Raw genomic sequence first — 56,424 nt, forward strand, 5'->3', positions numbered from 1 at the left:
TGGTTCTGCCGAGTCCATATTTACGCTTAAGCTGGCTGACCCGGGATTGGCTAATTCCAAGCATTTTGGCAATCGTTTTTTTGAAGTAGTAACATTCTCCATTCCCCTGCAGAACGTGCATTCTGTAGAGGTGTATTTTCGCAGCACACCATTTAATGGAGGGATACCCCATTAACACGAAACAAATATCAAGTTTATTGGGGTTTTCTATTCCTGATGATTTCGTTCTTGATCTGGAAGGAGAAGAGACCCTTTCCTTCAAGCAAAGAATCCAAGAGGAATCTGTAAAACCCTTTCCTATCGAGTCGATGAAATCCTTGCTCCGGGAGCTATCCAACAAGAAAAAGCGCACGATGGCAGCGTATATGAAATGGCCGATCCGGTTTAACCCAAAGAAACCATTTCCGGATGTGGTTTTTAATAAATATCTTGGCGCTGAATTGCAGCAAAAAGAAGGCAAGCAAAAGCTGTTGATCGCCATTTTGTCCGCCGTCTTGGACTTGTATGACGAGGAAGAAGAATCAGCCGAGGCGTTTCTGGCCGCACAGAATGAAAAAATAAAAGAATATGGCTACTGGCATTACTATTGGGCCCTGCGGTTTTATCCGGACTATACGGAAGAAGTGCAGAAGCGTCTACTAGAGCTTGCAGCGGGAAATGGTCAAAGTGATGATCATCGCCTTGCTGAGCCCCTCAATCCTGCTGTTGTTGCAAACAAGAAACATGGCGTCGATATGAAAAAACATATTGCGGCGTTAAAACGCAAGCTGGACCGGGAATCGGACCTCCGGCAGAAAGCGGAAAAAGAAATGAAACGCCTTCGTAACGAGTCCCGGCGTCAGGACAAGCTTGCGGAGTATCTATCTGCGGAGAAAAGCAGGCACGAAGAAGACCTTGCTTCTGCGGTTGATCGTGTGTCACGGATGCAGGCTGCACTTGATGGTTGCCGAGGACATGGATTTGAGGGAGGCAGCCAGAATTGCTTGCTGTTCTGAATACCATTTTTCAAGAATGTTCTCGTTCCTTGCAGGCATCACGTTATCGGAATATATCCGCCGAAGACGCCTAACGCTTGCGGCATTTGAGCTTCAGAATGATAATGTGAGAATTCTTGATGTAGCGGTGAAATACGGCTATGGCTCTGCTGACGCTTTTTCAAGAGCCTTTCAAGGCTTACACGGGTTCCCGCCCTCTTCGGTAAAATCCCAAACGGGGTCTATTAAAGCTTACCCACGAATGACCTTTCAATTAACCGTTCAGGGAGGAAGCTGTATGAACTATCGCATTGAAAAGAAGAGATCTTTCCGAATCGTGGGTATCATGAGAAGGGTGCCCATCCAGTTTCATGGTGTGAATTCGGAAATTGAGTCCATGGCGTGAAGCTTAACACCAGAGGACATTGCGCAGTTGAAGGCACTTTCGGATATGGTTCCACGGGGAATGGTTCAAGCCTCATTTAATTTCTCGGAGGAGCGTATGGAGGAGAAGGGATCTGTGGATCACTATATCGGGGTAGCCACGACAACTAAAGAGTGTCCCGAGAAGTTTGTGACATTAGAGGTTTCAGAAGCGACATGGGCTATATTTGAGGCGGTGGGGCCTTTCCCGGAAACGTTGCAGAACGTCTGGGGACGTATTTATTCAGAGTGGTTTCCTTCCGCGAGTTACGAGCTGGCCAGAGGGCCGGAGATGATATGGAATGAGAGCAAGGATTCATCTTCGCCTACTTTCCGAAGCGAAATTTGGATACCTGTAATTCAGAAATGAGTCTGGCTAATCCGTTAAGATCATGAATCGGGAACAGGAGAGAACCCCTTATTCAGAGGTTCTCTCTATTTGCATTCATGCAACTTGCCGTTACAGACAGCGAGGTGAACCGTATCATAAATAAGGGCAAGTTTTTTTTGCGGAATTCCTTGCGGGGCATGGATTTGTATATATGTGTGTAGGTTCCGGGCTATGGTAACGCTGAAAAGGTACATAGGGCTATCGTATTTTGAGTGGAACATCCTCGTCACATCCCACGGAAGGAAGAGGGCTCAGTGAGCGGAGGAGGCTCCTCGAGGCTGAGAAAGAAAAGTGTCAGAAGTGGGAGGGGCTTGGCTCTAGGTCACGAATATGATATATGCACCAAAATTTTCTGAAAAAGGTTTTGAGCTAACAGGCAGGTTAGTGAAACCACACAGTTTTTTCTAACGTATAATCATTATTCAAATTTTTCCAATATGGCTCATGTATGGCTCATGAGGAGGTGAACTTGACTGGAGCATTTTTATGACTTGGTTCAATTGGCATTCACGATCGCTCTCATCTCTTCCATAGTATTACTTCCATACACCTATATTTCTGTACAAGAGATACAATGGGATCATCAAATTGCTGCAGCCGGTTCAACTTGGTTTGTGGCTGTCAGACTGTCGCAACCCAACAGCATTCAGCGGTGGATAGTTCGTACCGCCAGACGAAGAGAAGCACCTGATGAAGACGACAATGGTCCTTCCCTACATTGATATTCCATACTTTCAATTAGGGAGGACAACGATGAAAAAGATTTTATTGCTCCAAAAATGGGCGAAGCCCATTCTCGTCATGTTGATTGGGGTTATTCCGATCATTGTGCTCGGGGGGTGTTCGACAGCATCCCAATTAAACTCGATTAATGCCGATTCACCAGGGATATTTAACCACTATTTTATTTATCCATTTTCGATCTTGATCAAATTTTTCGCGAATGCATTTCACGGAGATTACGGATTATCAATCGTGATGATGACTTTCATCATCAGACTTGCGATCATGCCGCTCATGATGATTCAAACCAAGAAACAAATGGACATGAAAGAAAAGATGGCCGTCCTCCAGCCGGAGTTAACTGCACTTAAGGAGAAGTATAAGAACGGCGTCAGTGCGGATGCAAAAAAACAACAGCAAATCGAGATGATGCAGCTCTACCAGAAGCATCAATTTAATCCCTTAAACATGGGGTGTTTACCGATGCTTCTCCAATGGCCGATCACCCTCGCATTTTACTACGCCATTCGTCGTACCCCAGAGATTGCAGCTCACGATTTTCTGTGGTTTAGCTTGGGGAAAACAGATATGATTTTGCCGCTTATTGCCGCTGCGGTGTATTACGTTCAATTCCGCGTGTCTCAATCCGTTTCAGCGCAGTATCAGCAAAATCAAAATAACCAAATGGCTTTCATCGGATTGTTGTCACCGATCATGATGGGTGTGTTTTCTTTTGTGATGCCCGCCGCGTTACCATTATATTGGGCGGTTGGCGGTATATTCATTATCGTGCAAACGATCATACTCAATAAAATGTACACGAAGCCAAATGTAGTGAGTAAAAACCTATCCACTGGTGTAGAAGATTTATAAAATGGAACCAGTCATGTTGGCGGCTCGTTAACGGGGGACATAGTTCAACATAATGAGAAAAATGAAAGGGCCATCCAACAAAAGGATGGTCCTAAAACTTGCCGTTACAGACAGCGCGGAGAATCGTATCACAAATAGTGGTAAAGCAGAAAATCAAACTGAACGTTGATACTGCAATGCTGTGCACTCATTACGGTGCTTAGAGCATAGATATTTCTTCGTCTTGAATATTTATGCCCAAACCTGTTAAAGGCCGCCAAAGTCTCCTGCACTTTCTCTCTTATGATGTTTCGAGCTTATTTTACGGAAGCCGGTGGCTTTCCCGTTTTGGCTGATACAGAAAAATAACTCATCTCAACAGGTGAGACGGGCTTTGATTTCGGTTCCCCCCTCAGTTTCTCCGACATGCCGTCCTGGCTTTCATCTGAGCAGTCCCGGCGGTATCTTCCCTCCTCCAGCTTCATGTCGATAAAATCGACGACCTGCTGCAGCGAGGCGATTTGGCTGACGATATTTTCCCGGTGTCTCCTTATGTGCTCTACCAGCTCAGGATATTCTCCGGGATCTGCGTCGGCGGAGACCGCCAAAAACGGCCGCATTTCCTCCAGCGGCATCCCCGTTTTTTTCAGGCAGGATATCAGCCGGATCGTATTGATGTCTTCCTGCCGGTAGATGCGGTGCCCGTTGTCCTTCCGGTCCGCCCGAGGTAGCAGCGCGATCTTTTCGTAATAACGGATCGTATCCTCGGAGATTCCGGTTTGCTCGGCGGTTTGCTTTATTGTAAAGGTTTGCTCTGCCATCATCCTGTTTCCTCCCGGAGATTGCTTTTTTTGTGCATTATACATCTTGGTGCTAGCTCCAAGTCAAGTCTCTTATCCTTAGGACAAAAACTTTGCTTACGTGCCTTGACTTGGAGTCGACTCCAAGTTATAGAATATGCGCTATCAGGGGGGAAATATCCCGCCATCAGGAGGAGACGTACAATGAACACGAACCAACGTGAAAATATCGCACTGATTACTGGCGCAAGCAACGGGATCGGGTTGGAATTAACACGGAAGTTGCTGTCGGAGGGCTGGCAGGTGGTTGCTTTGAACCGTTCCGACTTTCCTGCGGATGATATGAGAATCCAAAAAGCTATCAATAGTGGATGGCTTCGCATTTATAAAATAGCGGATCTCGCCGATTATGCCAGCTTGAGACGTACTTTGGAAGAGATCAAAGGAAAGGAGCGGCCGATCGACATCTTGTTCAACAATGCCGGCGGAAGCTTTCACGAACTGAGCTATTCGAAACAAGGGCGCGAGAAACATTATGAACTGATGACGGTCGTTCCATATATCATTCTGATGGAATTGAAGGAACTCTTAAAAAACGGCGGCTTAAAAACGGTGGTCAATACCTCATCTTCAGCACTAAACTATGTGAAAGAGTTTAATATCGAAACCCTGGAACGCCCCAAAACCTTCCGCAAACTGCTCGGTCCTTATGCCACTTCAAAGCTGGCGCTTTCGCTGTGGACTCAGGCTATCGCATCGCAGCTTGCCAAGGAAGGCATTAAGATCCGCAGCGTTGACCCGGGTGGCAATAATACGCTAAAAAAAGGAAAAAAATCCGGACTGCCCATAGTGGTTAAATTGCTAATGAAGCTGTTTTTCTCTCCACCTACCCACGGCGCGAACCAGTTGTATGAAGGGGCCCTCGGGGAACACTGTAATGAGACTGGTGTGTTTTTGCTGAAAGGTCAGGTTGCAGATTTAAAATTTAAAGATCAAGCGCGGAACGTTTTGGATAGGATTAATGCGATTTACAGACACGAATTTCTTGGTGAGCGCGCCTAAAGCCGCGCTCCTTCTTTCAGCCGCGAATCTCGAAATATCTACGGAAGACGATTCCTTTACGGAATTTGCTTTATAAGTGAATGAAGTAAGTTGAACCGTACCATAAGTGACGGCGAAAAATTGGGTTATATGGAACATTCTCTAGACGGTTTTTAAGAGTTTCATGACCACCGTTTTTTAGGCCTATGGAAAGATAAAAGAGAAGGATAAAAGTAATGATGTATCTAGGAAGGCTGATATATATGAGTAGCAGGCAAGTGCATGACGGTGACGGATGAGAAATGACGGTATCAAATTAAACGAAAGTTGCGTGCAAAAACAGCCCTAGCCTACGTTTCATGAGGGCTCGGGCATGCTACTTGGCCTGCAATGTCCGAGTATTAGATTAGCCCATCGGCAATCCCCAATACCCATTCTATTAAGTATGGAAATTTACTTTGTACAGCTTTCATCAAATTCTTCCAAGACCTTGGATCTGTCGCCATAAACCTTTTCCAGGTGATCCTCTCCCCAATAGCATAAAAGGTCTAGCGCGGGCTTTAATCCCCAGCCGTAGGGAGTTAACTTATACTCCACTTTAGGTGGGATCTCTTTATAAACCTTTCGTGCAACAATATCATCCTCTTCCAGGCCCCTTAGTTGAGTGGTTAGCATTTTTTGCGTAATGCCGGGGATTAACCGGCGAAGCTCAGAAGTCCGTTTCGGTCCTGTCATCAAATGATAGATGATTAAAGGCTTCCATTTCCCCCCCATTACTTCTAATGCTGCCTCCACTCCAACTTTATACTTCTTTCGAACGCTATTTTCCCTCTTTTCAGTCATCTTTTATTCCTCCATTACAAGGACGTGTTTTTGCTAAGGACATAACTTCTAGGGCATCTAATCTAGGGTACTTCCATGTTCCTATGGCACTTGTATCATCCTATAGAACTTGAAAGTGCGTACTTCCAGATCATTCGGGTACTGTTTATAATAGCATCAGCCATGGATCATGGCTACAAGTTAGCTCTTGAGAAAGGTAGTGATGATACAAGCATGAGAGTGTTATGCGTTGTTACGCACCCGAGAAAAGATTCCCTTACCTTTAAGGTTGCCGATCGTTTCGTACAAGGTCTTGCCGAGGCTGGCCACGACTATGAGATACTGGATTTACACGGGATTGACTTTGACCCTGTTTTAAAGGGGGTAGATGAACCTGATTGGTCAGCTTCGGAACAGCCCTTTTCCCCTGAGGTGGAAATGGAAATAAGTCGAATGAAGGAGCATGATGCCCTTGCATTTATTTTTCCGATTTGGTGGTGGCATTTGCCAGCCATGCTAAAAGGTTATATTGACCGTGTATGGAACAATGGGTTTGCGTACGGTTCGAACCAGCTTCATCATCAGCATGTCTTGTGGATTGGTTTGGCGGGCGTTTCCAAAGAACAGATGAAAAAGCGTAACTATGATGAAATGATGACTCATCTGCTCAATGTGGGAATTGCAGATTATTGCGGTGTTTCCAATTCTAAGGTTGAATTTTTGTATGAGACTTTGGATTCCAATTCCAGGCATTATGAGCTGCTGCTTAACCAAGCTCATCAATTAGGGTTGAATTATGCTAAGGAATAGTAGCCTTAAGTTAAGTCTGAACTCTATGGAGTCGGAAATGCGATAACCCAATAATGTGATTTCACCTTATGTGAGCAGAGAATTTTCAAACCATTTTTTCGAAGTCAGACACCGTATTCACTTGTGCTCTCCCTAACTGAAGATGCCGTATAAACTGATCAACGCCAATGGTGACGGCATTCTTAATTGATTCTTTGAAAGTCGTTCCGCTATCACTATGGCTCAGCCGTTTCTGTATTCGCTTTACCATCGAACTCACATAAATCTGTTCCATGTGATCGTCATCCCCCCTTGCTAAGATCGTATTGCTCCATTGGGTGGCTCAATCAATTCATGACCTCCATCTGCCGGTATGCCTCGCCAAGACCCAACGATTCGTAGTAAGCGCGAGTAGCTTCTTCCATTTCAACTAAAACTTCATTATGCTTTTCGGGCGGGATGTGGTTTAACATGATTTCTACGATGGCGTTCTCCCGCGCAGCCTCACGCAGCTTGATTTCCTCCAGCCCATAATCCGTATAGTCGCCAGCGCTGCCATTGGTGAGCTTGTGCTTCATCTCAATAGCTTTGATGGCAATAACAGGGCTGATCACTTCTATCATGTTCAACGTCTTGAAGCCCTTCTGAATCACTTCATCTAACAACTCCAGGTCATGCCGGATACGCTTCGGACTGTCTTGGTCTGCAAGATCCTGATTAATCTTCACTTTAGTTTGAGCACGCTTCTCCTTGCGCTGCTGGTGTGCTTTGGAGTACGCCTTCTTCATCCCGTCCATCTTTCTCTCCATGCTCTCCTCATGAAGCTTGGGCTGGGGCAGTTCCATCGTGATTCCGTTCGCAATGGCTTCGGAACGCCGTTTCATGTAAGAATACATGGTGGGAAGGCTGATCGGGAATCCATTGTCATTACACCACGCCACCAGCTCCTTCGCAGGAGTTTCATTGTCGATCATCTTGTCCAAGAAAGGACGTTTCTTCCATTCCATTGATTTCGGTGAATGATTCGAGAGGGATTATGGAGAACTTGCCTCGCTGCTTCCGCTCTCGTTGTTTTTGGCAGTAGTTCGGTAGGCTCTACGTTGCAGAGCTTAGCTGCGAAAACGCAAGTTGCTTTTGAAGCCCGGAACGCCGCCGCGATTCACACTTAGGCGAATTTTTCGCCGATGGACCGTTAAGCTGAACCGTACCATAAATAGTGTCAAGTTTTTTGTGGAAAAACTCGCAGGAGCCTTCAAAAGCACGGGATGAGTTTGGTATGAGCCATGCTCGGTGTAAAAGTTTTCGCAAACGGACTTCTTCGCCGTTTTTTTAGTCACAGAATGATGCGGTACCTGGAGGAGGACTTTTGCTTGCGGAAATCAAAAGCCCCCTCCGCCGTTTTGGCGGAAGGGGCCGACTCAAAAATATGCTTTTAGACGGTCGGTTCAAGCTCAATTTTGATGCCCTCGACATTGCGCTCGTCATTGACGTGGATCTGCTTGACCACGGTCTGGAGGAGCGTCCAACAGCGCTCGCGAGCGCGAAGGTTCGCCCGTTGATAAACGGGCAGCTTAGTAGAGCTAATTCACACGATTGACAATAAGCGGGAAAAGATATACTTTAATAATGAGTGAGTTACTCATTCATTAAATTCACCTTCTGAAGGAGTTGCAAATGATGAGTAAAAAGAACATCCTGCCGGATTTATTACTGCGTAAACGTAATCGGCGTAAAAACGCAAGGCTGCTTCAGGTTCATACGCCGAATCGTATCGTTGAAAGCCGTTATGTTAAAATCGGCGGTATCGACCAATGGGTAACCATACGGGGAGAGGATTATCATAATCCCGTTCTATTGTTCATCCATGGCGGACCAGCTTCCCCGTACTCCATTTTCAGCCCGTTATTGCGTTCGTGGGAGAAACATTTCATAATCGTTCAATGGGATCAGCGAGGCGCCGGCAAAACGTTCACTAGGAACGGAAAAGACGTAAGTGGTACGATCACCTTCGACCGCCTTGCTCAGGACGGCATCGAGTTGGCGGAATATCTGTGCAACAAACTCCGGCATCGGAAAGTGATTCTCATCGGCAGTTCAGTAGGCAGTCTGATTGGAATTATGATGGCTAAACAGCGTCCTGACCTATTTTATGCTTATGTCGGTACAGATCAAAATGCTCCGGATCCTCAGCATCAAACGTACAATTTGACGCTCGACGCTCTCCGTAATGCAGGTAACTCGAAGGGGGTTCATTTGGTTGAGAAAATGGGACCGGATCCAACGCGATGGAGCCGTAAAAATTTCGAACTGAGGAATCAATATATCGTTAAAGTGATCAACGATGTGCCAAATATGATTATGGACCTCATACTGCCATCTATGCTCTCTTCCCCTGAACACAAGTTCAGTGATCTGATTCATATTTTCAAAGGGATGAATTACACCCTTGGCCACCTGTTTGACGAGTTAGTGGCTTTTGACTTCGACAAGGCTGGACTGTGCTTTGAATTGCCTTTCTTTATTATGCATGGCGATCAAGATATCATAACGCCCACTGCAACGGCAAAAGCATACTTCGATAAGATTGAAGCTCCTTTCAAAGAATATGTTCAGATTCGGAATGCCGGCCATCTTGCTTGTTTTTCCCGGCCGGAGCAATTCTTAGAGGAACTTATGCAGCGGGTACGTCCTCTAGCGGAAGGAACAGAGAACGAATTGCAGATGAGATAAATGTAGAGATTTCGTGGTACTATGAGGATAATTCCTTAATAAGATTGGAGATTGAGGTCATTGTCCCCATTAAATAAACACCAGCTGAATCTGATCCGCGACGAGCGCAGAGAACAGATTAAGCAAGCGGCGCTTAAACTATTTGCCCGGCGCGGATACCCGGGAACGAAGACGAGTATGATCGCTGTGGAAGCCGGTATCAGCGAAGGCCTTATTTTCCGGTATTTCAAATCCAAAGAAGAGCTGTTCACCACGCTCGTTCAGGAGTTAATGGAGGAAGCGAAGAAGGAAACCGAGAACCTTCAATATTTGTCCGGCTCTCCCTTTGAACAAATCAAGACTTTAACCCAAGGCATGCTGGACGAGAGCAGTAAATATGCATTTATGTTCATTCTAAGGGCACGCAAGACGGATGAAATTCCGGAGGCGGCGGCACGGATTCTAGAACAACATTCAGTGGATGTTGTACTCGACAGGCTGATTCCAATCTTTGTTCAAGGGCAGCAAGCTGGAGAATTCTCCTCGGGAGATCCACAGAAGCTGTTGGCCTGGTACTTTTACATCATCAATTGTCTTATTTTGGAGGAGGTTGAGAAGGAAGAGTACGGGTTACCGGATGTGGACTTCTTAATGCGATTATTGACAAACGGGAAACGCTAGTTCAATCATTTCAAATGATAGAGCTATCTACAAAGGATGGCCCCAAAACTTGCCGTTAAAGACAGCACGGTGAACCGTATCATAAACGGCAGCAAGTTTTCTTGTTGAAATCTATGCAAAAGGCGCGGATAAAGTTTTGGACGGTACACCTACATAAAATCAAAAAAATAACGGATCACGTGGAAAAAGACCGGCGAGGTGTAGGTCAGGCTGTCGACCCGGCTTAAGTAGCTTTTTTTCAACGCATCGAACTTATCGTCATCGCCGATTAACAAATCCCGCTTCAGTACGGAAACGGTTAAGCTGCCGAAGAAACCGCTCAAGCTGATCAGTATGCCGGAAAAGATACCGAAAGTCAGGTCAAGCGGCGTCAGGTAGGGGTAGATCAGATAAGATGCCGCTGTCGTTACGAGAAATGCGCATGCAAAGCCTTCCCAAGTCAAATTCGGGTTAGCGGTCGGGACGACCTTCCGTTTGCCGAAATAGATCGATGCCAGATAGTGTACAGCATCACCAAGCTGCGTCAGCACCACCAGAAAAAGCACCAGACCCGCTCCGTACTGCGGCGTGGCAATTTGGAAATAGGCCAGGTGGCTAAGTCCGAAAACCATTAGCATGAGTCCCCATTGGGCCTGGCTGACGCTGCGCAGAAAACCGACCGTTCCTTTGTTGATCAACCTCGGGAGCGGGAGGAACAAGAATACATAGATAGGAATGAAGACAATAAACATCCCGTACCACCCGATATAAATCCAATAGAACTGCACGGGAATCGACAAATACGCCCATAGAAACAGTCTGCGGTCGGCTTTTTTTGACTTAATCATGGAAAAATATTCCTTCAGCGCGAAGAAGGTGAGCACCATTAGGGAAAGGAGCGAAACGGCCGGGTTAAAAAGGGTAGCCAAGCAAAAAATGAGAAACATGCCCCACCAGGTCTTGATGCGAAATCCAAGTCCCGTATAGTCTTTGTCCGGCTGTATTCTGCCCATCACATAATACAGGAGATGGATGACGGATAAGCCTGCAAAAATAAGAACCATCGTTAATAGCGAACTGTTCACTGCCAATCACCAACTTGCCCAAGGGTAAGATTCCATGAAAGGGATCTTATGTTATTATGAAGGAAACGTTCGAACTTGATAAGGGGAAAATTTGTAAATGGAAGCTGATCAATCGGTCTATATCCTGCTTACGAATACCGGAACACTTTTTACGAAAATTATTCAAGGCTACACGAAAGCGCCTTACAATCACGCCTCGATTTCCTTCAACCGGGAACTTTCGGAGCTGTACAGCTTCGGGAGAAAGCATCCGAGCAACCCCCTGAATGGCGGATTTGTGAAGGAGGATCTCAAGACAGGCACATTCAGCAAGTATTCGAATACGACATGCGTCATCTACGAGCTTCGAGTAACAAGCCGTGAAGTTGAGAAAATGAAGCGGGTTCTGCAAATCTCTATCCGAAGCCGCCAAAAGTACCTCTATAACATTCTGGGCTTGATCGGCGTCGCGCTAAAAGAACCGGTCGAATTCAGCAACTCCTACTTTTGTTCGCAATTCGTCGCGGAAATTCTAGAACGGTCCGGTATAAAGCTGTGGAATAAGCTGCCCGCGCTTGTTACACCGGATGATTTTCGGCAAAACGACCGTCTGCATCTGATCTACGAAGGGAAATTAAGCGAGTATGAGCCGGAGCTCTAAGAGGAGTGCGGCGGATTCCTTAACCTTCGAGTATCCAGTTGAAAGGAGGAGAGAAAATGGTTCATGCGAAGGATGTCCTTAGCAATCAATTATTAGCCAACGCTAATGACCCGAGCTGGCATATCCCGTTCATGCATGCGGTCCGGGACATCACGGAGGAAGAAGCTTTTTGGAAGCCTGACCCGAACAGCAACAGTATCGCTGAGCTTACCCAGCATCTGCTGTATTGGAATGAAACGTGGCAAATCAGGTACCGGCAGCGCCGGATGGACGCTGTACCCACTGTTGGAGATAACAACAACAGCTTTGTCACACCGGAGAACACCACATATCGTGACCTGAGTGCAAAGCTTCTAGAGGTGCTTCTAGAGTGGCAGGAACTGCTGACCGAAGAAAGCCTCGAAGCCGGGGTGACAGTGTTTCCAGAGCCGGCTAAATGGTGGGAGATCATCAGCAACGCGGTGACCCACAATGCCTATCATATCGGCCAAATAGTCTATATCCGCAAGCTGTGGAAGGCGAATATGAGGGAATAGGGCGCCGGGGCAGTGATCCCAGACCGTGTAACCTGGTTGTCCGAATCGGGAGACGGAACAAAGAAAACGCAGATCCAGCTTCGTTGGAGCTTTTTAGGCCGGATCTGCGTTTTTACCTATTCCTGAGAATGTGCTGCTTCGTCCTTTACTTCTTCCCGAAAGCCTTTAATGCTTTCTTCACGGCGCTCATTCTTGTCTTCGATTTGCTTGCGTTCCCCGCTGCTGATTTCCGAGGCAAATTCATCTAAATAGTCTTCAGCTTCATGAAGGTTTCTTTGTGTATTCTGAATACTTTGCTGTAAATGCTCAACATTATCTGCCCGATTATCCGGTTTTGCCATTCGTTATCGCCTCCTGAAGTTTAAAGTGTTTATTGGAGCACTAACAGGTAGCTTGATCGCTATTGGGTGATTTTATGCGGGAGGTTAATGAAATGATCATTGGTTCTTTACAAATGAACGTAGCAAAAAAGGATAAGATAAAAAACTTAAACACGATTGAGAAGCTAATCAATCATTCGGCAGATTCGGCAGATTCGGCAGATTCGGTTGATTTGGTGGTTATGCCTGAGCTATTCTCAACAGGTTATTTTTTTGACTCAGCGAGCGAATTGATGGAAATCGCAGAAGAAATTCCCAACGGGTATACAACAAACAGGCTCATTGAAATTGCTAAAAATGCAAACTGCCATTTCGTTGGAGCCATTGCAGAAAAAGAAAACGGTCATCTTTATGTTACTGCAATCGTAGTAGGGCCATCAGGATATATTGGAAAGCAAAGGAAACGGCATCTTACAGATCATGAATTGAAATTTTTTTCTTGTGGAACGAGCTCAGAAGTCTTTGATATCAATGGGTGTAAGGTGGGAATTGTTATATGTTTTGAAGGGTGGTTCCCGGAAAGCTCAAGAGAATTAATGCTAAAAGGGGCGCAAATCATTTGCCATACTGCATTAACCTGTCAGGAAAGAACCCTGGATATCATGAGAATCAGGGCGATTGAAAACAAAGTGTATTTGATTTTAGCCAATAGTATAAGCACGGAGTATCATAATAATGAGTCCATAACCTTTAGAGGAGATAGCAGGGTAATTGATTATGATGGAAATATTTTAGTCAATGCCGGACAAGAAGAAAAACTAATCACAGTAGAAGTAAATGAAGAACATACGATTCGTAAAGATTTAGATGATTGCAAGGATTTGATTGCGGAGGTTAAAAAGCATACATACTTTTAGGGGAGGACTTATTTCCAACATATCCATCACTTACACTTCCAGAATAATGGTAATTTAGCGGATTATTTTTTATATGCTATGGTATTATAATTTTGTAGTTTTCTTCATAACCTTTTTTCTTTTCCTCCAGATTTGGGTAGTCTGGGGGCTTTTTTTGTTTTAAACCTTCTAAACGAGTTTTCTGGAGGATAGTAGGGCAGAATAAAATCGATTTACCATGGATTATAGAGGAGGTTGATTTTATGCCTAATCACAGGTATCGTTCGGCTACGACTGCCTATCCTGGATCATCTTTAGCGACTGAACGCCAGACGGAAAACCAGATCGATACGTTCTACGTGGATAATCAAGGCCGCGTAAATGTCATGTGGGTGGTCGGAACAGGGCCGTGGCAAGGGCCGGTCGCCCTGACGGGGCCGAACTTCGCTCCACCTGGCGCAGCTTTGGCAACCGAACGCCAGTCGATTGACCAGATCGACCTGTTCGTTGTGGATAATCAGGGCCGCGTAAATGTCATGTGGGCGGTCGGAACAGGGGCTTGGCAAGGGCCGGTTGCGCTGACGGGTCCGAACTTCGCTCCCGCTGGCGCGGCTTTAGCGACCGAACGTCAGGTGGATGAGAACATTGACCAGATCGACTTGTTCGTTGTGGATAATCAGGGCCGCGTAAATGTCATGTGGACCGGACCCCAGCATTGGGAAGGGCCGGTCGGCCTGACGGGTCCGAACTTTGCTCCACCTGGTGCACATTTAGCAACCGAACGCCAGAAGCCCAAACAGATAAATCTGTTCGTCGTGGATAATTTTGGACGTGTAAATGTCATGTGGACCGGACCTCAGCATTGGGAAGGGCCAGTCGCTTTGACCGGTTCGGTTGCCTCTAGTGGCGGAGCTTTAGCAACCGAACGCCAGACGATGAACCAGATTGATTTGTTCTTCGTGGATAATCTGGGCCACGTCAATGTCATGTGGACCGGACCCCAGCATTGGGAAGGGCCGGTCGCCTTGACCGGTCAGGACTTCGCCGTCCCTGGGGCGGCTTTAGCAGCCGAACACCAGACGTACAACCAGATCGACCTGTTCGTCGTGGACAATCAGGGCTATGTAAATGTTATGTGGACCGGACCTCAGCATTGGGAAGGGCCGATTGATCTATAGAACGGGTTACGAACAAGGCGCGCTCCTCCATGGATCGCTTAGAGGAAATCTAGGGCGGGAAAAATCCGTTCATTGTACACTCTTAGCGAAACAATCGGAGGAGCTGGCGGCCTTTTTGGCGAGATACAGAAGCTTATCCTCGAGATACAAATTTTCTAATGTTTTTTACTTTCAGCACTTTAGCATTTCTTGTTAAGAGAGATGTCCAAGCAATCAGAACAAAATTTTACGCATTCCCCCCGATTTCGATTCGGGAAATGAACTTTGCTGAACACGTGCCGGTTTACGAGCAGGGTCGCTCCTTGAATAAGGGGAACCTGCTTATTAGTCATATTATAGTAACGAAGCAGAAGCAGTTTTTTACCATTCAAATACATATAGTGGGCTCGTTTTCCTGCAATATCAGTTAAAATACGAAGAGCCAGTCTGCATAGGACTGACTCTTCAACCTGAAGGTTTAGTTTTGCTTGCTCAGAGCGATAATTTCAGCCTCAGACAGCCCGGATGCTTTGGATATAATCGCTTTGTCGACTCCAAGCTTAAGAAGCTCCAAAGTCATCTGAACGGCTTTCTTTTTTTCGCCGCGAGCTTCGCCGCGAGCTTCGCCGCGAGCTTCGCCACGAGCTTCGCCCTCAGCTAACGCTCCTTCAATCATGGAAGCTTCATCATGCAGATACTTCTGTCTGTCTTCATATAATCGGCGGGCCTCAGCATCCTGACTAAGAAATTCCAATGTGTCCATTGCTTTTTTTAACACAGGCTCGTTCATCGTCAGCACCTCCCAATTGGATTTATCGATACCTTTCAAGAAGAGTAACCAGTTCACTAATCCACCACTCTCAACAGGAACGGCGTGATCGCCAAGCTTGGGCAATTCGAGAAAATGCAGTTCCATGTCATCTATAAGTGGAATGCCGCTCCGGTCTTCACGCAGATGGAACACGTTATGATATTGATTGTTGGGCAAAAAAGAGAAATTCAGAATGTTGATGGTCACACACTTCTTCAACATTTTATAAGACTGGCCCTCTTGAAGTTGTCCGCTGTATAGCTTACTCCAATAGAACATCGTCCGCTTCTCGGTATCGTATTTGTTGAATAGTTGCATTTCAACGTTGATAAGTTCGCCGTCTGCTGTTTTGCCGCGAATATCAAGAATCGACTGTTTGTCGCGGGGAGCATCCTTTTCGGTGTAGGGATTTAGCAGGATGATCTCCGTCAAAGGCGGTCTGTTAGCTTCTATAAAGGTCTTGTTCAAGAATACAAGCAGGACATCCCGGTTCTCTTCACTGCCAAAGATACGCTTGAACAAGAAATCATTTCGGGGATCAAGCAGTTCGTTCATCTGCAATCAACTCCATTCATTATTAGTATATCATGCCCACAGGTTCTTAGACACACGAAGCAGACATGCAAAATGCGGATTCGCGTGACTAGTGTATGTTAATGTAACGGAGTGTCCGATTCATCCGAGTTTACCCTAAAAACTGATGCGGTGAACCGTATCATAAGTAGGAGCAAGTTTTTTTGAAAAAACGCGTAGCAGGCTTGGAAAGGCGCTTTACCTGACATGGGTTTGGGTGAGCATGATTTTAACTTGTTGATACTAACATCTCGCCAGATCTAGATCCAAGCACTATTTTTATTAATGAATGCGGGGGAGGACCTGCAGTTAGTCGGAGATCTTAACGATCAGCTGCAATAATGTTTTATTCATAACAATTTTGTTATGACTCATATTATATATATTCATTTTACTTATGTTAAACCCTATTGTATCATCGGATTATAGCAAGCGACAGGTCAATCAAGCAAAGCCACTCAAACTTGAATAAAGGGGGAAATATTGTGAAATATAAGGCTTGGATTTTACTATTATTAGCCAATCTATTTTGGTCTGGTAATATGATTTTCGGAAAACTCAGCTCAACTGAATTTCCTGCAGTATGGACAGCTTTTCTAAGATGGGTGGTTGCATTGATTCTCCTTATTCCCATTGCCCAAATTGTGGAGAAACCTTCGTGGTTACAAATATGGAAAAAAAACCGGGGGATTATCGCTGTGTTAGCTGTTTTAGCCATTGTTATCTATAGCTATCTCATGTATGCTTCACTACAGTTCACATCTGCAGCGAACGGCGCACTAATTAACACGCTCACTCCAGCCTTGATTATGCTCTTTTCGTTGATATTCCTAAGAGAAAAAGTAAGTACCTTTCAATTCATTGGATTAATCACTTCACTTATTGGTGTTCTGATTGTTTTGACTAAAGGAAACCTGCTTCAATTGTTTTTCACCCATTATAACAAGGGCGATGCGCTCATGTTTTTAGCCGTGTTATGCTGGACTGCCTATTCATTGGTTGTAAAAAAAGCAAAGGGCATTCCACCCATTACATTGGTAGCGATGATAGCGATTGTTGGCACTATTCTGCTGATTCCTTTTTTATTCATGCAACCACTTCAGTATAAGGAAGTAACTTCTTTCGGTATTATGGGGATTATTTATTTGGGGGTGTTCCCGGCAGTCGGCTCGTTTATCTTTTGGAATCAAGGCATTAAGATGTTAGGAGCGGGTAAAGCTGGCATAACCATGAATTTGTTGCCTGTCTTTACAGCTATAATTGCGGTTATCTTGGGTCAGGGTCTGGTGATCTCACAAATTGTCGGGGGACTCCTTACGATTGCCGGAATGATATTAACTTCGATAAAACTGAAACAAGTTTCTCCCGAAAAGAGTATGGCACCTCAGTTGAATTATGAATAATTCCCGTAAGGCTGATACTAATCAACAAAACGACCGAACAAGCATCTACTTGTCCGGTCATTTTTATGTGTGAATGGACTAGCTTAGAAATTCTCCAAAACAATCTTCCCTATCGACCTTCCGGTCTCCATTTTTTCATGTGCTAGACGCAGGTTTGCCGCATTGATTGGTTCCAGTCGTTCGGCCAGAGTCGTCTTCAACTTGCCATTATCGATCAGTTCAGCCAGTTGATTCAGGATATCGTGCTGCTTGCTCATATCTTTGGTCTGGAACATGGCTCGGGTGAACATGAGCTCCCATACAAACGTGACACTTTTATAAAAAAGCAGGTCCATATCCAAGCTTCCCGCCTGGGCAGCCTTCGCTACAGGAACGATTGAGCAAATCTTGCCCTGGGGGGCGATGACTTCAGCCATATTTGCAAAATGCTGCACCGTATCATTTAAGCAAAATATATAATCCACGCTCTCAAACCCAATTTCCTTAAGCTGCGGTGCAAAAGGGCTGTTGTGGTCGATTGTATAATCCGCACCGTGATCTTTGGCCCACTGCACTGACTCTGGACGTGAAGCGGTACCAATTACAGTTAGTCCCGCTAATTTGGCCAGCTGCGTAGCTATCGATCCTACTCCTCCTGCCGCACCGATAATGAGTATGCTTTCGTTTTCCTCTGAGTTATGACTGATTCCCAAACGATCAAATAAACCTTCCCAAGCGGTAAGCGAGGTCAGCGGCAGAGCGGCAGCTTGCGCAAAATCCAAGCTCTTCGGCTTGTTTCCCGCAATTCGTTCATCAACCAGGTGAAATTCACTGTTAGCGCCAGGACGGGTGACACTGCCTGCATAAAATATCTCGTCTCCTGGCTTGAACAATTGGCATTCAGGTCCAACCTGCTCCACGATCCCGGATACATCCCAACCCAAAATTTTCGGCGATTCTGCTTCATAGTTATTTTTCTCGCGGATATCCAAGTCGGCAGGGTTGACAGAGATGGCTTTGACTTTGACAAGCAGATCGCGGCCTGTAGGCACCGGCTTTTCTATATGCAGATCAACAAGGCTTTCCGGATCGGATAAAGGGAGATACCGATAAGAGCCGACTGCTTTCATTTTTAGGGGATTACTCATTTCTTTCGTCCTTTCCAATTGGTTTGTCGTACATACGAATTATATATTGTATACTTACATTAAATAAGTACGCATATTTTTATAATATAGTATTAAAAATCATACCATTGGAGGAGACGCTTAATGGGAGACCGGAGAAACAAGTACGGGGCTAAACCAAACATTGAAAGCTGTCCTGTGGAAACCACTCTAGATGTCATCGGTGGAAAATGGAAAGGGATTATTCTCTATCAGCTCATTGGCGGAACGAAAAGATTTAATGAATTTCGTCGTCTCAACCCGGGGATTACGCAGTTTATGCTCACCTTGCAGCTCCGGGAGCTTGAGCGGGACGGCGTCGTTCACAGAGAAGTGTATAAAGAGGTCCCGCCAAGAGTGGAATACTCGCTCACCGATTTTGGCAGGACGCTTGAGCCGATTATCGTATCTATGAAAAAATGGGGGGAGACTTATAAAATCAGACTTAAAGATATAAGAACAGAGCAAGAGGAAGATGCTTGAGCACTCAGACGGGAGACCTGTCAAAATCAACGTCCTCAATAAACTCGATCACTTCACCATTGGGACTGTAAATCAAGGCGTTTTTCACCACAAGCGGCGGTTCGCCAAGAGACATCTGACTCGGCTCTACGCAGGCCTTTGCTCCATGAGCAATGGCTTTTTGATATATATCGTCTACATCACTCACATAGAAAGCAAAATGTAACAACGCACCGTAAGCTACCTCCTCCTCAGATGAGGCTTTTTTGCCTTGGGCTGGAATGACGGCTTCATTATCAAAAACTTCAATGCAGGTTCTTCGATCAGGTGAGACCAGCATAGAAGCTTCTTTTATATGAAAGGAAGGCAGACTCCAATGGTGACCTATCTTAAATCCTAAAACTTCAGTATAAAAGGCAATAGTCCCTTTATAATCTTTGGCCTGGATTGCCACATGTGAAAGACCTTTTACGCTCATTCAATATCGCTCCTTATCTGTAAGTTGTTAATATATAAGCTGAACTAAAGATTTTCCCATCAGATACCAGTCGCAACTACGAGGAACGTTTGGACTTCCGGCCGCTGTTGTCTCCAGATTTCTTGATTTAATCCACTCTTCGCAGTTGAAATCCGGAGACAAAGGCGATCGCTATCGCTCCTACAGTTCCAAACTTCCCCTTCGTTACTCCTTACCCTGATGTCATTTTTCAAGTTCAGCTTATATAGTATAGAAATTTTAATGTGTTAAATACATAGGATAAATAAGAGTATATTGATAAAATAGTTATGAAATATAAGTTAATTCGATGGACATGGCTTATTTTTTTACATAACTGAATCAAGGGGGCTTACGGATATGGATCATCCAATTGATGATATTGATAGGAAGATTTTGCAGCTGCTTCAGCACAATGCGCGAATGTCCATTTCACAAATCAGCAAAGAAATCAGCATGTCCCAACCTTCGGTTAAAGAAAGGATTTTGAAGCTGGAGGATAGAAAGATCATTTCCGGGTATTCCACAGTATTTAATTTAAGCAATCTGAATCGGGGGACGACTACTTTTATCCTGTTAAAAACTGAACGCTGCCAGGAGCTCGTTGATTTTTGCAGCAAGGCCAAAGAAGTTACCGATTTATATCGAATCAGCGGGGAATATAATTATCTGATTAAAATACAAACCGCATCGATCGAAGAGCTTGCCGAATTCCAAGACTCTCTTACTAAACTCGGACCTTCCAAGTCTCATATAAGTATGAAAAATATTTTGGAAAACAGGGTTCTGCTCTAAGATACGATCAATTCCGACAAAACAGATCAAAATTATATTGACGAACATTATATGAACATGTAATACTCAATTGTGCTGAAAAAAAGATGTTCAATAGATTCAGAAAAAAAGAGAAGAGAGGGTACATTGTAATGAAAAAATTCAGCCTCATACTTATACTGGTACTGACCGTCATTTTGGTCGCGGCCTGTGGAACAAATGCTAACAACGGCAGTTCGCCTGCGGCTTCACCGTCGCAGAGCGCGGAAACCGGAAGCGGGGAACAATCCAGCCTGGACACAATCAAAGCAAGCGGTGTATTGCGGATCGGCACGGAAGGAACCTACGCCCCCTTCACTTATCATGATGCCAGCGGCAAGCTGACCGGATTCGACGTGGAGATTGCAGAGGAAGTGGCCAAACGCCTGGGGGTAAAGGCCGAGTTCGTCGAAACTCAATGGGACGGTATTTTCGCCGGAATGGATGCCAAGCGGTTCGACGCTATTTTTAATGAAGTGTCCATTACGGACGAACGCAAAGTGAAATACGACTTCTCCGATCCTTACATCGTCTCTAAGGCTGTGCTGATCGTCAAGAGCGACAATAACACGATCCAGTCATTCGCAGACCTTAAAGGCAAAAAGGCCGCTCAGTCCCTGACGAGCAACCTGGCGGATATCGCAAGGGAGAATGGAGCTGAAATCGTCTCCACCGAAGGTTTTAACCAAGCGATCGATTTGCTGGCTTCCGGACGTGTGGATGCCACGGTCAACGACGGATTGTCTTATTTGGACCTCAAAAAGCAGAAGCCGGACGCTCCGATCAAAAAGGTTGACGAACAGGCGAACGGTTCACAAAGCGCCGCCGTTTTCCTTAAAGGCAATGACGAACTGGTCAAAGCGGTCAATGACGCGCTGGCTTCAATGAAGAGCGATGGAACCTACCTGAAAATCTCCGAGAAATATTTCGGTGAGGATGTTTCCAAATAACACATGAACCAAGGCTCTATTATGGCCCAAAGTTCAAGAAGGATGTCTGATTTATGGATGATCGTAAAATCCAAATCGTGATCGATTCTTTGCTGCCCCTGCTCAAAGCCGGGGTGGCTTTTACCATTCCGTTGACGCTGGTTTCATTTGCTCTCGGTTTGCTGTTGGCGGTTGCCACGGCGCTGGTCCGGCTGTCGTCATGGAAAATTCCGGTTCAGATCGCCCGCTTCTACGTCTGGATCATCCGCGGTACGCCGCTGCTGGTCCAGTTGTTCATTATTTTTTACGGACTGCCGAGCGTCGGAATAACGCTGGAGCCGTTTACGGCGGCGGTGATCGGGTTTACGCTCAGTGTAGGGGCGTACGGCTCGGAAATCGTGCGTGCGGCCATCCTGTCTATCCATAAAGGGCAGTGGGAGGCGGCTTATTCGGTCGGCATGACGCGCATCCAGGCGCTGCGGCGAATTATTCTGCCCCAGGCCGCGCGCGTGTCCGTACCTCCGCTGACGAACTCGTTCATCAGCTTGGTGAAGGATACGTCGCTGGCGGCAACGATCACCTATGTGGAAATGTTCCGCACAGCGCAGCAAATCGCGGCCGTTACCTATGAACCGCTGCTCGTATACAGTGAAGCGGCGGTCTTTTATCTGGTATTTTGTACTGTCCTGACGGTGCTGCAAGATTACCTGGAAAAACGTTTGTCCCGCTACTCCGCGGGCTAAAGGAGAAATAATATATGATACGATTGTCTGGCCTGCATAAATCGTTCGGCCCGCTTCAAGTGCTTAAAGGCGTGGATGTGACGCTCGAGGAAGGCAAGGTGCTTGCCATTATCGGCCCGTCCGGCTCCGGCAAGACGACGCTGCTGCGCTGCTTCAATCTGCTGGAGGTACCGGACAAGGGAAACATTTCGCTAGGCGGAATAACGCTAAGCTTTGACGGAAAGAAGCTCCCGCAGAAGGATGTCCTGGCTCTGCGGCAAAAAACGGGAATGGTCTTTCAGTCCTATAATCTGTTTCCGCATATGACGGCGCTCAGTAATGTCATGGAAGGACAGGTCACTGTCCAAAAGCTATCCAAGGAGGAAGCGCGCAGGCGGGCCTTGGAGCTGCTGGTCAAAGTGGGGCTTGCGGATAAGGCGGACTCCTATCCCCATCAGCTCTCCGGGGGCCAGCAGCAGCGGGTGGCCATTGCCCGGGCGATGGCGACGGAGCCGGAGCTCCTGTTGTTCGACGAGCCGACGTCGGCGCTCGATCCCGAGCTTGTCGGGGAAGTGCTGAAAGTCATCAAGGAACTGGCATCCGAGGGCATGACCATGGTAATCGTAACCCATGAAATGAAGTTTGCCGCCGATGTCGCGGACACGCTGATTATGATGGACGGGGGAGTTATTACGGAACAAGGCACGCCGGACCAAGTACTCCACCATTCATCCAATCCCCGGACTTTACAGTTTCTGAACCGGTTTGTGGGCGATGAGCGTTCGACAGTCTAAGCGGCGTGTTTACGTCTGCATATCCCATAAAAGACCGAACGAAAAAAATGATGCCCAAGCCGGGCATCATTTTTGTTATCCGGCGGAGGCCTGGCAGCCTTCATACCTGTTTGCATCCCAAATACCCTAAATCAGCCAATAGATTTCCTTTAGGTCAAAAATGTTCTAGGGCCTGTACGCAAACCTATTTGAGCCATAAACGAATGGAAAGCAACGTCAAAAAAGCGATGAACATATTCGCTGTTTTTTCATAGCGGGTCGCCAGTCTTCGATAGTTTTTCACTTTGTTGAAAAAGCATTCGATTAAGTGTCGCTCTTTATACGCTTCAGAATCTAACGGACGCTTTACCCGCCGATTGCGTTTGCTTGGGATCACCGGAGTGATCGCTCGGCTTTGCAAAAGCTCCAGAATGGCGTTCGTATCGTAGGCGCGATCAGCCAACACTTCGCCCGGGCAGAAGTCCAATTCATGAAGAAGTCGATAGCCGGTGACCGAATCGTGGTCTTGTCCTGGCGTCAATTCGAAACGCAGCGGATAGCCGAGCGCGTCCACCATCGCATGAATTTTAGTGGTTAATCCTCCGCTCGAACGCCCGATGGCCTGCCGGTCCTGCCCCCTTTTGCGCCCGCTCCATGTTGATGGACGCGGACGATGGTGGCATCGACCATCACTTGCTCCCAATCCGGTTCGATGGCGACATGCTTCAATATTTCATCCCAAAGGTTTGCTTTCTGCAATCGCCAGAAAAAACTGTAGGCGGAAGACCAAGGGCCATAATAACCCGGTAAATCTCGCCATGGCGCTCCCGTTCGAGCTACCCAGAGCACCGCATTGAGCATCTGGCGCCGATCCTTAGGCGGACGTCCTCCTTGTTTTTTTCGGGCCGGGGGCAACAGGGGTTCAAGTATATTCCATTCTTCATCCGTTAACTCGTATCTTCGTCTCATGTTCCTTATTTTACTAGATTTCTACGAGTTGTACAGTTTGCGTACAGGCCCTAATACAATTTTACCGATTGTTTTTCCAGATTCGATTTTAGCATGGGCAAGTTTCAAGTTCGCAGCATTAATCGGCGATATTTTCTCTGTAACAGTGGTGCGAATTTTCCCTTCATCAACAAGTTCTGCTAACCGATTCAGCAAACGATGCTGTTCTTCGATATCCTCTGTATTAAAAGTTGACCGTGTGAACATCGTCTCCCAAACAACAGTAACGCTCTTACTCTTCAATAAGCCCAGTGCAATTGGCGCTTCATTTTCCACAATGAGACAAATCTTTCCCTGAGGAGCGATAACCTCTGTCATGTTGTTCCAGTGTTGATCCGTATTGTTCAGGCAAAAGATGTAATCCACCTGGTCGAAGCCGATCTTGTGCAACTGTGGAAGCAATGCCTCGTAATGATTGATCACAAAATTTACTCCTAGCTCATTAACCCACTGAATCGATTCGGGTCTGGATGCCGTTCCGATTACAGTAAGTCCTGCCAGATTGGCGATCTGCACGGCGATTGATCCAACGCCCCCTGCGGCGCCTATAATCAGAATCGACTTGTTCCTGTTCGCTTCAAGATCCTGAGAAATGCCAAACCTGTCAAAAAGACCTTCCCAAGCAGTAATCGTTGTTAGCGGCAATGATGCGGCATTTGCAAAATCTAGTGATGCCGGCTTTCTCCCTACAATCCGTTCGTCCACTAAATGAAATTCGCTGTTGCATCCTGATCGAATGAGGCTTCCTGCATAAAATACCTCATCTCCCGGCTGAAAAAGTGTGCATTCCGGTCCGACTTGCTCGACAACGCCAGCTACATCCCAGCCGAGTAAATAAGGAGGCTCTCCAACTTTATTATCGTAGGCGCGTACAATTGGATCGGCTGGGTTGACAGAGATGGCTTTTACTTCAACCAAAATATCACGCCCTTTTGGGAAAGGCTTTGGTACTTCTATATCTAACAGACTTTCCGGGTGTTCGATCGGCAGATACTTATAGAAACCGACTGCTCTCATCATTCTTGGCTTTTCACTCAAATCAATCATCCCTTCTCATATGGATTGCTCTCAGCCATTTCATTATATTTTAATGAGTAATATACTAAAAGTACGCAAATAAATAATATTAAGTATCAAAAACAATACCTAGAAGGGATGTTTCTAAAATGTTAGATCCTCGAAGAAAAAAGTGTTCGGTTGAAACAACCTTGGATGTTATTGGCGGGAAATGGAAGGGAGTCATTATTTATCACCTATTGAGCGGGACAAAACGGTTCAATGAGCTTCGAAGGATTTACCCCCAAGTCACTCATCATACCCTTACACTACAATTGAGAGACCTTGAACGAGAAGGTATCATTAAACGAAAGTCGTATAATCAAGTACCCCCTAAGGTAGAATATTCGTTAACAGAGTTTGGAAAAACACTGGAACCCATTATTTTATTAATGAAAGAGTGGGGAGATCAATACGATGAAAGAGTAAATCAAAGTCATCAAATGGAGTTTAATGTGGATGAGCAATTGGATTCATGAGGTAATCAGGTGATTTTGCAGAGCTTGAAGCGGCGGAGAATTCTTAAAAAGGCAAAAAAACAACGTCCCTTCGGCGAAAAAGCCGGGGACGTTTTTGTGATCCATGTTTTTTTGGTTCCTGAAATGAGCTTGGTCCTGGGTCCTGGGCTGTTGCCGTTTAGGCCTTTAGCACATCATGATCCACATATCTCGCGCCGTTCAGCTCGCTGATGACGTTAATGGCCACCTTCGCGCCGTCGCCCGCCGTAATAACGGCATGCACGCTGACTCCGGCAACGGTGCCTGCGGCCCAGATGCCTTCAACGTTGGTCTTGCCGGAAGCGTCCACGGCGACAACGGTCTTTATTCTCGGCTCCGTGCCGTCCTTCGTTTCGACGCCCGCTTGGGCGGCCAGATCCGTCAGCACGCCGGTAGCCAGAATGACATGCTTGGCCTCATAGGTAGCGCCGCTATCGGTTTCAATAGCAAAGCCGTCTCCGCTTTTGCTGATAGAAATCGCCTGTCCCGCGATCAGCTCCGCTCCGAACTTCACCGCCTGCTTGTGCCCGGTCTCCACGAGGTCGGGTCCGCCAATCTCGGAAATGCCGTAATAATTCTCGTACCAGCCTCTGCGGGTCATCCCTTTGTCATTGTCGATAAGCAGCGTTTTCTTGCCGGCCTTGGCGGCGAACAGCGCAGCGCTTGCGCCGGCAGGACCGGCTCCGATTACAGCGATATCGTACATATGATAACCTCCTAAAAGTTTTGCGGAGCATAAGCTCCTTGAAGTGGCAACGCAGCAAAACTCGCTTCGAAAGCATAGGCTAAGTTTTGCGGAGCATAAGCTCCTTGAAATGACGGAGCAGCAAAACCAGCTTCGTTACTATTGTCGCTATCTATTATATCGTTAGCTACTGGTTCTTTGCCAGTGCCTGCAAGCAGGGCAGGATCACCCGGAAGACCGTACCTTTGCCCGGCGCGCTGGTAACGCCGATTTCTCCGCCATGCGCCTCAATGATCGATTTCGATATGGACAGTCCGAGCCCCGAACCGCCGTACCTCCGGGCGCGGGAAGGGTCGCTGCGGTAAAATCGGTCGAACACATGGGAGATATGCTCCGCAGGGATGCCGATTCCGTTATCCTGCACGGTCAGCTCCGCGCGGGAGCCGATAGGCTGCAGGGAGACGGTCACTTTGCCTGTCTTGGGGTCGGTATACTGCACCGCGTTCTGGAACAGATTCAGCACCACCTGCTTAATCTTGTCAGGATCGTAAAACCCGCTTATGCCGCAGGAGATATCGAAGACGAACTCGCGGTCTCCGGCAAGCATCTCAAGCTGTGGACGCATCTCGCCGATCACTTCGTCCAATCGAAGCTCTTTGGCATGAAGCTGCGGGGCGCCGTCCATCCGGGACAGCAGCAGCAGATCCTCCACCAGCTTGTTGATTCGCTTCGATTCGCCGTGCATGCTGCGCAGCGCATGGTACAGCTGCTCCTTGTTCTCCGCGGCTCCCCGCAGCAGCACCTCCAGAAAACCGTGAATGGAGGTCAGCGGCGTCCTAAGCTCATGAGAAGCGTCAGCCGCAAATCTGCGCATCTGCTCCTTGGCCTCCCGCTCGCTCTGAAACGAAGTCTCAAGCCGCTCCAGCATCGCATTGAAGGAATGGGACAGCTGGTCGATTTCGGTCTGGCCCTGCGAGGCCAGGAACCGGACATCGAGATTTCCGGCGTCGATCACCTGGGCGGTCCTGCCCATATTGGACAGCGGCACAAGAGTTCTGCGGAGCGCGGGCAGATACAGCAGAGAGCCCCCCAGCAGAGCCGCCGCGGACAGAGCGGCATAGATCAACAGCTGACTCATAATAACGCTGTGCAGCGAAGCCGTATCCGTTGTCATTTGCAGGATGCCCGTCGGATGATAAGGACGGCCGAGAATCATGAACACGGCCAGATGCTCGGTCCCGTCTTCGGCGGTCAGGAGCTTGTAATCGCGAGTCACTCTATACACGGGATGCGCAAGCAGCTCATTATATTCTTCGTCGGTCATACGGGGAGCGGACGCTTCGTCCGCCGTTTCCGCCTGCAGATCGGTGAAGGTGCCGTCGGTCCTATACAGGGCGATCATCGTATGGGCATCCAGCAGGAGGGGGCGCCGTCCTTCGCCCCATATGACGCCCGGACCGCCTCCGCCGTCGGCTTGACCAGATGCTTCGCTGCCGTTGTCGGAGACGGCGCCGACCGGATTTCCGCCTCCGGCATCTGCGCCGCTGCTGCCAGGAACCGGGCCGTCCTGCGGGCCTGCCGCAGCGGCTCCCGGGAACGGCGGGGCAATGCTGCCTTCGCGGCCTTCCGCAAGCCCGGAATAGAACTCGCGCGGCACCGACCTGATCTGCGCATGCATGGCTTCCGCTCTGCTGGTATAGAGGAAGTTCCGCATTAATATATATTGAAGGACGCCAATGAGCAGGAGCAGCCCTGACAAAATCAGCAGCGAGACGGCGAGCAGCCGCCCCCGGAGCGAGCGCGGAGGATGCAGCCGCCGCCGGAGGAAGGACACGCCAATCATGTCAGATCCAACCGGTAGCCCGCGCCGCGCAGCGTGCGTATGATGCGGTGCTCTTTATCGCCCAGCTTCTCCCGCAGAGAACGGATGTATACTTCCACGATGTTCTCTTCTCCCCCGAAGTCGTATCCCCAGACTTTATCAAGGATCATAGGCTTGCTCAGCACAAGCCCGTGATTGATGACCAAGTGCTGCAGCAGCTCGTATTCGGTTGGAGACAGCTCAAGGACCGTCTCCTTGAAGCGGATCTCCTTTCTCCGGCTGTCGATAACGAAGGGGCCGCAGCGCACCTCGCCGAGCAGCCCCGGGAACTGGTTGCGCAGACGCGCCTGAATCCGCGCCAGCAGCTCGTCGAAGCTGAAGGGCTTAACCATATAATCGTCGGCCCCGATGGACAGGCCCTTGACGCGGTCGTCGATCTCATCCTTGGCTGTCAGCATAATTACGGCGACTTCCGTCTCCTCGTTCCTGAAATGCCGGCACACTTCAAAGCCATTCATGCCGGGCATCATAATATCGAGGATGGCTACATGAGGTTTAAATTCGTCGGTAACCGCCAGAGCGGATAATCCGTCCGGAGCCGTTCTTACGTCAAATCCTTCGTTAATGAGGCCAAGCTCAAGAAACTGGAGGATGTGAGGCTCATCGTCTACCAGCAGCAGACGGACGCCTTGGTGAGCTTTCATGTATATCCCTCCATGCATAGTAACATGCTATTTTTATGAGTTTCGGAGTTCCCGTAAAGGAATTGGAATAAGCTGCGAAGGCTTGGCTTCACTTTGTGGGGCTCGTTATATTATGCCATAGCAACTTGAACGTTTGCTGAAAATTACCTTACATATTTAATCCGCAAAAAATCTTTCACATCCCGTCGAAATGGGTAATCTAAAGTATGGAAGACATTTTCGTTCTCCATCCCTTATGCCGATAGAACGGTTAATAAGGAAACGATTACAAAAAAAGGGTGGCGACGAAAAAGGATGGCGGAAAACCGCGGTGTTTCAACCATTTTTTAGTTTAGGAAAGGTTTTGACGAAGGGTACCCGAAGACCTTACAATAAGGATATAAAGCCGGAACCGAAGTGTTCCCCGTTGAGTTCCGGCTGCATCCGATCCATTCAAGCCTTCCCCCGTTTTCAAGACTTTTTCAAGTTTCCTACTCTATTCAAAAAGTTCAGCAGCACCCGGTTTAAAATGCCCTGTCATCCCGTATTATTCATTAAGAGCGTTTTTTAACGCTGTCTTTCCTACGCCCCAATCATTTTATCTTATTTACGGAAGAAGCTTTACTACCCTACGTCAAGGAGGCTTTTCCAATGAAGAAAAAAGAAATGGTAGCCATGCTTTTGGCTGGTGGTCAAGGGAAAAGATTAAAGGGCCTGACCAAATCCATTGCTAAGCCCGCTGTCTATTTCGGGGGCACCTACCGGATTATTGATTTTCCGCTCAGCAACTGCACGAATTCCGGAATAGACACTGTTGGTGTATTGACTCAATATGAACCTCTCGTTCTGAGTTCTTATATCGGCATTGGCAGCGACTGGGACCTTAACCGCAAGAATGGGGGCGTATTCGTACTTCCTCCCCATGAACGGGAAGACGGCAGCAACTGGTACCGGGGAACGGCTGACGCGATCTACCGGAATCTTAAATTCGTCGATCAATTCGACCCTGAGCATGTGCTCATTCTTTCCGGCGATCATATTTACAAAATGAACTATAACACTATGCTTGAATATCATTTGGAAAGAAAGGCTGACTGCACTATTTCGGTCATAGACGTTCCGCTTGAGGAAGCAAGCCGTTTCGGCATACTGAATACCGAAGAGGATTACAAAATTTACGAGTTCGAGGAGAAACCCGCAAAGCCTAAGAGCACTTTAGCTTCCATGGGGGTTTATATTTTCAAATGGGATGTTCTTCGTCGTGCGCTTTTGGACGATGGAGAGGAATCGGATTCTTCCCATGACTTCGGCAAAGACATCATTCCCACGCTGCTGTCGAAGGGCAAATCCTTGTACGCCTATCCGTTCGAGGGCTACTGGAGAGACGTCGGCACGGTGACCAGCTTGTGGGAAGCCAATATGGATCTTCTCAGCGACAATCCGCCGCTTAACCTTAACGATCCTTCTTGGAGAATTTTTACCCGCAACCCGAACCAGCCCGCGCAGTATGTGGCTCCGGGGGCGAAAGTATCGGGCTCCCTCATCAATGAGGGCAGCATCGTTCGCGGAGAAGTAAGGCATTCCGTACTCTTCTACGGCGTCGAGATTGGCGAGGGCAGCGTAATCACGGATTCCGTTATCATGCCCAAGGTCAAAATCGGCAAAAATGTCCGTATACACAGAGCCATCATCAGCGAGAATACGGTAATCGAGGATTATATGGAAATTGGTACGGACCGGGAGGACGGGGATGAGATCTTGTTAATCGATAATCGCAGCAAAAAGCGGAAATCGATTCCGGCCAATACCATTTCATCTTAAAGAGGACGGTGGAAATCGATGAAACAGCTCTTGGGAGTAATTAATCTTGATCACGAACTGGACCATTTAAATGAACTAACGTATTTCCGCTGCGGTGCAGCCGTACCTTTTGCCAGCCGCTACCGGCTGATCGATTTTGTCCTATCCAATATGATGCGCGCCGATCTTGAAAGCGTGGGCCTGTTCGTCCGCCGCAAATACCGTTCTCTGATGGACCATCTTGGCGACGGAAAATCATGGGATATGAACCGCAAACATGGCGGGCTGTTCATCCTGCCTCCCGACTGGAATGATCCGACCGATACGTCTCTTGGAGATTTGCAGCATTTTCATAATAACCTGGATTTCTTCAAGCGGGCATCGGCCAAGTACATCGTCCATTCCGGAAGCCAGCACATTAACACAATCGACTTTCAAGAGCTGTACAGCTATCATTTGGAAAAAGGCGCCGATGTCACGCTTGTTTACAAAAAAATCGACCATCTTGAGCCGGAGCATGATCCCTGCCTTCGCCTTGAAGTCGATGAGGATGGCAATGTGCTGAATATTCATCATGAGAAGAACCATCCGAATATCTATATGGATATGTTCATTATGGAAAAAGAGCTGTTTCTGGAACAGGTGGAATACTGCATTGCCCATGGGGAGAGCTTCTTTTTCCGGGACGCTATTCAAAAAAGACGCGATAAGCTTAAAATTGCCGCTTTTGAATATACGGGCTATCATGCCGTCATTAACTCTGTCGCCAGCTATTACAAGAACAGCATGAAGCTTCTGGACCAGGAGGAGTATACAAGCCTGTTTCACGATAACCAGGTTCAGACCAAGATTAAGTACGAAGCCCCGACCCGCTATCTGGAAAGTGCCAATGTCAGCAATTCGCTTGTGGCGAACGGCTGCATCATCGCCGGCACGGTGGAGAACAGCGTCATATTCCGCGGTGTTCAGATCCGCAAGGGAGCGAGAGTTGTGAACTCCGTCATCATGCAGAAATGCGTAATTGAAGAAGATGCTGTCATTGAGAATGTCATACTGGATAAAGACGTGCAGCTCAGCCGGGAACGGATACTTGTCGGCGACAGCAAACGGCCGTTCGTCATTGCCAAGAGCAGTAAAATGTAAATCGGTTTCAATCGAAAATGTCATTGTCAGGAGGAACCTGCTTGTTGTTTACCGATAAAGAAGCATTCAAAAAAGCATTTGTCGATGATTTGGTCGGGAAGCTGGGTAAGCCGCTGGAGGAAGCCTCTAACGCCGACGTTTACCACATTCTAGGCAGTATGGTTCGCGCGCAGGCCGGTAAGAACTGGGCAAATACGAATCTGAAATACAAGGACGGCAAGGAAAAGCAGGTCTACTACTTTTCGATGGAGTTCCTGATCGGCAGGCTGCTGGGCAATAATCTGCTGAATATGGGCGTTCTGGAGATGGTGCGGGACGGACTTGCGGAGCTGGGCTTCTCTCTTCAGGATGTCGAGGAGGAAGAGGCCGACGCAGGTCTCGGCAATGGCGGTTTAGGGCGACTTGCAGCCTGTTTTCTTGATTCGCTCGCCTCTTTGCAGTATGCGGGACATGGCTGCGGCATACGCTACAAATACGGCCTGTTCGAGCAGAAGATCGTTGACGGGTATCAGGTGGAACTGCCCGATTACTGGCTGCAAAAGGATAATGTGTGGGAAGTGCGCCGTGAGGACAAGAGTGTTGAAGTAAGGTTCTGGGGACGGGTCGAGGCCGATAAGGTAGGCGAAAAGCTCGTATTCCGGCACAAGGATTACGAGACGGTCCGGGCAGTTCCGTACGATGTGCCGATCATCGGCGCCGACCGGCGGCATGTCAATACGCTGCGCAATTGGAGCGCCGAGTCCATCCTCCAACCGAACAGGGGCTTTGGCGCGGATGCAGGCACTGACTACCACAAATTTCTCGAGTACAAACGGGCTGTGGAATCCATCTCGGAATTTCTGTACCCCGATGATTCCGAGTACGAGGGCAAGCTGCTCCGCCTGAAGCAGCAGTATTTCCTATGCAGCGCCGGCCTGCAGAGCATCCTGCGCTTCTACGGGAAGCTCGGGCTTCCGCTGTCGGAGCTTCCGGATAAGGTGGCGCTGCATATCAACGATACGCATCCAACGCTCGTGATTCCGGAGCTGATGCGGATTTTGATGGATGACAGGGGCCTGGAATGGGATGAAGCTTGGGACTTAACAACGCGCATGGTTTCCTACACCAACCATACGATTCTTAGCGAGGCGCTGGAGAAGTGGCCGGTGAATATGGTACGGGATTTAGTGCCGCGGGTCTATCTCATCATCGAAGAGATCAACGCAAGATTCTGCGGCGAGCTGATGAAGCGGTATCCCGGAGACAATAGCCGGATCGCGCAAATGGCGATTATTTATGACGACCAGGTCCGGATGGCGCATCTGGCGATTGTGGGCAGCCACAGCGTCAACGGCGTAGCCGCGCTGCATACGGAAATTTTGCGGAAGCGGGAAATGAGATTGTTCGACGAGATGTACCCGCACCGGTTCAACAACAAGACGAACGGAATCACTCATCGGCGCTGGCTGATGCATGCCAACCGGGATTTAGCCGGTCTAATCACCGAGGCGATCGGCCCTCGCTGGACGACCCATCCGCAGGAAATGATCGGCTTAATCAAATACTGCGAGGATGCTTCATTCCAGCAAAAGGTAGCCGATATCAAACGGAAGAACAAGCTCCGTCTGGCCGAATACATTAAGAGCAAGCATAACGTCTTGGTCGATCCGGATTCCATCTTCGATGTTCAGGTCAAGCGGCTACATGCTTATAAGCGCCAGCTGCTGAATATTCTGCACATTATGCATCTATACAATCAGATTAAGGCGAGTCCGAATCTCGACATGGTGCCCCGCACGTTTATTTTCGGCGCCAAAGCGGCTCCGAGCTATCATTTGGCGAAACGGATTATCAAGCTCATCAATACCGTTGCCGACATCGTGGACAAAGACCCCGACGTAAAGGGCAAAATCCGGATCTTCTTCTTGGAGAACTATTCGGTATCCCTGGCAGAGAAGATTATCCCGGCGGCCGATGTCAGCGAACAGATTTCGACGGCGAGCAAGGAAGCTTCCGGCACCGGAAATATGAAATTTATGATGAACGGCGCGCTGACCATCGGAACGATGGACGGAGCCAATGTCGAGATGAATGAAATGATCGGCAATGACAACATGTTCCTGTTCGGACTGCGCGCAGAGCAGGTCATGGATTATTACCAGTATGGCGGTTATTATGCCCGCGATATGTATAATAGCGACAGCCGGTTGAAAGAAGTGCTGGATCAGCTTATTACACCGGGGCCGATCTGCTGCTATCATCATGATTTCGAGCAAATTTTCCATTCACTGCTCGATAATAACGACGAATTCTTCGTGCTGAAGGATTTTCCGAGCTATGTTGAGACGCAGGTGGAAATCGACCGCGCTTACCGCAACCGGAGTGAATGGCTCAAGAAGTCCATTATCAATATCGGCCATTCCGGCAAATTCTCAAGCGACAATACGATTAGCCGCTACGCGTCCGAAATTTGGAAAATCCGGTCTGTACCACTCTAGAGCCTTATGAAACAAGCGACGGCAGAAAAAGGAATATAACGACAAGCGGCTGCGCCCCGAAGATTCGGTGCGCAGCCGCTTTTGCTCATGTATGAATACGGAATATCGCCCTGCGGCCGCATCATTGCAGGAGGTTAGAGAACCTCGGAGACCATGGCCGCAAAGCGCTCCAGAAACCGTCGTTCCTCGTCGTCGAACCGGTGTTTGAGCGGGCTGTCGACATCAAGCACGCCCAGAAGCTGCCCGTCCTTAATCAGCGGAACGACAACTTCGCTGTTGGAGGCGACATCGCAGGCGATATGCCCCGGAAAGGCGTGCACATCGTCTACGACAAGTGTCCGGCGCTCGTTAGCCGCCGTGCCGCAGACCCCCCGGCCCAGCGGGATGCGGATGCAGGCCGGCAGTCCCTGGAAAGGGCCGAGCACAAGCTCTTTGCCGTCATACAGATAGAATCCGACCCAGTTCGTGTCCGCGAGAGTAAACTTAAGCAGCGCCGAAGCATTGGCCAGATTTGCGATTGCATTCGGTTCGTCTTTCATCAAGGCCCCAAGCTGAGTCAGAACGGATTCAAACCGCTCGCTGCGCGTTCCGTCATAGGGCATAGCCTGAAACATGGAGGATCACCTTCCTATACATGAAGTCATTCTTGAATGAGCAACTGTTGTACCTAACAACATAGTACAGCCGCCGAGCAGTCGTCAAGTCTTGGCGCAGATTTGTCAAATTCATACAATTGGCTGCCGCTGCCTCTCCGTACCCATGCGTGTTTCCGTCCGGCGGCCAGGGGGTAATAAATCTATAAACCAAGGAAGGCTTAATCGCCGGAAGGAGTGAAACATGCGCGCCGATGTACAGAATATGTTCATAGGAATCCACATGCTTTATCATGCCCGCGAGCGGGACCTGACGGTAGCCGATATGCAGACTAAGCTTGAGAAATACGGATACAGGATAGGTGAGCGTGAAGTAAAGCAGGAGCTGGAGCGTCTGACGCAGGATAACTTCCTAACCGCCCATGGCGAGGAGTACAGCATTACGGGTACGGGAATCGAAGAATACAAGGAAATTCTGGCCAAGCTGGAGCTGCTGCTTAGAGAGGTTAGGAAACCGGCCAAGACTGCCGATACGGCGGGTTGAAGCGAGGGAGAGGGCTTTGCACGGGGCCAAGGCGAAGATGGAGAGGATTTATGATATTGGCGCCAGTAGGGGATGCGTGCCGCGTCCGATACAGGCGCTATTTTTGTTGGTTCGAAAATAAGGTATAATGGACGGATTACAAGGGGGCGAGGGCATGGAGGAGCACAGCGGGACAGCGCCCGAGCTTTCTGGCCGCAGACTGAAGCTGCGGGCTCTGAGACGGGAGGATTCCGGCGCGCTTCTTCGCTGCTGGTCCCATCCGGAAGCGGCCTCTTGGCTTGGAGTTGAGCCGCTGGCCTCCGAGGCGGAAGCGGAGGAGCTCATCCGGCTGCTCCTGGAGATGGAGCACGAGGAGGAGAGCCTGCGCTGGAGCATTGAGCTCCCCGGCGGGGAGGTGATCGGCAGTTGCGGCTATAACAGCTGGCAGCTGACCGGAGCCTTCCGCGGCGAGGTAGGTTTCGAGTTATCGCCGGCGTTCTGGGGCCGGGGGTATATGCGCGAAGCGCTGGCGCTGGCGCTTCGGTATGGCTTCGAAGAGATGGAGCTGAACCGGGTGGAGGCGCAGTGCCATCCGGCCAACCTCCGGTCAAGCCGGCTGCTGTCCTCGCTCGGGTTCAGCAGGGAGGGAACACTGCGCGAGTACCGCCATACACCGTCCGGGTTTCAGGACGTGGATTTATATGCGCTGCTGCGCCGGGATTGGCGCGATTTGATAACCCTAGAGAGAGAGAAGGATAATCGTACATGATGCTGCGAGGAACGTCTGAACGCGGGCTGATCTTGACGGGGGTGCTGCTGGCGACCTTTCTGGCCGCGATTGAAGGCACCGTTACCGGGCCTGCCGGGCCGGCTATAGCCGGTGATTTTGAAGGCATGCAGTGGCTCAGCTGGATCTTCACCGCTTATTTGCTGGCAATGGCGGTAACTACACCGATTTTTGGCAAGGTCAGCGATCTGTTCGGCCGAAAGCCCGTATTCTTGGGGGGTACTGCCGTATTTCTCGCTGGCTCGCTGCTGTGCGGTGTGTCTCAGAGTATGGAGCAGCTTGTGGCCTTTCGCGCGCTGCAGGGGATGGGAGCGGGAGCTCTGATTCCAATGACATTCACGATCATCGGGGATATTTACAGCATCGAGGAGCGGGCCAAAACTCAGGGCATGCTGAGCTCCGTATGGGGAATTTCTTCGCTGGTCGGCCCGCTGCTGGGCGGTTATGTGGTCGATTTTTTGAGCTGGCGCTGGATTTTTGTCTTCAATCTGCCGTTTGGTCTGCTGGCGATTGTCTTTATCGCCCGGTACTTGAAGGAGAACCGGATACGCCGCAAGACGGAGATCGATATATTCGGCGCGCTGCTGTTCGCCGCAGGCATGGGCGCACTGCTGTTCGGCTTGTCCACCGGCGGACAGAATTTCCCGTGGAATTCGCCGCTGCTGATCGCCACGCTTGCGGCATCCGTACTGCTGCTGGCCGCTTTCTGGGCGGTGGAACGACGCGTCCCGGAGCCGATGCTGCCGCTCGGCCTGTTCCGGGTCCGCAACATCGCCTTCTCGACGGGCTCCAATCTGTTAATCAGCACGCTGGTTATCGGGCTGGCTACATATGTGCCGCTCTGGGTGCAGGGAGTGAACGGTGGCAGCGCAGCATTGTCCGGCCTGTTGATTGCTCCGCTGTCGGTCGGCTGGATATTCGGCTCCGTGGCCGGGGGACGCCTAATCCTGCGCGCGGGCTCACGCCGAACGGCAATGCTGGGCCTTGCGCTGATCTTCGCCGGAGCCTTCGGCCTTACAATGCTGTCACAAGGCTCGCCCCCCTTGCCTTTGCTTGCCCTGATGCTGCTGTGCGGCATAGGCTTTGGCTATTGCTCGACCGTCTTTACGATTATCGCCCAGTCTTCTGTGGGGCACAGCATGCGGGGCGCCTCTACGGCGCTGAACACGTTCACCCGTTCGCTGGGGCAGACGGCCGGGGTAGCCGTGTTCGGTTCATGGCTGAACCTGCGGATCGACCAGCTGCTGAGGGGCTCTTCTTTAAGCGGGATTACGGGAGAGGACATGAATAAGCTGCTCGATCCCCAGGCCGGAGCTGAGCTATCCGGTACGGCTGGCGGTGTGCTGCGGACCGCGCTCGAAGGCGGCCTGCATTCGCTCTTTATCGTTATGGCGGTTATCGCCGCGCTGTCCCTGCTGATTTCGGCGGGCCTCCGCAGCGGCGTCCCAGTGGCGGAACAGGAGAGCATCGCTTTAAAGAAAGCGCAATAAGGGGCTGTACGGGTTACGGCGGAGATGGAGTGAAGCCGGGTAGCGCTCGAGAAACTTTTGAATGGAACTGAACTGTGAACGGAACTGAAACGAAAAAAACGGCTGCGCCGCCCTCTAATGGGCTGTGCAGCCGTTTTTGTTGAAATATAAGCGCCAATCCGGTTACCTCTAACAATCTCCTGTGGCCCGCAAACTACGGGGAGTTATTTCCGCGGAAGCGGAGACAGCTTCTCAGCCTGCAGCCCCATCTTTTTCAACAGAACGATCATCTGTTCTTTCTCCTCGTCATTCAGTCCGCTGAACGCAAGGTGGATGCGCTCCGAATATTTCGGATACATATCGTTCATTAGGCGCTCGCCCTCCGGAGTCAGCTCCGCAAAAATCACGCGGCGGTCGGTAGGGCAAGGCTTGCGCTGCAAATAGCCGCGCTCTTCGAGCTTATCGATGACGTAAGTAACATTCCCGCTCTGCAGCAGCAGCTTGGCGCCGATCTGCTGGATTGGCTGAGGTCCTTTATAGTAAAGCACTTCCATGACGGCAAAGGCCGTCGGGTTGAACCCTTCGATTTTGCTTCCTATTACGGCATGTTCATTGATGCTCTTGAAAGACTTGGCGAACACCCGGTACAAATGCAGCGTCAGCTGGGTATCGCGTTCATAGGATTGTATCATGCATCTCTCACCCTTTATTATTAATTCTTCTTGCGGGCCGCCCGCAGGGTTGAACAATCTCATCCTGAATGCAAGGGACCTGTGCAGCGAACCTGTATATATCCTTACAATACGTGAATAAATGGCAGAAAAACATGTGATTTGTCACAATGAGTACACTTTTAATTATTAAAAATCAAAATGCTTTCAGACCAAAATCAGCCTGGCCGGGTAGCGGCGATTACATCCCGGGACCGATGGATAAAGTTTCCTATTGCCTTAATATGGTTTTTATGAAGCAAAGGGACGACAGGAGTGGTATGACAATGAGTAATCAGAACTCTGACAATGTACAAAAAAACAAGCTGACGCTGAGCCGCCCGCTGACGCTGCTGCTCTCGGCGCAGCTCATATCCAATATGGGCGATTGGCTCCATGTGCTCGCGCTGCTGACGATGGTCGGCTTGAAATGGCACGCGACGCCCTGGGAAATTACCGCCATCTCGCTCTGTATGGCGGCTCCGATGCTGCTGGGCGGACCTTTCGCCGGCGTGGCAGCCGACAGGCTGAATCGCAAAGCGCTGATGATCGGCTCGGATATAGCCCGTGCGGTTATTGTGGCCTCGCTCGTATTCGCCGGATCGCTAACCCAAGTCTACGTGCTGCTGCTGCTCAAGGGAACGATGGATGTGATCTTCTCCCCGGCCAAGAGCGGCAAGCTCAAGGAACTGGTTCCCGCCTCCCAAATGGATGCCGCAGTTGGCTTAAGCTCTTCCATAGAGCAGATCACGAAGATTCTCGGCCCCGCTCTTGGCGGTCTGCTTGTGGCGCTGTTTGGCATCTCCGCCTGTTATCTGATTGACGCGGCAACGTTTCTGGCCTCGGCCGCGATTCTGGTCGCTCTGCCGCGGGGACGCAGAGCGGGGGCTTCGGTCCGGACGGAAGGACGCGCCGGAGATCGGCAATCTTTCCGCCGGGAAATGGCTGCGGGTCTGCGGATAATTGCCGGAATGCCCGCCGTACTCAGCGGCATTCTCATGCTCGTATTAGTGCTGCTTGTGCTGAATATCGCCGATTCACAGCTCGTGACGCTGTTCCGGACTATTCCTGGTGTTAGCGGCGATCTGCTGGGCTGGTGCGTCGGGGCAAGCGGACTCGGCACGCTGATCGCTGCCCTGCTGGCCGGACGGATGGGCGGCTCGCGGCATCCGCTTCTATTCATGGGCATTGGCGCAGTATTGATGGGAGCGGTATTCGCCGGCGCGGCTGTGGCGACCGCTGCCGGCAGACCGGGGGCGGTCATGTATATCATTTTGTTTTCGGCTTTTATGCTGGCGGGAGCCGGGGCCGGATTTGTCTTCATTCCGTTTCAGGCGATGCTGCAGAAACGGACGCCTGAAGCCTACACCGGCCGGGTCTTCGGAACGGTAAACAGTCTGACCAGCACGTCCGTCATTCTGGGCCCGGTGGCCGGCGGAGCGCTGGTAACGGCCTCAGGCCCGGTATTCGCCTATATCGTCTCCGGCCTGCTTACCCTGCTGCTTGGCGCGGCAATGCTGGCGCTGCGGGGACTCATCGAACGCAGGGATCGCGGGGCCGGCGCGGAAAGCCTAGAAGAACCGGCTGCCGTGTAATCTTAAAGAATCGCTGCAAAAGCCGTGAGCAGATGGTAAGATGTGTATTAGCGTCTGGAGCGGGATTATACTCATAGACCTTATCTATAACGTTTTTGGGAGATGGAGTAGATGGAAGAGCGGGAAGCGGTCAGGGATTTCCCGGAACAGGAACTGGAAATGGAAATGCCGGAGCGGGACGATATTGTACTGGATGTTTCCATAGCCGAGGCGGGTTATGAGGAAGGGGATGTCCGCATCGCCGATATTTCGTTTGAGGTCCGGCGCGGTCAGCTGCTTGGGCTAATCGGTCCGAACGGGGCCGGCAAAAGTACGACAATCAAGACGCTGCTCGGGCTGCTGAAGCATGCGAAGGCTAAGGTTGCGATCGGCGGTTCGGGGGGCGGTTCTTACGCCTATGTGCCGGAGCAGCCGGTCTTTTACGAGGAGCTGACGCTGTGGGAGCACCTGGACCTGTCGGCTGCCGCTTACGGGCTGGACTATGGGAGCTTCAAGGAGGCGGCGGAGCGGCTGCTCCGCCAGTTCGGCATGGAGCATGTGCGCGATGATCTGCCGGCGGGCTTCTCCAAAGGGATGAAGCAGAAAATGATGCTGATGCTCGGATTTCTTGTACAGCCCGACGTCTACATCGTGGACGAGCCTTTTATCGGACTTGATCCGCGCGCGACCAAAGACTTCCTGCGTCTGCTGGAGACGGAGCGGCGGCGGGGGGCGGGAGTGCTGATGTCCACGCATGTGCTGGATACGGCGGAGAATATCTGCGATTCGTTTGTTCTTGTGTCCGCCGGCCGCGTGGCGGCTTCGGGCACGCTGGAAAATATCCGCGCGGCGGCAGGGCTGCCGGAAGCCTCGCTGTTCGACTGCTTCGATGCGCTGGCATGACAAGGAGGGAGACGTTAGCCATGAGCAACTTAGAAGAAAGCCGCGACGGCTATGGTATCCGGACTCCTGGCAGCCTGCTGAGAAGGCGGCTTGGGCACCACTGGAAAGAACAATGGGGCATCATCCGCACCGCTGCGGACTGGACAGTGTTTCTCTATTTCCTTATCCCGGGCGGGCTGCTTGGCGGAAGATTTTATTACGGGTTCTGGAATGAGCCGCTTCCGGCATGGGTTACACTGCTGCCCTATGCTCTCTTGCCGGCGCTGTTGGCCCTTCTGATGCAGGGCGGTATTCTGCTGCTGCTGCATGAAGGCGACCTGCTGTTCTTACGGCAGCGCAAGAATTGGATACGCACGGTCGTGTCCGGCGGAATTTTGTACAGCCTGTCGGTAACGGCGCTGAAAATTACAGCAGGCTTTCTGCTTCTGCTGCCTTTTCTTGTTCGCGGCTACGGGCTAAGCGGGACGGACGCGGGAGCGCTGCTTGTTCTGAGTCTATGCTGCGGGATATGCGTCAAGCTGCTTACGCATAACGTAAGGGTACAGAAGCAGGGCTGGCGCAGGTGGCTGTGGATGCTGCTCGCCGCATGGCTGCCCAGCGGGCTCTACATTCGCGCTGCCGTCGCCTGGAGCGCCCATCCGGCGCTGCTGCTGCTTGCCGCCGCCGTCTATGCGGCTGCTGCGGCTGCCGGGCTGCGGGCAAGGCTGACCTTGCGCGGCACGTTCCTCGGCGATGTGCGCGAGGATTTCAAGCAGCGGATGAAGATCGCCGGACTGCTACTAAGAGGCGTTATCGACAAGCCGCGGCCGACCCGGCATAAGCCCTGGATCTTCCGTAAGTCCCGGCCGCTGCTGCGCCCCAGTTCCCCCGAAAGCCGGCTGGCCGGAGCGTCCATTAAGGCGTTTATACGTAATTCGGGACATTTAAAGCTGTATCTTCAGTTTTTTGGAGTAGGTGCCGTGGCGATTCTGATCGTACCGGGCGTCCTGAAATGGGCCGTCTGCATTGTGCTGGTCTTCTTGATGGCCTCGTGGCTGGTGTCTTACTGGAAAGTGTTCGCAGGCGATGAATTTATCGCGCTGCTCCCGTTCAGCAAAGACCGGAAAGCGGACGCGGGGAGTCTGGCGGTTCCGATTCTCCTGCTTCCCTTTTCCATATTGTGCGCGGCAGTCGCCTCAGTGCCGCTGTACGGCTGGTGGGGGCTTGCGGTATTCATCCCCACCGGCGCGGTGATCGGCATTATGGCTGCCAGAGTGTTTACAGCCTTTCGCCTGGCCGGGTAAATACGCATAGAATCGAAAAACCAGCGTGAACGCCGAGGACTCTTCGTTCGCACTGGTTTTGATTTACGGAAAATGCTGTTTCATTTTTCGTTTGACGGGGTAAGTGGAATTGCTCTCAGAAATTAGGGAAACCACCTTCAGGATTCCTGCTGTGCGGCATGTATTCCGGCCGTATACCCTGTTGAGAAAGCCGCGGTAATATTGTACCCGCCCGTATATCCGTGTATATCCAAAATTTCACCGCAGAAATACAGACCCGGCATCAGCTTGGATTGCATCGTTCCGGGATCAATTTCTTTTAAATGGACGCCGCCCCCGGTAACAAAGGCTTCCTCCAGCGGACGGGTGCCGTGGACAAGAATCGGCATGCGCTTTAACAGGGAAGCAAGCGCCGCCTGGGCGCTTTTGGAGAGATTGGGGCCTGTAAGGTCGCCGTCGATTCCCGCCTTGGACAGCAAGAGCGGAATGAGCCGTTCCGGCAGCAGCCCTTTCAGCGCGTTGCGGATCGCCTTTTTCGGCTCTGCCTCCAGCTTGTCCCGAAGCTTCGCTTCCGTCTCATGGAGCCGCAAATCGGGGAAGAGATCAATCGACATCTCCACGGATTCCTTCCCTGTCTTGCGCTGCACCTGCCGCAGAAACTGGCTGCAGCGCAGCGCAATCGGACCGGACAGCCCGAAATGGGTGAAGATCATATCTCCTCTGTGGGAGATCAGCGGTTTGCCCCTTTCATTCCAGACGGAGAGCGTTACGTCGCGCAGGGAAAGCCCTTGCAGTTCTCCGGACTTGATCCAACTCTCGCGTGATACAATCGGTACTTCCGTCGGGTACAGCTCCGTAATGGTATGCCCCGCAGCCTCCGCCCAGAAAAAACCGTCGCCGGTAGAGCCGGTATGCGGAACCGATTTTCCTCCGGTCGCGATGACGACCGCCCGGGCTGTCAGCTTCTTGCCGGAAGCCAGCAGAATGCCTTGAACGCGGTCTGGCCCATAGAGCACTTCGCGGACGGGACTGCCCGTCATGATTTGAACGCCAAGATCTTTGACTTTGCCAATCAGAGCCGAGACGACGCTGGAGGCTTTATCGGAAACAGGGAACATTCGGCCGTTATCTTCTTCCTTTAATTGTATTCCCAAATCTTCAAAAAAAGCGACAATGGAACGGTTATCGAAATGGCGAAGAGCGCTGTGCAAAAAACGTCCATTGCCCGGAATATGAGCAATCAGCTCTGCTGTATCCTTCATATTGGTTACATTGCAGCGGCCACCGCCCGAGATGCCGAGCTTGCGGCCCAGCTTGGTTCCCTTGTCAATTAACAGCACGGAGGCTCCGTGCTCGGCTGCGGCTACGCTCGCCATCAGACCGGAAGGTCCGCCGCCGATGACGATGATATCATATTCACTCATGAAATGGCTCCTTTAGTAAATTGCGGTGCTGCGGGTAATCTAGGGTCATCATACCATCACCGCCCCGGACGGGGCCAGTCCCGCTCTTTTTTTGAAATATGAGACTTTATAAGCTTCGCTCTTATCGTTTGGTCTTATATTTCTACGAGAAACGAATGCCCTCCTCCCGTGAGGATGGCAAAGCCGTTTCTTCTTATCCTTCCTTATTATCAGTAAACAGAGTATGCTTAATTCTAAGTTTGAGATCAATTAACCGAGTCGGACGGTGATCACAATTACAACCGCAGTGAAAGAGATTTTATTGCAAATGGCTGCTGCCTCCTCCTTTTTATTACTGTTTCAGTGGAGACTGAATCAAAGCCATATAACGCGCCGGCACCCCCGGTGCTCGGATGATTATGCTTTTCTCGTGATGGCCTGCGGGCTGAGTCTTGTCCTTTGCTCTCTGCTGTCCGGCAATCTGTTCGGGATGATCGATTTAAACTGGGGAATCCTGCCCGCATTTATCGGTATGTTATATGGAAGCCTCCGTTCCCGCGTCTTGCTTGCCCTAATGCTGCCGGTATGCACCTATGTATTCTCCTATCCGGCGACGCAAAGCCATGTGCTGCTTGATTCCGGCATATTCATGTATCCGCTTCTATTTGGTATGGCCAATAGATTCAAGTTTGGAAACGTTGTTGAAAAGATTGCCTTGCTCTGGATCGTCCTTGTGCCGTGCATGTTATTTATAGCGCTTACACCGTTGTTTGACGGGAATGATTTCTCCAGATTGCAGGATGGCCAAATGGCGCTTATCCTCTGCATGCTGTTCTTAAACCCTGTGCTCGGCGGCGTATTGATTTATATGCTTGAAGCAGCTTGGAACAAGCGCGAGATTGAGGAGCGCATCGCTTATATGTCGGAGAAATTCAGACGGGAAATAGGCGATCTTCAGCAGATTACCGATATGGTGCCGCTAAGCATCATTTCCATTGATGATAACGGAAGGATTACCAGTATTAATGAAACATCGATAAAAAAGTTGGAAATTGAGATCCCGCATATAACGAGGACCGATGTTCTAAACTGTACACTGTTCGATCTGGCGCATCGGCTGAAGCTGAACGATAACCGGGAATTGGATCACTTGCTGGACAGCGTTACCCGTAAGCAGAGGTTTATGGGAAAAGTAGCTTGTCTCGGCAAAATTCTGTATGTTCTGGCCGCCCCTCTGATTCCGAGAGACCAGGGACAGCAAGCGGGAATGGTTCTAATCATCCAGGATATGACGGAGGAAGAGAATATCCGAAGCGAGCTGGATCATGTCGAGCGGTTGACGCTGGTAGGCCGGATGGCGGCGGGAATTACCCATGAGATCCGCAATCCGATGGCGGTGGTGCGCGGCTTCCTGCAGCTGATGAGAGAAAAGAGTCCCTCGGACATGGAGTCCTACTACCGGATTGTCATGGATGAACTGGACCGGGCGAACAGTATTATTAACGACTTTTTGTCGCTTGCGCAGAGCGGGCTCTCCGGCAAGGAGGACAGCAATCTCCATGATGTGATTGAAGATCTGGCTCCGCTGCTGTGGGCCGACGCGAATCTTCGCGGGCAAAGCGTCGAGCTCAGGCTGTGCGACAAGCTGCCGCTGCTGCGGCTCAATACTAAAGAAATCAAGCAGCTTGTTCTGAACCTCGGTCGCAATGCCATGGAAGCGATGGAGCCGAAGGGAGTGCTTACGCTGGAGACCCGTTGTGTCCCCGAAAAGGTTGAGCTGCTGGTGAAGGATACGGGAAGCGGCATGTCGGACATAGAGCTGGAAAAATTATTTACCCCATTCTTTACCACAAAAGAACAGGGAACCGGGCTTGGCCTCCCGCTCTGTCTCAGTATCGCCGAACGGCATGGCGGCTCGATTGCCGTCCATTCCCGCCTGGGAGCGGGAACGGTGTTTACCGTCTCTTTTCCATATGAGAAGCAGGAGACAGCAACAGCCGTCTGTTAAAGATTTCAAAGCTGGCGGCGGCTTGCTTTCATCGAGTTGGAATGTATAATAAAGTTAGTAAGTTTCGCAATTAAGTTATCTAACAACCTAGGTGAAAAGGAGAGTGTTGAACCATGTCCATGTCTTTTGAGCAATATATGAGGGATTCGATTCAACCGATGCGCGACGATCTGACCAGTATTGGCTTCACGGAGCTGAAAACTCCGGAGGAAGTAGAGGCCGCGCTGCCTAACGCCAAGGGAACCACGCTTGTCGTTGTCAACTCCGTATGCGGGTGCGCCGCCGGCCAGTGCCGTCCCGGTGTTGCCCAGGCCCTTAAGAACGACGCGCTGCCGGATCATTTATTCACAGTCTTTGCCGGCCAGGAAAAGGAAGCGACCGCCAAAGCACGCGAGTATTTCGCTCCTTACCCGCCTTCTTCGCCTTCGATCGCCTTGATGAAGGATGGGGAGCTGGTGCATTTTATCGAGCGCCAAGGCGTGGAGAACCGTTCGGCTGGGGAAATCGCGGACGAGTTGAAGGAAATATTCGATCGTTACTGTAAATAAGGCTCAAGAATCTAATATGCGATCACGTCCCGCCGTACCGTTTCTTTTGGGTGCTGCGGGATTGTTTTTGATAAAAAGGTGTTGGAGCGATGAAAGTGAGTGAGCTGCATTGAGCATACAAGAAGAGATTATTGCCGCCCTTGGCGTAAAACCGGCGGTTGATGCAGAAGCGGAAGTGCGGCAGAGAGCCGATTTTCTGAAAGCGTATATCTTGGAATCGGGAACCAGGGGATTGCTGATCGCTATAAGCGGGGGTATAGAGAGCGCGGTGGCTGCGGGCCTGTGCAAACGTGCGACAGATGAGCTGAGCGCTGAGCAAGGCAAGGAATATATTACGCTTGGCGTGTTCCAGCCTTACGGGGAGCAAGAGGATTCCGGGCACAGCTACGAGACGGCCAAAGCGCTCGGGCTTAAGTATACGGTGGAGACGAATATCGGGGATGCGGTTGACGAGATTACGCTGGAAACGGAGTATGCTTTGAAGGCTATCGGGCAGCATCGCCATATGACGCATCGAGGCAAGGGAGAGCTCAAAGCGGGAGCGCGGATGGTGATCCAGCATGCGCTCTCCTTGGAGAACAACCTGCTGGTGGCCGGTACCGGCCATGCATCTGAAGCGATTTCCGGCCGCTGCGCCAAATGGGAAAGCGGAGCCGCTGATCTTGAGCCGCTCCGTTCCCTGAACCAGCGGCAGGTTCGCGAGCTGGCCTCTTATCTTGGCGTGCCGGCGGGAATCATCACGGCAGCGAAGGCCGCAGACCAGAGGGCGGGACAGACAGATGAAGCCAAGCTAGGCAATACTGAAGAAGTAATCAGTGATTATCTGGAAGGGAAACGGGTAGAGCCCGCAGCAGCTGAACTGCTGGAGAGCTTCTACCGCAAAGGGTCGTATAAGCGGAGCGCCATTCCCGGAATCTGAACCGGCCTCGCGCGATGTTAGCCGCACCGCCGCGGCAGCCCTGCGCTAGATGCGCGGGCGGCCCGCGGCGGTATTTGCTCTTTCGGTCACAAGGCCGCTAAGAGCGCAGCACCTGGTCGATAAAGGCTTCGGTCGCGGCGATTGCCTGCTCCACTTGCGGAGTAGGCCCGGCAAACGGATGGACCGTTCCGAAGGTGTGGTCTCCCCCCGGAATCTGAACCCAGTCGATGTCCGGCCTGATGGCGGTCAGCTTCTCCGAGCCTTGCCGCAGGCGGGCGCCATCCTTGCTTCCCTGAATAAGCGTGACCGGGAATTTGGCCGTCCGCATCCGCTCGATAATATTGTAGCGCTCCTTCTGCCGCTCCAAATCCTCCAGAATGACGGCGTCCAGCGGCATTTGCTGTCCAGTCCGGCCGTTCAGAACATAGGCGCGGCCTGTTTCGCGCATGTCCTTTTTCTGCTCCTCCGTGAAGAGATCCAGATCAGTGACGCCGTTCCAGGAAATGACGCCGGCGACTTCGCCGGGTGTATCAAGGGCATGCAGCAGACAGACGCCTCCGCCCCGGCTGTGCCCGAGAAGGAAGAGCGGCAGTCCGCCGAGCTTGGGATGCTGGCTGAGATAGGAGAGCAGAACATTTAGGTCTTTGAGCTCACGGTGGTATGTATTGCGGGCGAACTTCTCAAGCTCAGTGAAATTCTGGAGATCCGCGCCGATTCCGCCATGGGAGAAATTGAATGTCACGACCTCATGCTTACCGCTTAGCGATTCCGCGACATATGGAAACATTCCCCAATCTTTGAACCCTTTATAACCGTGCGCGATTACGATCAGGCTGTCTGCCTCTCCCCGGGAAGGGAAGCGGGTGCAGCGCAGAACGGAGTCATCCCCTGCGGGGATTTCAAAATTGATGCTTCGACTCATCAGAAAATGTCTCCTCTCTGTATGCCAAGGCGGCAAGTCCATGGCGGGTGCCGAAGCCGCTGCGGGAGCGGCGCATGGACTTCGGCGGTGTTTTCTTTTAAGATAGCAGAAAGCTTGCCTCAGCACTATACTATCTATATCATTTCCCATATGAATTTACGGAAAAAGAAGAATTGAGGAGCGTGTACCTTGATATACGGAATCGGGAATGATGTGCTGGAGATTAACCGGATCGCCGTTCTGCTGGAAGGGCGGCTCGGCGGCAGGTTTGCGCGCCGCGTCCTGACCGAAGGCGAGCTTTCCGTGGCGCGAAGCCGGGGCGGTCTCACGGCGGAATATGCCGCCGGAAGGTTTGCGGCCAAGGAGGCCATCGTCAAGGCGTTCGGCTGCGGAATCGGGGCGGCGCTGGGATTTACGGATATAGAAATACTCCCAGGGAAGCTGGGCCGGCCGGAAGCGGTCATTTCAGGCGAAGCTTGGGCGAGGCTGAATCTGCCGGAAGGATACGATTACATCATTCACCTTACGATCACGCATACCCGGGATCTGGCATCGGCCTTTGCCGTTGTCGAGCAGCGGGCGCATTAGCCGGGCAGCGGGTTTTCAACATATATAAGATGAACTTGAAAAATAACATCCGGGTAAGGAGTAACGAAGGGGAAGTTTGGAACTGTAGGAGCGATAGCGATCGCCTTTGTCTCCGGATTTCATCCGCGAAGAGCGGTTTTAATTGAGAAATCTGGGGACAACAGCGGCCGGAAGTCCAAACATTCCTCGTAGTTACGACTGATATCTGATGGGAAAATCTTAAGTTCATTTTATATAAACTTCGAATTAAAACAGCAAGGAGCGTAAACATGGCACAGGATGAAGAACAGCGGGACATGGAGAGGCGGGAGGACATGGCGTTCTTCAGCCGCCATTTGCTGGAGTGGTACCACGGGCAGAAGCGCGATTTGCCGTGGCGGCGCTCCCGCGACCCTTATCATATATGGGTATCGGAAATTATGCTGCAGCAGACCCGGGTGGATACGGTCATCCCGTATTTCAACCGCTTTATCGGGCAGTTTCCCACAATTGAATCTTTGGCCGATGCGCCGGAGGAAGAGGTGCTGAAATGCTGGGAAGGGCTCGGCTACTACTCCAGAGCCCGGAACTTGCAGCATGCCGCAAGACAGGTGAAGGAATCCTACGGCGGGAAGGTTCCGGACGACCGCGAAGCGGTATTCGGGTTGAAGGGCGTAGGCCCTTATACGGCGGGGGCGATTCTCAGCATCGCTTTTAACCGGCCGGAGCCGGCGGTGGACGGGAATGTCATGCGGGTGCTGTCCCGCTTCTTTCTGATTGAGGACGATATCGCCAAGGCCAAGACCCGGGTCAAAATGGAAGTATTAGCAAAGGAGCTTATTCCTAGCGACGAAGCGTCCCATTTCAATCAGGCGCTGATGGAACACGGGGCGCTGGTCTGCACCCCGAAATCGCCGCGCTGCCTGGTCTGCCCGGTGATGGAACGCTGCGCCGGGCGGCTCGCGGGCCGCGAGACCTCGCTGCCCGTCAAGACCAAGGCCAAGCCGCCGCGCCCGGAAACGCGGCTCGCGGCCCTGGTGGAGGGCCGCGGCGAGCACGCGGGCCGGGTGCTGATCCGGCAGCGGCCGTCCAGCGGGCTTCTGGCCCGCATGTGGGAGCTGCCGCACTGGCCGGCGCCGGAGGCTCCCGGCGCCGGCGCCGCGCGGCCGGGCGATGCGGCCGCGATGGACCGGCTGCGCCGGTCCCTGGCCGAGGCGGGGATCGCCGCCCGGCCGGAGGGGCATTTTATGGCTGCCGAGCACACGTTCAGCCATATCCATTGGACCCTGCAGGTGTACCGCTGCAGGGAGGAGGCGCTTCCGCTGCCTGTGGCGGCGGAAGCTCGGGCGCCGTACGCTACGGAGCGTACGGCCGAAGCGGCGCCTGAGCTCTTCGCCGACGAGAGCGGGCAATCCGCGGAACGGGCGGAAATGCGCTGGATTGGGCGCGGGGACATGGCGCAATACGCTTTTCCGAACGTATTTCTTAAGCTGTTGAACGCCTACTTCGATGACAGGGATGCCGCAGCATCCGGCGGGTAGGATGCTTAGCCGGAATGTTCTGCCTCCACAGGGCGGCTTTAGCGAGATTGCCAAAGCCCGGTCCGCCGGTTCGTAAGCGCCATTTCGGCAGAATGAAGGAATAAACATAAAAAGGGATTGCCCCGTGCGGGACAATCCCTTCTTCAAAATATAAGACTTTATAAGCTTCGCGCCTATCGTTTGGTCTTATACTTCTACGAGAAACGGATGCCCTCCTATTACGGGGACGGCGCAGCCGTTTCTTCTTGCTATGGTTTGAACTTGCTGTACAAATCCGTCAGCGGTTTACTTCGCGCTGTCGTAGAGTTTGCCGACGGCTTCCCAGTTTACAACGTTCCAGAATGCTTTGATGTAGTCAGGGCGTTTGTTTTGATATTTCAGGTAGTAGGCATGCTCCCATACGTCAAGTCCGAGCAGCGGAGTCGCGCCTTCCATCAATGGGCTGTCTTGGTTAGGCGTGCTGGTCACGAACAGTTTGCCGTCCTTGAGCGCGAGCCAAGCCCAGCCGCTGCCGAAGCGGGTTGTTGCCGCCACAGCGAAGTCTTCCTTGAATTTCTCGAAGCCGCCCAGCTCGCTGTCAATAGCGCCGGCCAATGCTCCGGTTGGAGCTCCACCGGCATTCGGTCCAATCGTTTCCCAGAACAGGGAGTGGTTAGCGTGACCTCCGCCATTGTTGCGTACTGCGGTGCGGATCGCTTCCGGTACGGCATCCAGATTGGAAATCAGTTCTTCCAGACCTTTGCCTTGCAGTTCGGGTGCCTTTTCCAGTGCGGCGTTGAGATTGGTCACATAGGTGTTGTGGTGTCTGTCGTGATGAATCTCCATCGTTGTAGCATCGATGTGCGGTTCGAGAGCGTCATTTGGATAAGGAAGTGCCGGTAATTCAAATGCCATGGAAAAATCCCTCCTGAATTGTAATTGGAATTTGTATAGATAAAAGACTCTGCCGCTTGCGGGGCGCCATAATCTTTTATGTCAATGTCAATTATAGGTCCTGCTTCCAAGCTCATATTCATATTAAACCGTATCTGAAAGGAGAATGCAACACTAAACAAACTAAAACGTTTATAAAGTAAATCAACTGTAATTCCCGACAAAATTAGCCACAATGTATGTAAACCCGATGTTAACTACGTTAATATTTCCTGAAAAAAGCAACCTATACACTAAATTCTTCCTGAAAGATGAACAATTTGTATAAAGTGCCGTGAATCCGCTTACTTACAAGCGCTTACGCGATAAAAGTAATGATATCGCCCGAAATATATGTTTTAATAGAAATAAGAGCAGGCATTCCTCGCTAGTTGATGCTTTTTATGCCCTCCTGAATATAAAGGGAACTCCTTCTTTTTGTAAAATCCAAAGCTAAAGAAAAGGGAGACTGTAAAGAATGCACGTTCGTTCCTTTCAATTAAGCGACGTAAGTCCAGTGACTGAACTGCTGCAAGCCGCCTTATCTGAAGAATGTTTCGAGAACACCATCGAACCCTTATCCAGACAGCTTTCATGGGATTCCAATCTCATTGTTGTTGCGGAAGAAGAAGGGGAAATTGTCGGAGCGCTGATTGGCACGATTGAGAGAAATTATGGTTGTTATTTCCGTATTGCCGTTCATCCCGATTATCGCCGCAGAGGAATCGGCAGAAGTCTTGTATCCGCTATGGAGAATAGATTTCAAGCGCGCAAGGTCAACGGAATTTACGTTGTCGGCGACGAGCATAACGAGGCTGCCCTCCCCCTGTACGAAGCGATGGGTTATGGCGAGAACCAGATCTTTAAATCGGTGCGAAAGCTGAGCATCGTCGGGTGATTAAGGACAGGTTAGCCGGCATTGCGAAAGCGGAAACATTAACCATATAAGAGCAGCGCCACCGGAGCCGGGAGACGGTTCCTTTTCCACTTCAGCATATCATCCCTACGTTGCAAACGGTAGGGAGATATGCTTTTCTATTGTCAAGACGTTATCCGAATAGAATGTAGAATGAAATTGGCTGTACACGATGACCTGAGAGGAGGCGGAGGTAATGAACACCCCGGAATACACATCTTATGCGCCCCCGCCCCCAAGGTGGGAGAGCCTGAAGAAAGAAATCAAGGAAGCGGCGCAGACGCTCGGTATTGACGATATCGGATTTACGACGGCGGAGCCGTTTCTTTTTTTGAAAAATCTGCTGCAGGAGCACCGGGACAAGGGCTATGATTCCGGCTTTGAGGAGCCGGATTTGGACAAGCGAACGATTCCCGCGCTGCGGGAAGGAGAGGCGAAGTCAATCATCGCCATCGCGGTGGCCTATCCGTCCAAAATGGACAATCCTCCAAAGTCCGAGCCGGGTGAGCGCAGGGGCATTCTGGCGAGATCGGCCTGGGGCCGGGATTATCATCTCGTGCTGCGCGAGGCGCTGGAACGTCTGGAAGCGTTTATCCGTCAGCGGGTGCCTGATGCCGTGATGGAGAGCATGGTGGATACCGGCGTTCTGGTGGACCGGGCGGTGGCGGAGCGGGCGGGCATCGGCTTCAGCGGCAAAAACTGCGCGGTCATTTCGCCGAAATGGGGCTCGTGGATTTATCTCGGCGAGATGATCACGAATATTCCCTTTCCGCCGGACACGCCCGTAACGGAAGGCTGCGGCACATGCACGAAATGCATTGACGCCTGTCCCACGGGGGCGCTTGTCGGGCCTGGAGAGCTTAACGCCCAGGCTTGTATCTCTTACCTGACGCAGACCAAAGGCTTTCTTGACGAGACGTACATGGCCAAAATCGGCAACCGTCTGTACGGCTGCGATACTTGCCAGATTGTCTGCCCCCACAACCGGGGAAAGAACTGGAATCACCATGAAGAGCTGCTGCCCGATCCCGAGCAGGCAAAGCCGCTGCTGCTGCCGATTCTTGACCTCAGCAACCGCGAGTTCAAGGAGAAATTCGGAAGCAGCGCCGCCGCCTGGAGAGGGAAAAAGCCCATCCAGCGCAACGCCGTTATCGCGCTCGGCAATTTCAAAGACGCGTCCGCCGTGCCGAAGCTGAGCGAAGTGCTGCTCCGTGACCCGCGTCCCGAATTGCGCGGCGCGGCGGCCTGGGCGCTTGGCGCCATCGGCGGCGAAGCGGCGCTTGCGGCTGTGGAGCTTGCGCTGGAGAGTGAGCAGGACGAGGAAGTCGCCGGACGTTTGGGCCGGGCGAAGTCCCGGCTGGCAGGCCCAATAGACCCTTAACAGCAGAAGCGGACGGACAGTTTCGGATTCCCAATTGCTGTCCAGTTCTTGAAATGCTATGATAGATTCGCGCGCGTTAAGCTGCGCGTCATATTACAGCTCAGAGGTGGGTTTTTAAATGACTATTGCACTTCCTATTATTACGCTGGTTGTGGGGCTGCTCGGCGGCTTTTTTATCGGTGTATATTATCTGCGCAGGCAAATGACCAGCATGCAGAATGATCCGGAGATGCTGCAAAAGGTTGCCAAGCAGATGGGATATAATTTGAACAGTAAGCAAATGCAGCGCGCCCAGCAAATGATGAAGAACCAGAACGTGCCGGGACGTGGTCCGTCCGGCGGAAATAAAGGACCAAAAAGAAAGAGCAAGTAACCGGACTGGGCTTCCGCTTGTCAGCGGGGACGGTCTGAAGGAGGAAGTTTCATGGGCGGAGTCAAAGATTATGTGAATGGCAGCGTGTCGGCCAACCGTGAGAAGATAGAGTATCATGTTCAGAAAATATTGGAGCTGATCGGCGAGGATACCGGAAGGGAAGGGCTGCTGGAGACGCCTGCCCGGGTAACGCGGATGTACGAGGAGATTTTCGCCGGATATTCCGTCGACCCTAGAGAAGTTCTTGGTGTTACTTTTAATGAGTCCCATGAAGAGCTCGTTATTGTCAAGGACATCGTCTATTACAGCCAGTGCGAACACCATATGGCTCCTTTCTTCGGCAAGGTGCATATCGGGTACATTCCGAGCGGACGCATTGCCGGGCTAAGCAAGCTGGCGCGGCTGGTGGAAGCCGTGACGCGCCGCCTGCAGGTGCAGGAGCGCATCACCACGCAAATCGCCGACATCATGACCGAAGTGCTGAATCCGAATGGTGTCATGGTGGTTGTCGAAGGAGAGCATCTGTGCATGTGCGCCCGGGGCGTCAAGAAGCCGGGCAGCAAGACGGTTACCTCGGCTGTTAGGGGAATCTTCCGTGAGAACCCGGCTACCCGGGCGGAATTTCTGTCATTAATCAAGGAATAACGGTATCGGCGGCAAACCGGCCCCCTGAAATTTTTCAGGGGGCCGGTTATTTAATGATGAAATATTCGGGGCCTAGAAAAGTATTTGGAATAAGCTTCGAAGCTAAGGCTTCTCTTTTTATGGCTGCTTTAGTAAGGTTTCCAGGCGAGCTTGATTGCTTGAGCATATCTCTCGGATACATAAGGCCAGTTGACGACCTTCCACCAGTCCTTGATATAATCACCGCGTCTGCTCTGGTGCTTCAAATAGTAGGCATGCTCCCATACATCCAGAGCGAGCAGCGGGACAACATCCCATTGGGACAGGTTCTGATGCTTCTCGGCTGTCAGGATTTCCAGCCTATGGCTGCGCGGGCTCCAGACGAGAATAGCCCAGCCGCCGCCCTCCACTTTCTCGGCGGCTTCACTGAACTGCTTCTTGAAGGCGTTGTAGCTACCGAAGTCCCGCTCTATGGCCATCAGGAGAGCTCCCGTAGGGCTTCCGCCGCCATGAGGGGACATTTCATCCCAGAATATTGTGTGCAGATAATGGCCGGCCCCGTTAAAAGCAAGCTCCCGTTCCCAGTGCTTAACTAGCTCGAAATCACCGCTCTTTCGGGCGTCACTCAGCTTCTTCTCCGCTTTGTTCAAGCCGTCAACATAGCTCTTGTGATGTATGTCGTGATGAATCCGCATCGTCTTCTCATCAATATACGGCTCCAGGGCGTTGTAGGGATAAGGCAGCGGCGGAAGCTTATGCCCCCCAATCGGTACGGGAGCCAGCTCCCGTTGGGCGGGGGTAGGACCTAGTTCTTGATCGCCCGTACCGGAGGGGGAGAACCCGGCGGACGCTCCTTCAGAAAGTCTTGCCGAAGCATCCCCGGCAGTCCCGAAGGGCGCGCCGGAATACCCCGGTCTGTTAAGAACGCCGAGAAAATATTCCGTCTCACGGATAACATGGGGCAGGAAGGCCTCCTCCGCAGCTCCTCTGAGAGCAGGGGTCTGCTCATGAATGGCAGTAAGCTGGCGGATAAACTCCCGGGATTGCTCGCCAGCGGCTGCCGCCAGACGTTCAGCCTCGGTGGGATCGGCGCCGCTTGGCGCAGCTATAGATGGCGGTGTCTCAAGCAGGCTCCGGGCGGCGTTCCCGGTCGCAGCGAAGACGGCGGCCCAATCATCCATCAGCTTCACATAAGGCGCCTCCAGTTCAGGAAAGGCGAATTTGATGAGCGCCGTGTTCTCCTTCTCCTGATTTTTCCAAAAACTGATTTCTTCCAATATTCGTACTGATGATGGTGGCCCATATGGATACAGCATGGCGTACAACCCTCCCGTAATATGTCTTTCTCTATAGGGTATGAGCGGAGAGGGTTGTACTATGTGAGGTGTTAGTTGATCTGCCGTTTCTTCTCTGCGGCTTTCGCCAGCGGAACATTGCTTAGAAAGGCGGAAACCCGGCGCAGGTATTCACGGGGGTGCTCGCGGAACAGCAGCTCATGATGGGCGCCTTCCACAATCCAGGAGTCGGAATACGGATTGGTCTGATTGGCGGCCAGCTTCTCGGCGATCGGATAAGGCGCTTTGTCATCCTGCGTTCCATGCATAAACAGAATCGGAAACGGATAATCTTCGGTCTTCACTTGGGTATAAGGAATCTGATTCAGACCTGTGCCGTTCAGCACGGGGAAGAGCAGCTCCATGATTTCAAGCGAAGGATGGCGCGGAAGATCAATATTTTGCCTAATGTTGTGGTACAGCGTGTCCGGCTCCAGCAGGAAGGTGCTGTCAAGAATCATCGCATCCACATCCTTGGTAACCAGCCCTGTCTGCAGAGCGGTGCCCGCGCCCATGGAGAAGCCCCACACGACGATCTCCTTCGCTCCGCGCTGCTTGGCAAGCTGGATGGCTCCGAGCAGCTCGCGGGACTCTTTTTTGCCGCCTGTCGCCACGTCTTTGTTGCTGGGGGAAGCGAAGCCGTAATCGAACATGATGACATTAAAATTCAGACGGTGCGCAAAATGGGCGAGATCGTACATCGGAACCCAGGATTCCTCGCGGTTGGCGCCATAGCCGTGGCTGAACACGATCGTCTTGGTCGAGTTCTTGGAGGGAATGTACCAGCCCTGGATATTGCGGCTGCCGTCGCTTGCCGGAAAGGTTACATCCTCGTATTTCAGACCTTTGGACAATGCCGGATTGGAGAACAGCGGGGCGACCGTCGGATTGGACAGCACCCAGGTAATATAAGCGTGCAGCGAGATAAAGCAGAACACGAGAAAAAAGAAAACGGACAGCAGCAGCGCCACAATAACATGCTTTATGCGAATCCATCGCAGCGACAGCTGCGGCGTCGTATCGCGCTGACGGCTTTGCG

56 protein-coding genes and 1 pseudogene (1 of these 57 running past the window's edge) are annotated in these 56,424 nt (G+C 50.9%); 37 read left to right on the top strand and 20 right to left on the bottom strand.

What is annotated here, in order from left to right; all coding sequences use genetic code 11:
• Positions 1-155 precede the first annotated feature (155 nt).
• The 3 genes and pseudogenes from VK70_RS25035 to yidC all read left to right on the top strand — a co-directional run bounded on the left by VK70_RS25035 (position 156) and on the right by yidC (position 3,384).
• Positions 156-995: a hypothetical protein gene (locus VK70_RS25035; RefSeq protein ID WP_025699160.1), complete on the top strand. Its 840-nt coding sequence runs from the start codon at positions 156-158 to the stop codon at positions 993-995.
• A pseudogene (locus VK70_RS25040) lies at positions 964-1,767 on the top strand (AraC family transcriptional regulator); the annotation flags it as partial. The gene VK70_RS25035 and the pseudogene VK70_RS25040, both read left to right, overlap by 32 nt.
• 774 nt (positions 1,768-2,541) lie before the next feature.
• Complete coding sequence (yidC, locus tag VK70_RS25045; RefSeq protein WP_025699163.1) at positions 2,542-3,384, top strand: membrane protein insertase YidC; 843 nt, start codon at positions 2,542-2,544, stop codon at positions 3,382-3,384.
• 296 nt (positions 3,385-3,680) lie between these two features.
• Here the strand turns inward: yidC and VK70_RS25050 are convergent, their stop codons facing one another.
• Complete coding sequence (locus tag VK70_RS25050) at positions 3,681-4,187, bottom strand: MerR family transcriptional regulator (RefSeq protein ID WP_025699165.1); 507 nt, start codon at positions 4,185-4,187, stop codon at positions 3,681-3,683.
• Positions 4,188-4,367: 180 nt separating this feature from the next.
• Here VK70_RS25050 and VK70_RS25055 point away from each other — a divergent pair, with 180 nt between their 5' ends.
• Positions 4,368-5,225: an SDR family NAD(P)-dependent oxidoreductase gene (locus tag VK70_RS25055; protein WP_025699167.1), complete on the top strand. Its 858-nt coding sequence runs from the start codon at positions 4,368-4,370 to the stop codon at positions 5,223-5,225.
• A 432-nt stretch (positions 5,226-5,657) separates the two neighbouring features.
• Here VK70_RS25055 and VK70_RS25060 read toward each other — a convergent pair whose 3' ends face one another.
• Positions 5,658-6,047: a winged helix-turn-helix transcriptional regulator gene (locus VK70_RS25060; RefSeq protein WP_025699169.1), complete on the bottom strand. Its 390-nt coding sequence runs from the start codon at positions 6,045-6,047 to the stop codon at positions 5,658-5,660.
• A 213-nt stretch (positions 6,048-6,260) separates the two neighbouring features.
• Here VK70_RS25060 and VK70_RS25065 point away from each other — a divergent pair, with 213 nt between their 5' ends.
• Positions 6,261-6,836 (top strand): NAD(P)H oxidoreductase, encoded by a 576-nt coding sequence (locus VK70_RS25065; RefSeq protein ID WP_025699171.1) that lies wholly within the window; start codon positions 6,261-6,263, stop codon positions 6,834-6,836.
• A 326-nt stretch (positions 6,837-7,162) separates the two neighbouring features.
• On the opposite strand, the gene VK70_RS26840 is transcribed toward VK70_RS25065, so the two are convergent.
• A complete protein-coding gene (locus VK70_RS26840; protein ID WP_025699175.1) occupies positions 7,163-7,798 on the bottom strand; it encodes a hypothetical protein in 636 nt (211 codons plus the stop codon).
• Positions 7,799-8,181: 383 nt separating this feature from the next.
• Between VK70_RS26840 and VK70_RS25080 the strand changes: the two genes are divergently transcribed.
• The 3 genes from VK70_RS25080 to VK70_RS25090 all read left to right on the top strand — a co-directional run bounded on the left by VK70_RS25080 (position 8,182) and on the right by VK70_RS25090 (position 10,205).
• Complete coding sequence (locus VK70_RS25080) at positions 8,182-8,412, top strand: hypothetical protein (RefSeq protein WP_025699176.1); 231 nt, start codon at positions 8,182-8,184, stop codon at positions 8,410-8,412.
• Between the two features lie 77 nt (positions 8,413-8,489).
• On the top strand, positions 8,490-9,545 hold the full coding sequence (locus tag VK70_RS25085) for an alpha/beta fold hydrolase (RefSeq protein WP_233277738.1): 1,056 nt from the start codon (positions 8,490-8,492) through the stop codon (positions 9,543-9,545).
• A 60-nt stretch (positions 9,546-9,605) separates the two neighbouring features.
• Positions 9,606-10,205 (top strand): TetR/AcrR family transcriptional regulator, encoded by a 600-nt coding sequence (locus VK70_RS25090; protein ID WP_046723928.1) that lies wholly within the window; start codon positions 9,606-9,608, stop codon positions 10,203-10,205.
• A gap of 149 nt (positions 10,206-10,354) precedes the next feature.
• On the opposite strand, the gene VK70_RS25095 is transcribed toward VK70_RS25090, so the two are convergent.
• A complete protein-coding gene (locus tag VK70_RS25095) occupies positions 10,355-11,269 on the bottom strand; it encodes a phosphatidate cytidylyltransferase (RefSeq protein ID WP_046723930.1) in 915 nt (304 codons plus the stop codon).
• A 97-nt stretch (positions 11,270-11,366) separates the two neighbouring features.
• Between VK70_RS25095 and VK70_RS25100 the strand changes: the two genes are divergently transcribed.
• Together VK70_RS25100 and VK70_RS25105 are read left to right on the top strand one after the other, a co-directional pair.
• Positions 11,367-11,909: a hypothetical protein gene (locus tag VK70_RS25100; RefSeq protein ID WP_046723935.1), complete on the top strand. Its 543-nt coding sequence runs from the start codon at positions 11,367-11,369 to the stop codon at positions 11,907-11,909.
• Positions 11,910-11,965: 56 nt separating this feature from the next.
• Positions 11,966-12,445: a DinB family protein gene (locus VK70_RS25105; protein WP_046723937.1), complete on the top strand. Its 480-nt coding sequence runs from the start codon at positions 11,966-11,968 to the stop codon at positions 12,443-12,445.
• Positions 12,446-12,561: 116 nt separating this feature from the next.
• Here VK70_RS25105 and tlp read toward each other — a convergent pair whose 3' ends face one another.
• A complete protein-coding gene (gene tlp, locus VK70_RS25110) occupies positions 12,562-12,786 on the bottom strand; it encodes a small acid-soluble spore protein Tlp (protein WP_046723939.1) in 225 nt (74 codons plus the stop codon).
• A 92-nt stretch (positions 12,787-12,878) separates the two neighbouring features.
• Between tlp and VK70_RS25115 the strand changes: the two genes are divergently transcribed.
• Entirely contained in the window at positions 12,879-13,682 is an 804-nt protein-coding gene (locus VK70_RS25115) for a nitrilase-related carbon-nitrogen hydrolase (RefSeq protein ID WP_046723944.1), read from the top strand.
• A 242-nt stretch (positions 13,683-13,924) separates the two neighbouring features.
• Positions 13,925-14,839: a beta propeller lectin gene (locus tag VK70_RS25120; protein ID WP_046723946.1), complete on the top strand. Its 915-nt coding sequence runs from the start codon at positions 13,925-13,927 to the stop codon at positions 14,837-14,839.
• 457 nt (positions 14,840-15,296) lie between these two features.
• Here VK70_RS25120 and VK70_RS25130 read toward each other — a convergent pair whose 3' ends face one another.
• Positions 15,297-16,184 carry an Rpn family recombination-promoting nuclease/putative transposase gene (locus VK70_RS25130; RefSeq protein WP_025699741.1) on the bottom strand — a complete coding sequence of 296 codons (888 nt, stop codon included), beginning with the start codon at positions 16,182-16,184 and terminating at the stop codon, positions 15,297-15,299.
• A gap of 503 nt (positions 16,185-16,687) precedes the next feature.
• Here VK70_RS25130 and VK70_RS25135 point away from each other — a divergent pair.
• Positions 16,688-17,605, top strand: coding sequence for a DMT family transporter (locus VK70_RS25135; RefSeq protein WP_051505211.1), 918 nt, complete (start codon positions 16,688-16,690; stop codon positions 17,603-17,605).
• Between the two features lie 83 nt (positions 17,606-17,688).
• On the opposite strand, the gene VK70_RS25140 is transcribed toward VK70_RS25135, so the two are convergent.
• Complete coding sequence (locus VK70_RS25140; protein WP_025699743.1) at positions 17,689-18,732, bottom strand: zinc-binding alcohol dehydrogenase family protein; 1,044 nt, start codon at positions 18,730-18,732, stop codon at positions 17,689-17,691.
• A 123-nt stretch (positions 18,733-18,855) separates the two neighbouring features.
• On the opposite strand from VK70_RS25140, the gene VK70_RS25145 reads away from it, so the two are divergent.
• Positions 18,856-19,233 carry a winged helix-turn-helix transcriptional regulator gene (locus VK70_RS25145; RefSeq protein ID WP_025699744.1) on the top strand — a complete coding sequence of 126 codons (378 nt, stop codon included), beginning with the start codon at positions 18,856-18,858 and terminating at the stop codon, positions 19,231-19,233.
• 4 nt (positions 19,234-19,237) lie between these two features.
• Here VK70_RS25145 and VK70_RS25150 read toward each other — a convergent pair whose 3' ends face one another.
• The gene (locus VK70_RS25150; protein ID WP_025699746.1) at positions 19,238-19,690 is read right to left on the bottom strand and encodes a VOC family protein; all 453 of its coding nucleotides are present in this window, start codon (positions 19,688-19,690) and stop codon (positions 19,238-19,240) included.
• A gap of 378 nt (positions 19,691-20,068) precedes the next feature.
• Here VK70_RS25150 and VK70_RS25155 point away from each other — a divergent pair, with 378 nt between their 5' ends.
• The 4 genes from VK70_RS25155 (at position 20,069) to VK70_RS25170 (ending at position 22,966) form a co-directional block, all read left to right on the top strand.
• Positions 20,069-20,503 carry an Lrp/AsnC family transcriptional regulator gene (locus tag VK70_RS25155; RefSeq protein ID WP_025694730.1) on the top strand — a complete coding sequence of 145 codons (435 nt, stop codon included), beginning with the start codon at positions 20,069-20,071 and terminating at the stop codon, positions 20,501-20,503.
• 131 nt (positions 20,504-20,634) lie between these two features.
• Positions 20,635-21,471 (top strand): amino acid ABC transporter substrate-binding protein, encoded by an 837-nt coding sequence (locus VK70_RS25160; protein ID WP_025694729.1) that lies wholly within the window; start codon positions 20,635-20,637, stop codon positions 21,469-21,471.
• A 53-nt stretch (positions 21,472-21,524) separates the two neighbouring features.
• Complete coding sequence (locus VK70_RS25165) at positions 21,525-22,193, top strand: amino acid ABC transporter permease (RefSeq protein WP_025694728.1); 669 nt, start codon at positions 21,525-21,527, stop codon at positions 22,191-22,193.
• A 14-nt stretch (positions 22,194-22,207) separates the two neighbouring features.
• Positions 22,208-22,966, top strand: a complete 759-nt coding sequence (locus tag VK70_RS25170) for an amino acid ABC transporter ATP-binding protein (RefSeq protein WP_025694727.1) — start codon at positions 22,208-22,210, stop codon at positions 22,964-22,966.
• 184 nt (positions 22,967-23,150) lie between these two features.
• Here VK70_RS25170 and VK70_RS28120 read toward each other — a convergent pair.
• Together VK70_RS28120 and VK70_RS25185 are read right to left on the bottom strand one after the other, a co-directional pair.
• Positions 23,151-23,914, bottom strand: a protein-coding gene (locus VK70_RS28120) for an IS5 family transposase (RefSeq protein ID WP_144415246.1) whose coding sequence is annotated in 2 segments (ribosomal slippage) — positions 23,151-23,578 and positions 23,578-23,914 — 765 coding nt in all. Because the reading frame shifts where the segments join, the coding sequence is not laid out codon by codon here.
• A 21-nt stretch (positions 23,915-23,935) separates the two neighbouring features.
• The gene (locus VK70_RS25185) at positions 23,936-25,000 is read right to left on the bottom strand and encodes a zinc-binding alcohol dehydrogenase family protein (protein WP_036641758.1); all 1,065 of its coding nucleotides are present in this window, start codon (positions 24,998-25,000) and stop codon (positions 23,936-23,938) included.
• A 119-nt stretch (positions 25,001-25,119) separates the two neighbouring features.
• Here VK70_RS25185 and VK70_RS25190 point away from each other — a divergent pair, with 119 nt between their 5' ends.
• The gene (locus VK70_RS25190) at positions 25,120-25,488 is read left to right on the top strand and encodes a winged helix-turn-helix transcriptional regulator (RefSeq protein WP_025697830.1); all 369 of its coding nucleotides are present in this window, start codon (positions 25,120-25,122) and stop codon (positions 25,486-25,488) included.
• Between the two features lie 157 nt (positions 25,489-25,645).
• Here the strand turns inward: VK70_RS25190 and VK70_RS25195 are convergent, their stop codons facing one another.
• The 3 genes from VK70_RS25195 to VK70_RS25205 all read right to left on the bottom strand — a co-directional run bounded on the left by VK70_RS25195 (position 25,646) and on the right by VK70_RS25205 (position 28,717).
• The gene (locus VK70_RS25195) at positions 25,646-26,212 is read right to left on the bottom strand and encodes an FAD-dependent oxidoreductase (RefSeq protein ID WP_025697828.1); all 567 of its coding nucleotides are present in this window, start codon (positions 26,210-26,212) and stop codon (positions 25,646-25,648) included.
• A 166-nt stretch (positions 26,213-26,378) separates the two neighbouring features.
• Positions 26,379-28,034: a sensor histidine kinase gene (locus tag VK70_RS25200; RefSeq protein ID WP_046723948.1), complete on the bottom strand. Its 1,656-nt coding sequence runs from the start codon at positions 28,032-28,034 to the stop codon at positions 26,379-26,381.
• Complete coding sequence (locus VK70_RS25205; protein WP_025694015.1) at positions 28,031-28,717, bottom strand: response regulator transcription factor; 687 nt, start codon at positions 28,715-28,717, stop codon at positions 28,031-28,033. Before VK70_RS25205 ends, VK70_RS25200 begins: the two co-directional genes overlap by 4 nt.
• 630 nt (positions 28,718-29,347) lie before the next feature.
• Here VK70_RS25205 and VK70_RS25210 point away from each other — a divergent pair.
• From VK70_RS25210 to VK70_RS25220, 3 genes are read left to right on the top strand one after another with little or no spacing between them, the layout of a single operon-like run.
• Entirely contained in the window at positions 29,348-30,517 is a 1,170-nt protein-coding gene (locus VK70_RS25210; RefSeq protein WP_025694014.1) for a glucose-1-phosphate adenylyltransferase, read from the top strand.
• A gap of 18 nt (positions 30,518-30,535) precedes the next feature.
• Positions 30,536-31,639 (top strand): glucose-1-phosphate adenylyltransferase subunit GlgD, encoded by a 1,104-nt coding sequence (glgD, locus tag VK70_RS25215; protein WP_025694013.1) that lies wholly within the window; start codon positions 30,536-30,538, stop codon positions 31,637-31,639.
• Between the two features lie 44 nt (positions 31,640-31,683).
• Positions 31,684-34,116 carry a glycogen/starch/alpha-glucan phosphorylase gene (locus VK70_RS25220; RefSeq protein ID WP_025694012.1) on the top strand — a complete coding sequence of 811 codons (2,433 nt, stop codon included), beginning with the start codon at positions 31,684-31,686 and terminating at the stop codon, positions 34,114-34,116.
• 134 nt (positions 34,117-34,250) lie between these two features.
• Here the strand turns inward: VK70_RS25220 and VK70_RS25225 are convergent, their stop codons facing one another.
• A complete protein-coding gene (locus VK70_RS25225; protein WP_046723950.1) occupies positions 34,251-34,730 on the bottom strand; it encodes a GAF domain-containing protein in 480 nt (159 codons plus the stop codon).
• 223 nt (positions 34,731-34,953) lie between these two features.
• On the opposite strand from VK70_RS25225, the gene VK70_RS25230 reads away from it, so the two are divergent.
• The 3 genes from VK70_RS25230 to VK70_RS25240 all read left to right on the top strand — a co-directional run bounded on the left by VK70_RS25230 (position 34,954) and on the right by VK70_RS25240 (position 37,509).
• Positions 34,954-35,253 carry a hypothetical protein gene (locus tag VK70_RS25230; protein ID WP_025694009.1) on the top strand — a complete coding sequence of 100 codons (300 nt, stop codon included), beginning with the start codon at positions 34,954-34,956 and terminating at the stop codon, positions 35,251-35,253.
• A gap of 154 nt (positions 35,254-35,407) precedes the next feature.
• Positions 35,408-36,001, top strand: coding sequence for a GNAT family N-acetyltransferase (locus tag VK70_RS25235; RefSeq protein WP_025700599.1), 594 nt, complete (start codon positions 35,408-35,410; stop codon positions 35,999-36,001).
• On the top strand, positions 35,998-37,509 hold the full coding sequence (locus VK70_RS25240) for an MDR family MFS transporter (RefSeq protein ID WP_046723952.1): 1,512 nt from the start codon (positions 35,998-36,000) through the stop codon (positions 37,507-37,509). Before VK70_RS25235 ends, VK70_RS25240 begins: the two co-directional genes overlap by 4 nt.
• A 203-nt stretch (positions 37,510-37,712) precedes the next feature.
• Here VK70_RS25240 and VK70_RS25245 read toward each other — a convergent pair whose 3' ends face one another.
• Positions 37,713-38,180, bottom strand: coding sequence for a MarR family winged helix-turn-helix transcriptional regulator (locus tag VK70_RS25245; RefSeq protein ID WP_025333069.1), 468 nt, complete (start codon positions 38,178-38,180; stop codon positions 37,713-37,715).
• Between the two features lie 305 nt (positions 38,181-38,485).
• Here VK70_RS25245 and VK70_RS25250 point away from each other — a divergent pair, with 305 nt between their 5' ends.
• From VK70_RS25250 to VK70_RS25260, 3 genes are all read left to right on the top strand, one after another.
• A complete protein-coding gene (locus VK70_RS25250; RefSeq protein ID WP_025694335.1) occupies positions 38,486-39,793 on the top strand; it encodes an MFS transporter in 1,308 nt (435 codons plus the stop codon).
• 159 nt (positions 39,794-39,952) lie between these two features.
• Positions 39,953-40,675, top strand: a complete 723-nt coding sequence (locus VK70_RS25255) for an ABC transporter ATP-binding protein (RefSeq protein ID WP_025694336.1) — start codon at positions 39,953-39,955, stop codon at positions 40,673-40,675.
• 20 nt (positions 40,676-40,695) lie between these two features.
• Positions 40,696-41,958 (top strand): ABC transporter permease, encoded by a 1,263-nt coding sequence (locus VK70_RS25260; RefSeq protein ID WP_046723954.1) that lies wholly within the window; start codon positions 40,696-40,698, stop codon positions 41,956-41,958.
• A gap of 137 nt (positions 41,959-42,095) precedes the next feature.
• Here the strand turns inward: VK70_RS25260 and VK70_RS25265 are convergent, their stop codons facing one another.
• Positions 42,096-43,361, bottom strand: coding sequence for a BaiN/RdsA family NAD(P)/FAD-dependent oxidoreductase (locus VK70_RS25265; protein WP_046723956.1), 1,266 nt, complete (start codon positions 43,359-43,361; stop codon positions 42,096-42,098).
• A 265-nt stretch (positions 43,362-43,626) separates the two neighbouring features.
• On the opposite strand from VK70_RS25265, the gene VK70_RS25270 reads away from it, so the two are divergent.
• The 3 genes from VK70_RS25270 to nadE all read left to right on the top strand — a co-directional run bounded on the left by VK70_RS25270 (position 43,627) and on the right by nadE (position 46,815).
• On the top strand, positions 43,627-45,348 hold the full coding sequence (locus tag VK70_RS25270) for an ATP-binding protein (RefSeq protein WP_155986986.1): 1,722 nt from the start codon (positions 43,627-43,629) through the stop codon (positions 45,346-45,348).
• Between the two features lie 113 nt (positions 45,349-45,461).
• Complete coding sequence (locus VK70_RS25275) at positions 45,462-45,896, top strand: BrxA/BrxB family bacilliredoxin (RefSeq protein ID WP_025700197.1); 435 nt, start codon at positions 45,462-45,464, stop codon at positions 45,894-45,896.
• A 109-nt stretch (positions 45,897-46,005) separates the two neighbouring features.
• On the top strand, positions 46,006-46,815 hold the full coding sequence (gene nadE / locus VK70_RS25280) for an NAD(+) synthase (protein ID WP_025700199.1): 810 nt from the start codon (positions 46,006-46,008) through the stop codon (positions 46,813-46,815).
• A 97-nt stretch (positions 46,816-46,912) separates the two neighbouring features.
• Here the strand turns inward: nadE and VK70_RS25285 are convergent, their stop codons facing one another.
• Positions 46,913-47,737, bottom strand: coding sequence for an alpha/beta hydrolase family protein (locus tag VK70_RS25285; protein WP_025700201.1), 825 nt, complete (start codon positions 47,735-47,737; stop codon positions 46,913-46,915).
• A 189-nt stretch (positions 47,738-47,926) separates the two neighbouring features.
• On the opposite strand from VK70_RS25285, the gene acpS reads away from it, so the two are divergent.
• Together acpS and mutY are read left to right on the top strand one after the other, a co-directional pair.
• On the top strand, positions 47,927-48,325 hold the full coding sequence (gene acpS / locus VK70_RS25290; RefSeq protein ID WP_025700203.1) for a holo-ACP synthase: 399 nt from the start codon (positions 47,927-47,929) through the stop codon (positions 48,323-48,325).
• Positions 48,326-48,594: 269 nt separating this feature from the next.
• Entirely contained in the window at positions 48,595-49,845 is a 1,251-nt protein-coding gene (mutY, locus tag VK70_RS25295; protein ID WP_411431688.1) for an A/G-specific adenine glycosylase, read from the top strand.
• A gap of 285 nt (positions 49,846-50,130) precedes the next feature.
• On the opposite strand, the gene VK70_RS25300 is transcribed toward mutY, so the two are convergent.
• Positions 50,131-50,739: a superoxide dismutase gene (locus VK70_RS25300; protein WP_025696908.1), complete on the bottom strand. Its 609-nt coding sequence runs from the start codon at positions 50,737-50,739 to the stop codon at positions 50,131-50,133.
• Between the two features lie 496 nt (positions 50,740-51,235).
• Between VK70_RS25300 and VK70_RS25305 the strand changes: the two genes are divergently transcribed.
• From VK70_RS25305 to folE, 4 genes are all read left to right on the top strand, one after another.
• Positions 51,236-51,655 (top strand): GNAT family N-acetyltransferase, encoded by a 420-nt coding sequence (locus tag VK70_RS25305; RefSeq protein WP_025696909.1) that lies wholly within the window; start codon positions 51,236-51,238, stop codon positions 51,653-51,655.
• Positions 51,656-51,869: 214 nt separating this feature from the next.
• Positions 51,870-53,054, top strand: a complete 1,185-nt coding sequence (queG, locus tag VK70_RS25310; protein ID WP_036641350.1) for a tRNA epoxyqueuosine(34) reductase QueG — start codon at positions 51,870-51,872, stop codon at positions 53,052-53,054.
• A 118-nt stretch (positions 53,055-53,172) separates the two neighbouring features.
• A complete protein-coding gene (locus VK70_RS25315; RefSeq protein ID WP_025696911.1) occupies positions 53,173-53,427 on the top strand; it encodes a YneF family protein in 255 nt (84 codons plus the stop codon).
• A gap of 51 nt (positions 53,428-53,478) precedes the next feature.
• Positions 53,479-54,072, top strand: a complete 594-nt coding sequence (gene folE, locus VK70_RS25320) for a GTP cyclohydrolase I FolE (protein WP_025696912.1) — start codon at positions 53,479-53,481, stop codon at positions 54,070-54,072.
• A gap of 128 nt (positions 54,073-54,200) precedes the next feature.
• On the opposite strand, the gene VK70_RS25325 is transcribed toward folE, so the two are convergent.
• Together VK70_RS25325 and VK70_RS25330 are read right to left on the bottom strand one after the other, a co-directional pair.
• A complete protein-coding gene (locus tag VK70_RS25325; RefSeq protein ID WP_046723959.1) occupies positions 54,201-55,367 on the bottom strand; it encodes a Fe-Mn family superoxide dismutase in 1,167 nt (388 codons plus the stop codon).
• Between the two features lie 71 nt (positions 55,368-55,438).
• On the bottom strand, positions 55,439-56,424 hold the 3' portion of the coding sequence (locus VK70_RS25330; RefSeq protein WP_025695197.1) for an alpha/beta hydrolase. It continues 46 nt past the right edge of the window; 986 of the gene's 1,032 nt are visible here — the last part of the coding sequence; the start codon falls outside the window, past its right edge; it ends in the stop codon at positions 55,439-55,441.

The organism is Paenibacillus durus ATCC 35681 (genome assembly GCF_000993825.1).
GTDB lineage: Bacteria > Bacillota > Bacilli > Paenibacillales > Paenibacillaceae > Paenibacillus_AQ > Paenibacillus_AQ durus_B.

What these genes read in the sequence shown, in the direction of transcription:
- VK70_RS25255 (WP_025694336.1), top strand. Translation starts at nt 39,953, where the DNA reads ATGGAAATGCCGGAGCGGGACGATATTGTACTGGATGTTTCCATAGCC.
- VK70_RS25315 (WP_025696911.1), top strand. Translation starts at nt 53,173, where the DNA reads ATGACTATTGCACTTCCTATTATTACGCTGGTTGTGGGGCTGCTCGGC.
- VK70_RS25265 (WP_046723956.1), bottom strand. Translation starts at nt 43,361, where the DNA reads ATGAGTGAATATGATATCATCGTCATCGGCGGCGGACCTTCCGGTCTG.
- VK70_RS25205 (WP_025694015.1), bottom strand. Translation starts at nt 28,717, where the DNA reads ATGAAAGCTCACCAAGGCGTCCGTCTGCTGCTGGTAGACGATGAGCCT.
- tlp (WP_046723939.1), bottom strand. Translation starts at nt 12,786, where the DNA reads ATGGCAAAACCGGATAATCGGGCAGATAATGTTGAGCATTTACAGCAA.
- VK70_RS25105 (WP_046723937.1), top strand. Translation starts at nt 11,966, where the DNA reads ATGGTTCATGCGAAGGATGTCCTTAGCAATCAATTATTAGCCAACGCT.
- yidC (WP_025699163.1), top strand. Translation starts at nt 2,542, where the DNA reads ATGAAAAAGATTTTATTGCTCCAAAAATGGGCGAAGCCCATTCTCGTC.
- folE (WP_025696912.1), top strand. Translation starts at nt 53,479, where the DNA reads ATGGGCGGAGTCAAAGATTATGTGAATGGCAGCGTGTCGGCCAACCGT.
- VK70_RS25200 (WP_046723948.1), bottom strand. Translation starts at nt 28,034, where the DNA reads ATGATTGGCGTGTCCTTCCTCCGGCGGCGGCTGCATCCTCCGCGCTCG.
- VK70_RS25245 (WP_025333069.1), bottom strand. Translation starts at nt 38,180, where the DNA reads ATGATACAATCCTATGAACGCGATACCCAGCTGACGCTGCATTTGTAC.
- mutY (WP_411431688.1), top strand. Translation starts at nt 48,595, where the DNA reads ATGGCACAGGATGAAGAACAGCGGGACATGGAGAGGCGGGAGGACATG.
- VK70_RS25225 (WP_046723950.1), bottom strand. Translation starts at nt 34,730, where the DNA reads ATGTTTCAGGCTATGCCCTATGACGGAACGCGCAGCGAGCGGTTTGAA.
- queG (WP_036641350.1), top strand. Translation starts at nt 51,870, where the DNA reads ATGAACACCCCGGAATACACATCTTATGCGCCCCCGCCCCCAAGGTGG.
- VK70_RS25275 (WP_025700197.1), top strand. Translation starts at nt 45,462, where the DNA reads ATGTCCATGTCTTTTGAGCAATATATGAGGGATTCGATTCAACCGATG.
- VK70_RS25235 (WP_025700599.1), top strand. Translation starts at nt 35,408, where the DNA reads ATGGAGGAGCACAGCGGGACAGCGCCCGAGCTTTCTGGCCGCAGACTG.
- VK70_RS25140 (WP_025699743.1), bottom strand. Translation starts at nt 18,732, where the DNA reads ATGAGTAATCCCCTAAAAATGAAAGCAGTCGGCTCTTATCGGTATCTC.
- VK70_RS25230 (WP_025694009.1), top strand. Translation starts at nt 34,954, where the DNA reads ATGCGCGCCGATGTACAGAATATGTTCATAGGAATCCACATGCTTTAT.
- VK70_RS25060 (WP_025699169.1), bottom strand. Translation starts at nt 6,047, where the DNA reads ATGACTGAAAAGAGGGAAAATAGCGTTCGAAAGAAGTATAAAGTTGGA.
- VK70_RS25240 (WP_046723952.1), top strand. Translation starts at nt 35,998, where the DNA reads ATGATGCTGCGAGGAACGTCTGAACGCGGGCTGATCTTGACGGGGGTG.
- VK70_RS25050 (WP_025699165.1), bottom strand. Translation starts at nt 4,187, where the DNA reads ATGATGGCAGAGCAAACCTTTACAATAAAGCAAACCGCCGAGCAAACC.
- VK70_RS25300 (WP_025696908.1), bottom strand. Translation starts at nt 50,739, where the DNA reads ATGGCATTTGAATTACCGGCACTTCCTTATCCAAATGACGCTCTCGAA.
- VK70_RS25185 (WP_036641758.1), bottom strand. Translation starts at nt 25,000, where the DNA reads ATGATTGATTTGAGTGAAAAGCCAAGAATGATGAGAGCAGTCGGTTTC.
- VK70_RS25150 (WP_025699746.1), bottom strand. Translation starts at nt 19,690, where the DNA reads ATGAGCGTAAAAGGTCTTTCACATGTGGCAATCCAGGCCAAAGATTAT.
- VK70_RS25260 (WP_046723954.1), top strand. Translation starts at nt 40,696, where the DNA reads ATGAGCAACTTAGAAGAAAGCCGCGACGGCTATGGTATCCGGACTCCT.
- VK70_RS25305 (WP_025696909.1), top strand. Translation starts at nt 51,236, where the DNA reads ATGCACGTTCGTTCCTTTCAATTAAGCGACGTAAGTCCAGTGACTGAA.
- VK70_RS25155 (WP_025694730.1), top strand. Translation starts at nt 20,069, where the DNA reads ATGGATCATCCAATTGATGATATTGATAGGAAGATTTTGCAGCTGCTT.
- VK70_RS25085 (WP_233277738.1), top strand. Translation starts at nt 8,490, where the DNA reads ATGATGAGTAAAAAGAACATCCTGCCGGATTTATTACTGCGTAAACGT.
- VK70_RS25120 (WP_046723946.1), top strand. Translation starts at nt 13,925, where the DNA reads ATGCCTAATCACAGGTATCGTTCGGCTACGACTGCCTATCCTGGATCA.
- VK70_RS25130 (WP_025699741.1), bottom strand. Translation starts at nt 16,184, where the DNA reads ATGAACGAACTGCTTGATCCCCGAAATGATTTCTTGTTCAAGCGTATC.
- glgD (WP_025694013.1), top strand. Translation starts at nt 30,536, where the DNA reads ATGAAACAGCTCTTGGGAGTAATTAATCTTGATCACGAACTGGACCAT.
- VK70_RS25165 (WP_025694728.1), top strand. Translation starts at nt 21,525, where the DNA reads ATGGATGATCGTAAAATCCAAATCGTGATCGATTCTTTGCTGCCCCTG.
- VK70_RS25100 (WP_046723935.1), top strand. Translation starts at nt 11,367, where the DNA reads ATGGAAGCTGATCAATCGGTCTATATCCTGCTTACGAATACCGGAACA.
- VK70_RS25195 (WP_025697828.1), bottom strand. Translation starts at nt 26,212, where the DNA reads ATGTACGATATCGCTGTAATCGGAGCCGGTCCTGCCGGCGCAAGCGCT.
- VK70_RS25115 (WP_046723944.1), top strand. Translation starts at nt 12,879, where the DNA reads ATGATCATTGGTTCTTTACAAATGAACGTAGCAAAAAAGGATAAGATA.
- VK70_RS25210 (WP_025694014.1), top strand. Translation starts at nt 29,348, where the DNA reads ATGAAGAAAAAAGAAATGGTAGCCATGCTTTTGGCTGGTGGTCAAGGG.
- VK70_RS25170 (WP_025694727.1), top strand. Translation starts at nt 22,208, where the DNA reads ATGATACGATTGTCTGGCCTGCATAAATCGTTCGGCCCGCTTCAAGTG.
- VK70_RS25190 (WP_025697830.1), top strand. Translation starts at nt 25,120, where the DNA reads ATGTTAGATCCTCGAAGAAAAAAGTGTTCGGTTGAAACAACCTTGGAT.
- VK70_RS25055 (WP_025699167.1), top strand. Translation starts at nt 4,368, where the DNA reads ATGAACACGAACCAACGTGAAAATATCGCACTGATTACTGGCGCAAGC.
- VK70_RS25145 (WP_025699744.1), top strand. Translation starts at nt 18,856, where the DNA reads ATGGGAGACCGGAGAAACAAGTACGGGGCTAAACCAAACATTGAAAGC.
- VK70_RS25325 (WP_046723959.1), bottom strand. Translation starts at nt 55,367, where the DNA reads ATGCTGTATCCATATGGGCCACCATCATCAGTACGAATATTGGAAGAA.
- VK70_RS25250 (WP_025694335.1), top strand. Translation starts at nt 38,486, where the DNA reads ATGAGTAATCAGAACTCTGACAATGTACAAAAAAACAAGCTGACGCTG.
- VK70_RS25065 (WP_025699171.1), top strand. Translation starts at nt 6,261, where the DNA reads ATGAGAGTGTTATGCGTTGTTACGCACCCGAGAAAAGATTCCCTTACC.
- VK70_RS25035 (WP_025699160.1), top strand. Translation starts at nt 156, where the DNA reads ATGGAGGGATACCCCATTAACACGAAACAAATATCAAGTTTATTGGGG.
- VK70_RS25160 (WP_025694729.1), top strand. Translation starts at nt 20,635, where the DNA reads ATGAAAAAATTCAGCCTCATACTTATACTGGTACTGACCGTCATTTTG.
- VK70_RS25285 (WP_025700201.1), bottom strand. Translation starts at nt 47,737, where the DNA reads ATGAGTCGAAGCATCAATTTTGAAATCCCCGCAGGGGATGACTCCGTT.